Source organism: Streptomyces sp. NBC_00328 (assembly GCF_036139655.1).
Lineage (GTDB): Bacteria > Actinomycetota > Actinomycetes > Streptomycetales > Streptomycetaceae > Streptomyces.
This window is the reverse complement of record NZ_CP108013.1, coordinates 2,703,508-2,759,550: the sequence shown is the minus strand read 5'-3', so window position 1 is coordinate 2,759,550 and position 56,043 is coordinate 2,703,508. Positions and strand designations below refer to the sequence as shown.

At 70.3% G+C, this 56,043-nt stretch carries 55 protein-coding genes, 2 rRNA genes and 1 pseudogene (2 of these 58 cut by a window edge); 35 read left to right on the top strand and 23 right to left on the bottom strand.

From position 1 onward, the window contains the following. A protein-coding gene (locus tag OG485_RS12115) for a nucleopolyhedrovirus P10 family protein (protein WP_328668110.1) crosses the window boundary here: on the bottom strand, positions 1-42 show its start. Its footprint begins 858 nt before the window's first position; the window shows 42 of its 900 coding nt (coding positions 1-42); the start codon lies at positions 40-42; its stop codon lies beyond the left edge, outside the window. An 87-nt stretch (positions 43-129) separates the two neighbouring features. Here OG485_RS12115 and OG485_RS12110 point away from each other — a divergent pair, with 87 nt between their 5' ends. The 5 genes from OG485_RS12110 to amaP all read left to right on the top strand — a co-directional run bounded on the left by OG485_RS12110 (position 130) and on the right by amaP (position 2,590). Next, positions 130-615: an Asp23/Gls24 family envelope stress response protein gene (locus OG485_RS12110; RefSeq protein WP_326788563.1), complete on the top strand. Its 486-nt coding sequence runs from the start codon at positions 130-132 to the stop codon at positions 613-615. A gap of 87 nt (positions 616-702) precedes the next feature. After that, positions 703-888 carry a hypothetical protein gene (locus tag OG485_RS12105; protein ID WP_266757222.1) on the top strand — a complete coding sequence of 62 codons (186 nt, stop codon included), beginning with the start codon at positions 703-705 and terminating at the stop codon, positions 886-888. Positions 889-891: 3 nt separating this feature from the next. Then, positions 892-1,314 (top strand): Asp23/Gls24 family envelope stress response protein, encoded by a 423-nt coding sequence (locus OG485_RS12100; protein WP_326788564.1) that lies wholly within the window; start codon positions 892-894, stop codon positions 1,312-1,314. Further along, positions 1,311-2,006 (top strand): DUF6286 domain-containing protein, encoded by a 696-nt coding sequence (locus tag OG485_RS12095; protein WP_328668106.1) that lies wholly within the window; start codon positions 1,311-1,313, stop codon positions 2,004-2,006. The genes OG485_RS12100 and OG485_RS12095 overlap by 4 nt, the downstream gene beginning before the upstream one ends. 5 nt (positions 2,007-2,011) lie before the next feature. Then, a complete protein-coding gene (gene amaP / locus OG485_RS12090) occupies positions 2,012-2,590 on the top strand; it encodes an alkaline shock response membrane anchor protein AmaP (RefSeq protein WP_328668103.1) in 579 nt (192 codons plus the stop codon). 207 nt (positions 2,591-2,797) lie between these two features. Here amaP and OG485_RS12085 read toward each other — a convergent pair whose 3' ends face one another. The 5 genes from OG485_RS12085 to OG485_RS12065 all read right to left on the bottom strand — a co-directional run bounded on the left by OG485_RS12085 (position 2,798) and on the right by OG485_RS12065 (position 6,846). Then, entirely contained in the window at positions 2,798-3,553 is a 756-nt protein-coding gene (locus tag OG485_RS12085; protein WP_328668101.1) for an SDR family oxidoreductase, read from the bottom strand. A 304-nt stretch (positions 3,554-3,857) separates the two neighbouring features. Further along, positions 3,858-4,649 carry an SURF1 family cytochrome oxidase biogenesis protein gene (locus tag OG485_RS12080; protein ID WP_328668099.1) on the bottom strand — a complete coding sequence of 264 codons (792 nt, stop codon included), beginning with the start codon at positions 4,647-4,649 and terminating at the stop codon, positions 3,858-3,860. 90 nt (positions 4,650-4,739) lie between these two features. Beyond that, entirely contained in the window at positions 4,740-4,973 is a 234-nt protein-coding gene (locus OG485_RS12075; RefSeq protein ID WP_078943477.1) for a hypothetical protein, read from the bottom strand. 78 nt (positions 4,974-5,051) lie between these two features. Then, entirely contained in the window at positions 5,052-6,050 is a 999-nt protein-coding gene (locus tag OG485_RS12070; protein WP_328668098.1) for a DEDDh family exonuclease, read from the bottom strand. A 163-nt stretch (positions 6,051-6,213) separates the two neighbouring features. Beyond that, entirely contained in the window at positions 6,214-6,846 is a 633-nt protein-coding gene (locus tag OG485_RS12065; protein ID WP_328668097.1) for a hypothetical protein, read from the bottom strand. A 346-nt stretch (positions 6,847-7,192) separates the two neighbouring features. Here OG485_RS12065 and OG485_RS12060 point away from each other — a divergent pair, with 346 nt between their 5' ends. The 7 genes from OG485_RS12060 to OG485_RS12030 all read left to right on the top strand — a co-directional run bounded on the left by OG485_RS12060 (position 7,193) and on the right by OG485_RS12030 (position 13,817). After that, positions 7,193-7,990, top strand: coding sequence for an acetoacetate decarboxylase family protein (locus OG485_RS12060; RefSeq protein ID WP_328668096.1), 798 nt, complete (start codon positions 7,193-7,195; stop codon positions 7,988-7,990). Next, positions 7,990-8,874 carry an SDR family NAD(P)-dependent oxidoreductase gene (locus OG485_RS12055; RefSeq protein WP_328668095.1) on the top strand — a complete coding sequence of 295 codons (885 nt, stop codon included), beginning with the start codon at positions 7,990-7,992 and terminating at the stop codon, positions 8,872-8,874. Before OG485_RS12060 ends, OG485_RS12055 begins: the two co-directional genes overlap by 1 nt. A 9-nt stretch (positions 8,875-8,883) precedes the next feature. Next, the gene (locus OG485_RS12050; protein WP_328668094.1) at positions 8,884-10,167 is read left to right on the top strand and encodes an amidohydrolase family protein; all 1,284 of its coding nucleotides are present in this window, start codon (positions 8,884-8,886) and stop codon (positions 10,165-10,167) included. A 95-nt stretch (positions 10,168-10,262) separates the two neighbouring features. Then, positions 10,263-11,468: an amidohydrolase family protein gene (locus OG485_RS12045; protein ID WP_328674336.1), complete on the top strand. Its 1,206-nt coding sequence runs from the start codon at positions 10,263-10,265 to the stop codon at positions 11,466-11,468. 107 nt (positions 11,469-11,575) lie between these two features. Further along, positions 11,576-12,466, top strand: a complete 891-nt coding sequence (locus tag OG485_RS12040; protein ID WP_328668093.1) for a sterol desaturase family protein — start codon at positions 11,576-11,578, stop codon at positions 12,464-12,466. After that, positions 12,463-12,732, top strand: coding sequence for a hypothetical protein (locus OG485_RS12035; RefSeq protein WP_443048685.1), 270 nt, complete (start codon positions 12,463-12,465; stop codon positions 12,730-12,732). The genes OG485_RS12040 and OG485_RS12035 overlap by 4 nt, the downstream gene beginning before the upstream one ends. Positions 12,733-12,773: 41 nt before the next feature. Beyond that, a complete protein-coding gene (locus OG485_RS12030; protein ID WP_328668092.1) occupies positions 12,774-13,817 on the top strand; it encodes a zinc-dependent alcohol dehydrogenase family protein in 1,044 nt (347 codons plus the stop codon). A 53-nt stretch (positions 13,818-13,870) separates the two neighbouring features. On the opposite strand, the gene OG485_RS12025 is transcribed toward OG485_RS12030, so the two are convergent. Together OG485_RS12025 and OG485_RS12020 are read right to left on the bottom strand one after the other, a co-directional pair. After that, entirely contained in the window at positions 13,871-15,292 is a 1,422-nt protein-coding gene (locus tag OG485_RS12025) for a CoA transferase (RefSeq protein WP_328668091.1), read from the bottom strand. A 108-nt stretch (positions 15,293-15,400) separates the two neighbouring features. After that, on the bottom strand, positions 15,401-16,927 hold the full coding sequence (locus OG485_RS12020; RefSeq protein WP_328668090.1) for a S8 family serine peptidase: 1,527 nt from the start codon (positions 16,925-16,927) through the stop codon (positions 15,401-15,403). A 375-nt stretch (positions 16,928-17,302) separates the two neighbouring features. On the opposite strand from OG485_RS12020, the gene OG485_RS12015 reads away from it, so the two are divergent. The 3 genes from OG485_RS12015 to moaA all read left to right on the top strand — a co-directional run bounded on the left by OG485_RS12015 (position 17,303) and on the right by moaA (position 20,465). Continuing rightward, positions 17,303-17,659, top strand: coding sequence for a DUF485 domain-containing protein (locus OG485_RS12015; RefSeq protein WP_328668089.1), 357 nt, complete (start codon positions 17,303-17,305; stop codon positions 17,657-17,659). Continuing rightward, the gene (locus tag OG485_RS12010; RefSeq protein WP_328668088.1) at positions 17,656-19,293 is read left to right on the top strand and encodes a solute symporter family protein; all 1,638 of its coding nucleotides are present in this window, start codon (positions 17,656-17,658) and stop codon (positions 19,291-19,293) included. Before OG485_RS12015 ends, OG485_RS12010 begins: the two co-directional genes overlap by 4 nt. A 182-nt stretch (positions 19,294-19,475) precedes the next feature. Further along, positions 19,476-20,465: a GTP 3',8-cyclase MoaA gene (moaA, locus tag OG485_RS12005; RefSeq protein WP_328668087.1), complete on the top strand. Its 990-nt coding sequence runs from the start codon at positions 19,476-19,478 to the stop codon at positions 20,463-20,465. 9 nt (positions 20,466-20,474) lie between these two features. Here moaA and OG485_RS12000 read toward each other — a convergent pair whose 3' ends face one another. Beyond that, entirely contained in the window at positions 20,475-20,729 is a 255-nt protein-coding gene (locus OG485_RS12000) for a hypothetical protein (protein ID WP_328668086.1), read from the bottom strand. 337 nt (positions 20,730-21,066) lie between these two features. Next, complete coding sequence (locus OG485_RS11995) at positions 21,067-21,453, bottom strand: DUF3099 domain-containing protein (protein WP_328674334.1); 387 nt, start codon at positions 21,451-21,453, stop codon at positions 21,067-21,069. 253 nt (positions 21,454-21,706) lie between these two features. Here OG485_RS11995 and OG485_RS11990 point away from each other — a divergent pair, with 253 nt between their 5' ends. Next, a complete protein-coding gene (locus tag OG485_RS11990; RefSeq protein ID WP_326788582.1) occupies positions 21,707-21,982 on the top strand; it encodes a GlsB/YeaQ/YmgE family stress response membrane protein in 276 nt (91 codons plus the stop codon). Between the two features lie 108 nt (positions 21,983-22,090). Here the strand turns inward: OG485_RS11990 and tyrS are convergent, their stop codons facing one another. Genes tyrS through OG485_RS11975 form a run of 3 tightly spaced genes read right to left on the bottom strand, consistent with a single transcriptional unit; the run spans position 22,091 to position 26,318 of the window. Continuing rightward, positions 22,091-23,359 carry a tyrosine--tRNA ligase gene (gene tyrS / locus OG485_RS11985; RefSeq protein WP_328668085.1) on the bottom strand — a complete coding sequence of 423 codons (1,269 nt, stop codon included), beginning with the start codon at positions 23,357-23,359 and terminating at the stop codon, positions 22,091-22,093. A 44-nt stretch (positions 23,360-23,403) separates the two neighbouring features. Next, the gene (locus OG485_RS11980) at positions 23,404-24,798 is read right to left on the bottom strand and encodes a metallopeptidase TldD-related protein (protein ID WP_328668084.1); all 1,395 of its coding nucleotides are present in this window, start codon (positions 24,796-24,798) and stop codon (positions 23,404-23,406) included. Beyond that, the gene (locus tag OG485_RS11975; protein ID WP_328668083.1) at positions 24,795-26,318 is read right to left on the bottom strand and encodes a TldD/PmbA family protein; all 1,524 of its coding nucleotides are present in this window, start codon (positions 26,316-26,318) and stop codon (positions 24,795-24,797) included. The genes OG485_RS11980 and OG485_RS11975 overlap by 4 nt, the downstream gene beginning before the upstream one ends. A gap of 271 nt (positions 26,319-26,589) precedes the next feature. On the opposite strand from OG485_RS11975, the gene fabG reads away from it, so the two are divergent. From fabG to OG485_RS11960, 3 genes are all read left to right on the top strand, one after another. Further along, positions 26,590-27,294, top strand: coding sequence for a 3-oxoacyl-[acyl-carrier-protein] reductase (fabG, locus tag OG485_RS11970; RefSeq protein ID WP_328668082.1), 705 nt, complete (start codon positions 26,590-26,592; stop codon positions 27,292-27,294). A 5-nt stretch (positions 27,295-27,299) separates the two neighbouring features. Then, positions 27,300-28,067 (top strand): enoyl-ACP reductase FabI, encoded by a 768-nt coding sequence (gene fabI, locus OG485_RS11965; protein WP_328668081.1) that lies wholly within the window; start codon positions 27,300-27,302, stop codon positions 28,065-28,067. 158 nt (positions 28,068-28,225) lie between these two features. Next, positions 28,226-28,612, top strand: coding sequence for a hypothetical protein (locus OG485_RS11960; protein ID WP_328668080.1), 387 nt, complete (start codon positions 28,226-28,228; stop codon positions 28,610-28,612). A gap of 90 nt (positions 28,613-28,702) precedes the next feature. On the opposite strand, the gene OG485_RS11955 is transcribed toward OG485_RS11960, so the two are convergent. After that, the gene (locus tag OG485_RS11955; RefSeq protein WP_328668079.1) at positions 28,703-29,389 is read right to left on the bottom strand and encodes a FadR/GntR family transcriptional regulator; all 687 of its coding nucleotides are present in this window, start codon (positions 29,387-29,389) and stop codon (positions 28,703-28,705) included. 111 nt (positions 29,390-29,500) lie between these two features. Here OG485_RS11955 and OG485_RS11950 point away from each other — a divergent pair, with 111 nt between their 5' ends. From OG485_RS11950 to OG485_RS11935, 4 genes are all read left to right on the top strand, one after another. Further along, a complete protein-coding gene (locus tag OG485_RS11950; protein WP_328668078.1) occupies positions 29,501-30,946 on the top strand; it encodes a CynX/NimT family MFS transporter in 1,446 nt (481 codons plus the stop codon). A gap of 61 nt (positions 30,947-31,007) precedes the next feature. Further along, positions 31,008-31,124 (top strand): SGM_5486 family transporter-associated protein, encoded by a 117-nt coding sequence (locus tag OG485_RS11945; RefSeq protein ID WP_326788600.1) that lies wholly within the window; start codon positions 31,008-31,010, stop codon positions 31,122-31,124. A 283-nt stretch (positions 31,125-31,407) separates the two neighbouring features. Then, a complete protein-coding gene (locus tag OG485_RS11940; RefSeq protein WP_326788601.1) occupies positions 31,408-31,623 on the top strand; it encodes a hypothetical protein in 216 nt (71 codons plus the stop codon). A gap of 165 nt (positions 31,624-31,788) precedes the next feature. Next, positions 31,789-32,307: a SixA phosphatase family protein gene (locus tag OG485_RS11935; protein ID WP_328668077.1), complete on the top strand. Its 519-nt coding sequence runs from the start codon at positions 31,789-31,791 to the stop codon at positions 32,305-32,307. 72 nt (positions 32,308-32,379) lie between these two features. Here OG485_RS11935 and serB read toward each other — a convergent pair whose 3' ends face one another. Both serB and OG485_RS11925 read right to left on the bottom strand, forming a co-directional pair. Continuing rightward, on the bottom strand, positions 32,380-33,597 hold the full coding sequence (gene serB, locus OG485_RS11930) for a phosphoserine phosphatase SerB (protein WP_328668076.1): 1,218 nt from the start codon (positions 33,595-33,597) through the stop codon (positions 32,380-32,382). 511 nt (positions 33,598-34,108) lie between these two features. Beyond that, positions 34,109-35,965, bottom strand: a complete 1,857-nt coding sequence (locus OG485_RS11925; RefSeq protein WP_328668075.1) for a streptophobe family protein — start codon at positions 35,963-35,965, stop codon at positions 34,109-34,111. Positions 35,966-36,203: 238 nt separating this feature from the next. On the opposite strand from OG485_RS11925, the gene OG485_RS11920 reads away from it, so the two are divergent. Further along, the gene (locus OG485_RS11920; protein WP_328668074.1) at positions 36,204-38,687 is read left to right on the top strand and encodes an ABC transporter ATP-binding protein/permease; all 2,484 of its coding nucleotides are present in this window, start codon (positions 36,204-36,206) and stop codon (positions 38,685-38,687) included. 82 nt (positions 38,688-38,769) lie between these two features. On the opposite strand, the gene OG485_RS11915 is transcribed toward OG485_RS11920, so the two are convergent. The 3 genes from OG485_RS11915 to OG485_RS11905 all read right to left on the bottom strand — a co-directional run bounded on the left by OG485_RS11915 (position 38,770) and on the right by OG485_RS11905 (position 41,645). Continuing rightward, a complete protein-coding gene (locus OG485_RS11915; protein ID WP_328668073.1) occupies positions 38,770-39,537 on the bottom strand; it encodes a transglycosylase SLT domain-containing protein in 768 nt (255 codons plus the stop codon). Between the two features lie 291 nt (positions 39,538-39,828). Then, positions 39,829-40,941: an S-adenosylmethionine:tRNA ribosyltransferase-isomerase gene (locus OG485_RS11910; protein WP_328674332.1), complete on the bottom strand. Its 1,113-nt coding sequence runs from the start codon at positions 40,939-40,941 to the stop codon at positions 39,829-39,831. 8 nt (positions 40,942-40,949) lie between these two features. Next, positions 40,950-41,645 carry an SDR family NAD(P)-dependent oxidoreductase gene (locus OG485_RS11905; RefSeq protein WP_328668072.1) on the bottom strand — a complete coding sequence of 232 codons (696 nt, stop codon included), beginning with the start codon at positions 41,643-41,645 and terminating at the stop codon, positions 40,950-40,952. 183 nt (positions 41,646-41,828) lie between these two features. Between OG485_RS11905 and OG485_RS11900 the strand changes: the two genes are divergently transcribed. From OG485_RS11900 to OG485_RS11885, 4 genes are all read left to right on the top strand, one after another. Next, a complete protein-coding gene (locus OG485_RS11900; protein ID WP_328668071.1) occupies positions 41,829-42,995 on the top strand; it encodes a GAF domain-containing sensor histidine kinase in 1,167 nt (388 codons plus the stop codon). After that, positions 42,988-43,629 carry a response regulator transcription factor gene (locus tag OG485_RS11895; protein ID WP_328668070.1) on the top strand — a complete coding sequence of 214 codons (642 nt, stop codon included), beginning with the start codon at positions 42,988-42,990 and terminating at the stop codon, positions 43,627-43,629. Before OG485_RS11900 ends, OG485_RS11895 begins: the two co-directional genes overlap by 8 nt. Positions 43,630-43,774: 145 nt before the next feature. Next, a complete protein-coding gene (locus tag OG485_RS11890; protein ID WP_328668069.1) occupies positions 43,775-44,020 on the top strand; it encodes a chaplin in 246 nt (81 codons plus the stop codon). Between the two features lie 198 nt (positions 44,021-44,218). Further along, positions 44,219-44,458, top strand: coding sequence for a chaplin (locus tag OG485_RS11885; RefSeq protein ID WP_328668068.1), 240 nt, complete (start codon positions 44,219-44,221; stop codon positions 44,456-44,458). A gap of 334 nt (positions 44,459-44,792) precedes the next feature. On the opposite strand, the gene OG485_RS11880 is transcribed toward OG485_RS11885, so the two are convergent. Then, positions 44,793-45,581, bottom strand: coding sequence for a hypothetical protein (locus OG485_RS11880; protein WP_328668067.1), 789 nt, complete (start codon positions 45,579-45,581; stop codon positions 44,793-44,795). Positions 45,582-45,702: 121 nt separating this feature from the next. Here OG485_RS11880 and OG485_RS11875 point away from each other — a divergent pair, with 121 nt between their 5' ends. The 3 genes from OG485_RS11875 (at position 45,703) to OG485_RS11865 (ending at position 48,115) form a co-directional block, all read left to right on the top strand. After that, complete coding sequence (locus tag OG485_RS11875) at positions 45,703-46,494, top strand: ABC transporter ATP-binding protein (RefSeq protein WP_328453994.1); 792 nt, start codon at positions 45,703-45,705, stop codon at positions 46,492-46,494. 96 nt (positions 46,495-46,590) lie between these two features. Further along, positions 46,591-47,025, top strand: a complete 435-nt coding sequence (locus OG485_RS11870) for an NfeD family protein (protein WP_328668066.1) — start codon at positions 46,591-46,593, stop codon at positions 47,023-47,025. 130 nt (positions 47,026-47,155) lie between these two features. After that, positions 47,156-48,115, top strand: a complete 960-nt coding sequence (locus OG485_RS11865) for an SPFH domain-containing protein (protein WP_328668065.1) — start codon at positions 47,156-47,158, stop codon at positions 48,113-48,115. Between the two features lie 69 nt (positions 48,116-48,184). Here OG485_RS11865 and OG485_RS11860 read toward each other — a convergent pair whose 3' ends face one another. The 3 genes from OG485_RS11860 to OG485_RS11850 all read right to left on the bottom strand — a co-directional run bounded on the left by OG485_RS11860 (position 48,185) and on the right by OG485_RS11850 (position 50,199). After that, positions 48,185-48,691, bottom strand: coding sequence for an HNH endonuclease (locus OG485_RS11860; RefSeq protein WP_326788617.1), 507 nt, complete (start codon positions 48,689-48,691; stop codon positions 48,185-48,187). Positions 48,692-48,835: 144 nt separating this feature from the next. After that, positions 48,836-49,375 carry a YbhB/YbcL family Raf kinase inhibitor-like protein gene (locus tag OG485_RS11855; RefSeq protein WP_328668064.1) on the bottom strand — a complete coding sequence of 180 codons (540 nt, stop codon included), beginning with the start codon at positions 49,373-49,375 and terminating at the stop codon, positions 48,836-48,838. Between the two features lie 38 nt (positions 49,376-49,413). Next, positions 49,414-50,199 carry a sporulation protein gene (locus OG485_RS11850; protein WP_328668063.1) on the bottom strand — a complete coding sequence of 262 codons (786 nt, stop codon included), beginning with the start codon at positions 50,197-50,199 and terminating at the stop codon, positions 49,414-49,416. A gap of 381 nt (positions 50,200-50,580) precedes the next feature. Here OG485_RS11850 and OG485_RS11840 point away from each other — a divergent pair, with 381 nt between their 5' ends. The 4 genes and pseudogenes from OG485_RS11840 to OG485_RS11825 form a co-directional block, all read left to right on the top strand. Further along, on the top strand, positions 50,581-51,189 hold the full coding sequence (locus OG485_RS11840) for a DNA-3-methyladenine glycosylase (protein WP_328668062.1): 609 nt from the start codon (positions 50,581-50,583) through the stop codon (positions 51,187-51,189). A 171-nt stretch (positions 51,190-51,360) separates the two neighbouring features. Further along, positions 51,361-51,668 (top strand): annotated as a pseudogene (locus tag OG485_RS11835) (DNA-3-methyladenine glycosylase); the annotation flags it as partial. Between the two features lie 640 nt (positions 51,669-52,308). Next, positions 52,309-53,834, top strand: a 16S ribosomal RNA gene (locus OG485_RS11830). A gap of 314 nt (positions 53,835-54,148) precedes the next feature. After that, positions 54,149-56,043: ribosomal RNA gene (locus OG485_RS11825) — 23S ribosomal RNA — on the top strand (it continues 1,228 nt past the right edge of the window). Together the 16S and 23S rRNA genes form the textbook arrangement of a ribosomal RNA operon.

Sequence of the window (56,043 nt, the reverse complement as noted above, 5' to 3'; positions counted from 1 at the left end):
GAGCTGATGCCGTACCACCTGCGTCCACCGGTCCGCCGTCATTGCTCCAGCGTGCCCCATCCACGGCGCGCGACCGCGCGACCCGACCTAATGTGAGCAGAGGAGGACGACCGAAAGGGACGTACGGCGATGACCGACATGACCGAGCGGAACCGGACGGACAGCCCCGACACCGAGAAGGAGGGCCAGCAGACCCGTAAGCCCACCAGGCGCGGCGGTGGAGATCCCGCCTCGCGGGGACGGACCACGATCGCCGACGGAGTCGTGGAGAAGATCGCCGGGCTCGCCGCCCGTGACGTAGTCGGTGTCCACACGATGGGCAGCGGGCTGAGCCGGACCTTCGGAGCCGTACGCGACCGGGTGCCGGGCGGTTCCACCAAATCCGTGACGCGGGGTGTGAAGGCCGAGGTCGGCGAGGTGCAGACGGCGCTCGACCTGGAGATCGTCGTCGACTACGGCGTGTCGATCACCGAAGTGGCCCGAGCCGTACGCGAGAACGTCATCGCCGCCGTCGAGCGCATGACAGGGCTCGAAGTGGTGGAAGTCAACATCGCGGTGAGTGATGTGAAGCTTCCCGAGGAAGAGGACGAGGAGCCGGAGTCACGGCTTCAGTGACCCCAGGGCGGGGCACCGGAACTCCGGGACACCCGGCCACCGCACCATGAGTGATCACCGCGGCCACCGACTGCTGAGGAGCGCACCATGAGCTTGGCCGTGATCGGCATGATCGCCGGAATGGCGCTGGGCTTCGCCGGATATTTCGGCGGCTTCGGCGCCTTCCTCCTGGTGGCGGCCCTGGGGGCCGTCGGGTTCGTCGTCGGACGGCTCCTGGAGGGGGACCTGGACATCGGCGACTTCTTCCGCGCCCGTGACGACCGGCGGCGGTGACGCGTGCCAGGTCAGGCCGACCGGCTCGGTGAGACCAGGCCGGGCCTCACGACCGTCCCGCCACCCGAGCGGGGCGCCACCCGGATCGCCGACCGGGTCGTCGCGAAGATCGCGTCGCGGGCGGCGCGCGAGGCGCTGCCCCCGCCGCCCGCCGACGCCGTGCCCCCGCACGCGACGGTCGTCGTGCGGCGCCAGGCGTCGGGCTCCGGGGGGACGGACGGCACCCCGACGCACAGCGCCCGGGTCAGGCTCAGCCTCGAACTCGGCTACCCCGCCGACATCGGTGCCCAGTGCGGCGAGGTGCGTCGTCATGTCGCCGAGCGGGTAGAGGCGTTGGCGGGGATGGAAGTGCCCGAGGTGACCGTCCACGTGGAGCGGCTGCATCTGACACCCGGGCCCGGCGCGGCACAGGGGAGGACGCAATGAGCGAGCCCCAGGGCTCCGAGAACACCCGGAAGATGCCCGTACTGGAGAAGCCGGAGCACCCGGAGAAGGGGGACGGCGCGGGCGCCCTCGGGCAGTCCGCCTCCGCCGCGGCCTACGAACCGCTGTCCACCGTCGACGACGAGGACGGCCGGCAGGGCCGGTTCTGGTCCGCGCGCCGTGTCCCCGCGGGCATCCTCGCGCTCGTGCTCCTCGTCGCGGCGGGCGCCTTCCTGTACGACGTCGTGGCCGTGCGCGCCGGACGGTCCGCGCTGCGCTGGCGGACCTGGCTGGCCGAACAGCTCGCCGAACGGCCGCTCGACGACACCGCGGTCCTCGTCGGCGCCGGAATCGCCGCCGCGGTGGGACTCTGGCTGATCGTCCTCGCGGCCACACCGGGACTGCGGGACGTGCTGCCGATGCGGCGCACCCACGCCGACGTCCGTGCCGGACTGCACCGGGGTGCCGCCGCGATGGCGCTCCGCGACCGGGCCATGGAGGTCGCCGGTGTGCAGTCGGTCCGCGTGCGCGTGAAGCGCCGGAAGGTCGACGTCCGCGCGCTGTCGCACTTCCGGGAGCTCGACGATGTGCGCGCCGACCTCGACATCACCCTCGCCGACGGCATCAAGGGTCTGGGACTGTCCCGTTCGCCCGCCCTGGCGGTGCGTGTCGCGCGTCCCGGACGGAAGGGGTGAGATCCGTGCTGCGGATCGTCAACCGCGTACTGATCGGCTTCATCGGGCTCGTGCTGATCGTCCTCGGCGGTTCCGTGCTCGCCGTCGGACTCGGCGTACGGCCGCCGTCGTGGTGGATCCACGACGGGCGGCACGACGTGCTGCTCAGTACCGCCGAACGGACCAAGTGGCGGGAGCAGGGCTGGTGGTGGCCCGCCGTCATCGCCGCTCTCGCGGTGCTCCTGCTGCTCGCCCTGTGGTGGCTGGTCGCCGTCGTGCGGCGCCGGCGGCTGGCCGACGTGCTCGTCGACACCGGTGACGGCGCGGGCGCGCTGCTGCGCGGACGGGCTCTGGAGGGCGTGCTGGCCGCCGAATCGGCCCGGCTGGGCGGCGTCGACCGTGCCGACGTCCACCTGACCGGCCGGCGCAGCCTGCCCGAGGCGCGTGTGCGGCTCCGGCTGGAACCGCATGTGGACCCGGGGCACGCGCTGCGGCTGCTGACCGTGGAGGCGCTCGCGCACGCACGGGACTCGGCCGGTCTCGCCGCCCTTCCGGCGGAGGTGCGGCTTCGCGGGGTCAAGCACCGCGCCGAGCGCGTGACCTGATCGGGCATCCGCCCCACCCGCTCGGCGAAGGCCCGGGCGGGCATCCGCCGGGGCAGAGCCCCGGCGCGCGGGACAAGCTGCCCGCCCGGCGTGCGGCCGGTCCGTCCGGGCGACCGGCCGACGAGCGGACCTGTCGACCGGTGACGGGCTGCCGCGCGGACCGGCCGACGGGACCGCAGGTCGCCGGTGGCCGGTGGCCGCGCCGGCCTAGAACCCGCCCCGCATCCCGCCGTCCACCGGAAGCATGATGCCCGTGAGGTACGACGCGGCGGGGGAGAGCAGGAACGCGGCCGTACGGCCGAACTCATCCGGGGTGCCGTAGCGGCGCAACGGGATGCGGGACTCGTTGGCCGCGCGGGTGGCCTCGGGGTCGGCGGACAGACCGTCGAGCTGGCGTACGCGGTCCGTGTCGATGCGGGACGGCAGCAGCCCGACGACGCGGATGCCGCGGGGGCCCAGCTCGTTCGCGAGGGACTTGGCGAAGCCGGCGAGGCCCGGGCGCAGACCGTTGGAGATGGTGAGCCCGGGGATCGGCTCGTGCACCGAGCCGGAGAGCACGAAGCCGATGACCCCGCCCTCGCCGAGCTCCTCGGCGGCCGCGCGGGCCAGCCGCACCGCACCGAGGAAGACCGACTCGAACGCCACCATCCACTGTTCGTCGGTGTTGTCCGCCGCGAACCCGGGCGGCGGTCCGCCGACGCTGATCAGGATGCCGTCGAACCGGCCGAAGTGCTCACGGGCACCGGCGATCAGCCGGGCCGGGGTCTCGGCGGCGCCGTTGTCGGCCGCGACGCCGACGGCGTTCGGGCCGAGCGCGGAGGCGGCGCCCGCAGCGGTCTCCTCGTCGCGTCCGGTGACGACCACCTTCGCGCCGTCGGCGACGAGTTCGCGCGCGGCGGCGTTGCCCAGGCCCCGGGTGGCTCCCGTGACGACGTACACACGATCCTTCAGTCCAAGATCCATGGCCCCATCCTCCCTCATCCCGGTGGTCCGGCCCCTGGTGCTTCCCACGCCCCGTCGACGCCGAACAGGCTGAGGGCGGAGACCACCGGACCGATGTGGCTGAAGGCCTGCGGGAAGTCGCCGAGCCGGCGGCCGGCGACCGGGCCGTACTCCTGGCGGTCCGCTCGTCGCCGACGAGGGCGTAGTCCTCGATGCGCCGGCGCACGGTGGACGGGTTCCCGACCGGGGTGACGGTCAATCGGGCCGCCGGAGCGGTGTGGGCGCCCGTGGCCGGGCGGGGCGGCAGGGGGCTCCCGCCGCCGCGCTACACGCCCGCCGGTTCCGCCTCCGGGGCGGTCCGCGCGGCGGCGGCCTCCGCCCGGTCGCGGCGCTCACGGCGGACGAGGACCACCCAGCCGAAGGGGACGCCCGCGGAGAAGAGCCACCACTGGATCGCGTACGCCATGTGCGGGCCGATGTCGCTGTGCTCGGGGTCCGGGATCAGCTCGGGGGAGCCGCCCTTGGGCGCCGGCGCGGTCTGCTCGACGTAGCCGCCGAGGACCTGCTTGCCGAGCCGCTGTGCCTCCTGCCCGCTGCTGATCAGCATGACCTGACGGTCGGGCAGGCCCCGCACGTTCTTGATGCCGCTGTCGGCGGTCGTCTGGTCGGCCATCAGCCGGCCGGTGACGGTGATCTCGCCCGGGGCGGGGGCCGGGATCTTCGGGAAGGCGGTCTGCGCGCCGTCCGCCGGGACCCAGCCCCGGTTGACCATGAGGACGCGGCCGTCGGCCAGGACGAACGGGGTCAGGACGTGGTAGCCGACCGCGCCGTCGGCGTTGGTGCGGCGGCGGACGACCTCTTCGTGCGCGGTGTCGAAGTGCCCCTTCGCGGTCACGCGGCGGTACAGGTCGTCGTCCCGGATCTGCCGGCCCGGCTCGGTGACGGTCTCCACGGGCACCGGCTTCGCGGCGAGCGAGTCGGAGATCACCGTGTTCAGGGCGACCTTGTGCTCGTGCCGGTGGAGCTGCCAGAAGCCCAGCTTGATCATCGTCGGGATGAGCACGAGGGCCACGAGAGTGAGGATCACCCACTGGCGGGTCAACAGGAAGCGGTACACCCCATTGACGGTACTCGGCATGATTCGGCCCCCGACGGGAGGGTCCCGCCGAGGGCCGTGCGATGCCCCGTCCGGGGGACGGGCCGGTGCTCAGACCTTGTCGACGATCCCCGCCTTCCCCTCCGCCCGGGCACAGTGCGCGCCGCAGTACCAGTGGCCCTCGACCTCCACACCCTGGCCGATCACCTGCACACGACAGTGCTCGCAGATCGGGGCCATCCGGTGGATGGCGCAGGAGAAGCAGTCGAATACGTGCACAGCGCCCTGGGCGTGCACTTCGAAGGTCATTCCGTAGTCATTGCCGCATACTTCGCATCTCGCCATGCGCCACAGGGTGGGGTGCCGGGGCGGTGTGGGCGAGCGGGCGCGGGGCGAGTCGCCCGTCAATCACCCGTACGTCCGTCACCCTTCCGACGCGGGTTCGACGTCTCGCAGCAGTTGCCCGAACGCGGCCTCGTCGATCACCGGTGTCCCGAACTGTCTCGCTTTGACCACCTTCGAGGTGCCGGAGTCCGGGTCGTTGGTCACCAGCAGGCTGGTGAGCCGGGACAGGCTCGTCGCGACATGCAGTCCGGCCTCGACGGCCCGGTCCTCCAGCAGCTCGCGATCGACGGACGTGTCCCCGGAGAACGCGATCCGCATGCCCTGCTTGAGCGGTTTGTCCGCCGTGTAGCGTCCGGGGTTCGGGTAGGGGCACGCGGGGCGCTTGCGGGAGGGGCGCCAACTCCCCGACGGGTAACCGCCGGACGCGTAGCCCCCGGACTGCCGTCCGATCCGCGGAGCCGCGGCGCTGTCGGACCACTCCTTGAGCGGCAGGCATTCGAGGAGCGGCAGCCGTACCCCGCCGTGCGCGGCGGCCCGCAGGCTCGGCCGGAACGCCTCGGCCAGCACGCGCGCGTCGTCCAGCGCGTGGTGCGCCCGCTGCTGGACGACACCGAAGTGCGCGGCCAGCGACTCCAGCTTATGGTTGGGCAGCGGCAGGCCCAGCTCCTTGGAGAGCGCGATGGTGCACAGGCGCTGGCGCACCGGCGCCTCGCGGTCCGCGCGCGCGTACTCCCGCGCGATCATCGACCAGTCGAAGACCGCGTTGTGCGCGACCAGCACACGGCCGTCGAGCCGGGCGGCGAACTCCTCGGCGACGTCCCTGAAGAGCGGCGCGCCTTCGAGCATCTCGCTCGTCAGGCCGTGGATCCACACCGGGCCGGGGTCCCGCTCCGGATTGACCATCGTGTACCAGTGGTCCTCGACCTCGCCGCGCGCGTCCAGCCGGTAGACGGCGGCGGAGATTATCCGGTCGTCGCGGGCCAGTCCTGTGGTCTCCACGTCGACGACCGCGTATCCCTGCGGATACGCGGCCGGCCAGGAGGCAGAGGACGCTGCGGTCGTGAGGTCTTCGAGCATGGTCAATGAGGATACGGGCCGTGACTGACAGTCCCGTCCCCGCCTTCCCGGAACCGGCGCCCCCGCGGGCCCGCCACCGGGCCACCCGCCCGCGAGCCCCGCAACCGGGTACGGCGCCCGGCGTTGACGCGCCGGCCCAGCGCCCCCACCAGGCTTCCCGCCGTCAGGGCGGCCAGACCGCAGCCGTCGACCGGGCCGGGCAGCAGCCGGTACACGGATCCGCTCGCTTCGGGCGGGGCTGCACCTCCGTGCGCCAGGGCGAGCAGCGCATGCCTCTTCGCGGCGGTCTCGGCGGCGAGCCCCTCCGGGTCCTCGGCCGGGTGCCGCCGCTCCGGGGGCTCCAGTGCCCGCACCCGGGCGGCGAAGGCCACGTCCGTCTCGCCCACCCCGCGCGCGCCTTCGCGGACGCGCGCTCGGCGGAGGGGACGGCCAGGCCCGTGAGGTCCGCGTCGAGGACGGCGAGGCCGAAGCGCGGGGCGGACGACAGCCGGCGCACGGCCTCGGCCTCCAGGAGCGCGCACGGCGGTTCACCCGGCCGACGGGCGAACAGGCCGAGAGCGCGGGCCAGGACCCTCTCGCGCAGCGCCTGTTCGGTGTGCGCACCCCAGGAGGAGAGGAGTCGGCGGCGCAGCGGGCGCGGCGGGGAACGGAAGCGGCGAAGTCCGGCGAGATCGGCCTCGCCGCCCGACCGGACGTGCAGCAGCCGCAGCACGTCCGTTGCCGTCGTGGGGTGCGCGGCGAGCAGCGGGCGCACGGCGTCGCGCGTGCGCCGGTCCAGCGGGAGGCTGCCGAGCACCAGGGCCTTCGTCTCGCGGACGGGGATGTCCGCGGACGGCCAGTCGTACGGACAAGCGGAAATCCCCGGGATCCGGAAAGCGTGAGGCGGGGGCGGAGAGTGAGCGCGCCACGGGTGTCAGAGAAGGGAAGGAAGCACGCTCGCGGAGCCGCCCCCGCGATCGCCGAGTCCAGGCAGGCACCGGCCCGCGGGGCCACCGGATATCCCTGGGGTTCGTGAAACCGGTCGGTGCGGCCCGGTCCGGCACCCGTGCGGCCGGTCGGCGCATGGCTATGGACCTTTCGCCCGTGCGGTGCAAGCGTGCTGCGCGCCCCAGCAGGTAGCGCCTACGAAGGGCGGTACGGACATGGCACGAGTGAGGTACGGCGCACGGACCGAGGCGGAGATCGCCGCCTCGCGCGCCGCGAGCTCCAAGCTCCCCGAGATCTGGTCCACCGGTGTGGTGGCCGTCTGGGAGAGCGACCCGGACGCGGTCGCGGCGGTCCTGCCCCCGCCGCTGAAGCCCACCGCGAGGCCCCTGGTGCGGGTCAGCGTCAGCAAGGTCGATCTGCCCGGATATCCGCTGGGCGCGGGCTCGTTCGCCGTAGCGGCCGCGCACGACGACATCGAGGGCTGGTATCCGCTCGTCATGCCGATGACCCACGAGCGGGCCCTGACCGGCGGCCGTGAGGTCTTCGGGGAGCCCAAGAAACTCGGCGAGGTGACGGTGGAGCGCGACGGTCTCATCGTGCGCGGCGTGCTCGCCCGGCACGGCATCGCCTTCGTCGAGGTACGTGGCGCGGTCAGCGGGGCCCTGCCGCTGCCCGAGCCCGCGCAGAAGACCGACTTCTACTTCAAGTTCCTTCCCGCGGTGGACGGTTCGGGCTTCGACGCCGACCCGGTCCTCGTGCACTGCGTGCGCAACGAGAAGGTCCGCAGGCTGGAGCGCGTCACCGGGGACGTCGTCCTGCGTGAGTCGATGTACGACCCGGTCGCCGATCTGCCCGTACGCAGGCTGTTGGAGATCACCATCGGCGAGAAGACCACCGACCAGCGGGGCAGGGTCGCCGAACGCGTCAGCGGCAGGGCCCTGTTGCCCTACATCCACCAGCGCTACGACGATCCGAGCCAGATCCTCGACGGGCCGCCCGACGGGAGCGTCTGATGGAACTGCGTGCGGGGCAGGTCGCCGTCGTCACCGGCGCCGCGAGCGGCATCGGGCTCGCGATGGCCCGGCGGTTCGCGCAGGACGGACTGAAGGTGGTCCTCGCCGACGTCGAGGAGGGCGCGCTGGAGAAGGCCGCCGGGGAGCTGCGCGAGGACGGCGCCGACGTCCACGCGCGCGTGGTGGACGTGGCGGAGCGCTCCGAGGTCCTCGCGCTCGCCGAGGACGTGTACGCCACGTTCGGCGCGGTGCACGTGCTGTGCAACAACGCCGGTGTCGGCTCCGGCGCCGAGGGGCGGATGTGGGAGCACGACCCGAACGACTGGAAGTGGGCCTTCGCCGTCAACGTGTGGGGCGTCTTCCACGGCATCCAGGCGTTCGTGCCCCGGATGATCGCCGGGGGCGAGCCCGGCCACGTCGTCAACACCTCGTCCGGCGACGGCGGGATCGCCCCGCTGCCCACCGCCTCCGTGTACGCCGTCACCAAGGCGGCCGTGGTGACGATGACCGAGTCGCTGTACGCGCATCTGAAGGCGGAGCACGCGCGCGTGGGCGCCTCCGTGCTGTTCCCCGGACCGCACATGCTCCGCACGGGTCTGTGGGAGTCGCACCGCAACCGGCCCGCGCGGTTCGCGAAGGAGCGGCCCCGCAGGACCCCGTACCGCAGCCTCGCCCAGTGGGAGGCCGCGATGAACGAGGCGGGCCACGAGGTGCGGTTCACCCCTGTCGAGGAGGTCGCCGACCTCGTCGCCGAGGGGATCCGCGAGGGCCGCTTCTGGCTGCTGCCCGAGAGCGAGCACAGCGACCGGCAGATCCGGGCGCGGTCGCGGTCGATGCTCGAGAGGGCGAATCCGTCGTACCTGGAAAGTTTCATCCTCGACTGAGGGGGCGCGGTGACCGAACAGGACCCGTATCTGATCATCTCCTCCGACTGCCACGCCGGACTTCCCACCGAGGAGTACCGGCCCTATCTGGACTCCCGGTTCCACCGGGACTTCGACGAGTTCCTCGCGGGCCAGGGCCGGCGCCGTGAGGAGATGAACCGTCTCGGCATCCGCAACGAGGCGTTCGCCGACAAGTGGTTCCAGGACAACGAGGAAGGCCTGCGCGGCGGTTGGGACACCGCCCAGCGCCTGAAGGAACTGGACGGCGACGGGGTGGCGGCCGAGGTCGTCTTCCCCGACGCGGACGCCGTGGACAGCCGCACCGCGGCCCCCTTCGGCGTGGGCCTCGGCCTCTCCGGGGACCAGGACCCGGAACTCGGCATGGCGGGCGCGCAGGCCCACAACCGCTGGCTCGCCGACTTCGTCTCCGAACACCCCGAACGGCACTGCGGGGTCGCCCTGCTGCCGGTCACCGGCGAGACGGGCAGAGTCGTCGCCGAGGTGTACCGCGCCAAGGAGTCGGGTCTCGGCGCGCTGATGATCCCCTCCATGTGGGTCGACAAGGAGCCCTACCACGACCGCCGTTACGACCCCGTGTGGGCGGCGGCCGCCGAGTGCGCGATGCCCGTGCTCACCCACTCCGGCGCGGCGCCGCGCCACGAGTACGGCGACCACCTGGGGATCTACGTCTCCGAAGTCACCTGGTGGCCCGCGCGCCCCCTGTGGTTCCTGCTCTGGTCGGGAGCCTTCGAGCGGCACCCCGGACTCCGGTTCGGGGTCGCGGAGTCGGGCTGCTGGTGGCTGCCCAACCTGCTGTGGTTCATGGACCGTCTCTATCTCGGCGCGCACGGCGGCAAGAAGCTGTCGCCCTTCGCCGAGCTGAAGCGGCCCCCGCACGCGTACCTGGACCGGCAGGTCTTCGTCTGCGCGACCAACACCAAGCGCCGCGAACTCGCCCAGCGCTACGAGATCGGCGTCGACAACATCCTGTGGGGCAGCGACTTCCCGCACCCCGAGGGCACCTGGCCCGACACCCGGACATGGCTGGCCAGGACCTTCCACGACATCCCGGTGACGGAGACCCGCCGCATGCTCGGCCTCTCGGCGGCCGAGGTGTTCGGCTTCGATATCGCCGGACTGGCCCCGATCGCCCGGCGGATCGGCCCGACCCCGGCCGAACTGGGCCAGGGGGAGGACCAGCCGGCGGTCGAGGCGTCCTGGGCGCGCTCGCGCGAGGTGGGCCGCCACTGGCTGACGGACCACGACTTCCCCGTACTGGGAGTGAGCCCGTGACCGCCGGAGACCGAGTGACCGCCGTGGAGCGCGCGAGCGTCGGGGACCGTGCGGGCGCCGAGGACCGTGCCGGTGCCGAGGAGCGCTACACCGTCATCTCCGCCGACTGCCACGCGGGCGCCGATCTCCTCGACTACAAGCCGTACCTGGAGCGCCGGTACCACGACGACTTCGACGCCTGGGCGGCCGACTACGTCAACCCGTACGAGGACCTGCTCGCCGACACCGCCGACCGGAACTGGAACTCCGCGCGGCGCCTCGCGGAGCTGGAGGAGGACGGCATCGTCGCGGAGGTGGTCTTCCCGAACACCATCCCGCCGTTCTTCCCGTCGGCCTCCCTCATGGCACCGGCCCCGACGGCGGCGGAGTTCGAGCGGCGCTGGGCGGGGCTGCGGGCCCACAACCGCTGGCTCGCCGACTTCTGCGCGGCGGCGCCCGGCCGGCGCGCGGGTGTCTTCCAGATCCTCCTGAACGACGTCGACGCGGCGGTCGGGGAGATCCACCGCTCGGCGGGCGCGGGCCTGAGGGGCGGGCTGCTGCTGCCCGGTACACCCCCGGGTTCGGGTCTGCCGGAGCTGTACTCGGTGGCGTACGACCCGATCTGGGCGGCCTGCGCCGAACTGGGTGTCCCGGTGAACCACCACGCGGGCTCCGCCTCGCCGCCGCTCGGGGACGAACCGGCGGCCCGCGCGGTCTTCATGGTGGAGACGACCTGGTTCTCGCACCGGGCGCTGTGGCACCTGGTGTTCGGCGGCGCGTTCCGCCGGCACCCCGGCCTGAGACTGGTGCTGACCGAGCAGGGATCGGGCTGGATCCCCGGGGTGCTCGACATGCTGGACTACTACCACGGGCGGCTCGTCGCGGCGGCGGGCAGGGCGTCGACGGCCGAGTCGAAGTTCGGCGCGGGGCTGGCCGCGACGATGGGCGAGCGCCCCACCGAGGTCTGGCGCGAGAACTGCTTCGTCGGCGCCAGTTTCATGCGCCCCCACGAGGTGCCGCTGCGCGACCGCATCGGCCTCGACAAGATCATGTGGGGCAGCGACTACCCGCACGACGAAGGCACCCATCCCTACACCCGCGAGGGCCTGCGCATCGCCTACGCGGGCCTGCCGCGCGCCGAGATCGCCGCCATGGTCGGCGGCAACGCGGCCCGCGTCTACGGGTTCGACCTGGCGTACCTCGACGAGATCGCCGCCAAGGCCGGTCCCACGGTCGCCGAGATCGCCGAACCGCTGGACACCCCGCCCGCCGACGCGACGAGCCCGGTGTTCGCGAGAGGAGGCTCGGTACGCGTGTGGTGAACCCGTGGCTCCTGGCGGAGATGGCCGGGAAGTAAGCGCGTACCGCGGGTAATACTTGTTGGTGACAGCCTCTGTACGCGGCCGACCAGCGCATCTACGGTTCCCCCATGCCGAACCTGCCCGATGTCGTGCTGTGGTCGATACCGGCCTTCGTCCTCCTCGCCGTGCTCGAGATGATCAGCGTCCGGATCCATCCGGACGAGGACGCCGCGGGCTACGGGACGAAGGACGCCGCGACGAGCCTCGGCATGGGACTCGGCAGTCTCCTCTTCGACTTCCTGTGGAAGTTCCCGATCGTCGCCGTCTACGGCGCGGTCTACGCACTGACGCCGCTGCGGGTGCCCGTCCTGTGGTGGACGATCCCGCTGATGCTGCTCGCGCAGGACTTCTTCTACTACTGGTCCCACCGCGGCCACCACGTGATCCGCCTCCTGTGGGCCTGCCACGTCGTGCACCACTCCAGCAGGAAGTTCAACCTCACCACCGCGCTGCGCCAGCCCTGGACGGGCTGGACGTCGTGGCCCTTCTACCTCCCGATGGTCGCCCTCGGGGTGCACCCGGCCGCGCTCGCGTTCTGCTCGTCGGTGAGTCTCGTCTACCAGTTCTGGATCCACACCGAGCGCATCGACAAGATGCCCCGCTGGTTCGAGTTCGCCCTCAACACGCCCTCCCACCACCGCGTCCACCACGCCTCCCAGGGCGGCTACCTGGACCACAACTTCGGCGGCATCCTCATCGTCTGGGACCGGCTCTTCGGATCGTTCGTCGCGGAGACCGAACGGCCCGTCTACGGGCTCACCAAGAACATCTCCACGTACAACCCGCTGCGCGTGGCCACCCACGAGTACACCGCCATCGCCCGCGACGTGCGGGCGGCGGCGAACTGGCGCGAGCGCGCCGGACGGCTCCTCGGCGGCCCCAGCTGGCAGCCCGCGCCGCCGGCCACCGCCCCGGCCCCGGTTCCGGCCCAGGCCCCGGCTACGGAATCCGTCGCGTGAGCCCCCGTACCCCACGCGTCCTGCTCGTCTGCTTCGCGCTGGCGGCGGCCGTCGACCTCGCCTCGCTGCTCGCCGGTGCCGACCCCGGGCACCGGATCGCCAAGGCGCTCCTGATGCCGCTGCTCGCCGCGTACGCCGGTGCGCGCGGCGCGCCCCGGCTGCTCCTCGCGGCCCAGTTCCTGCTGGTCCGAGGCGTGCCGGGCCCCCTCGCCGCGCGTCCCGCGCGCGGGGCGGCGTACGGTGAGATGCGCTCGACCACCCCCTGAGCGCATCTCACCCACGCTCCGCAACGAGAAGGATCCTCGCCATGCGCGCCACCACCATCCACGCCCCGTACGACATGCGTGTGGAGGAGGTGCCGGAGCCCATGGTGCAGCTGCCCACCGACGCGATCGTGCGGGTGCTGCGTTCCTGCATCTGCGGCAGCGACCTGTGGGCGTACCGCGGGGAGGCGGCCCGGCAGCCGGGCCAGCGGATCGGACACGAGTTCCTCGGCGTCGTCGAGGAGGCGGGTTCCGAGGTGACCGGCTTCCGGCGCGGCGACCTGGTCGTCGCCCCGTTCATGTGGTCCGACGGCGTGTGCGACTACTGCCGGGACGGACTCACCACCTCGTGCGTGCACGGCGGCTTCTGGGGCTCCGTCGGCTACGACGGCGGCCAGGGCGAGGCCGTGCGCGTCCCCTTCGCCGACGGCACCCTCGTACAGCTCCCCAAGGAGGCGGCCTCCGACGACCACCTGCTGACCGCGCTGCTGACGCTCTCCGACGTCCTCGGCACCGGTCACCACGCGGCCCTCGGCGCCGGTGTCCGCAAGGGCTCGACCGTCGCCGTCGTGGGCGACGGGGCCGTCGGACTGTGCGCCGTGCTCGCGGCCAAGCGGCTCGGCGCGGAGCGGATCATCGCGCTCGGCCGTCACCAGGTCCGTACCGACATCGCGCGCCGCTTCGGCGCCACGGACGTCGTCGCCGAGCGCGGCGAAGCGGCCGTCGCGGCCGTCCGCGAACTGACCCGGGGCCAGGGCGCGATGTGCGTCGTCGAGGCGGTCGGCACCGAGCAGTCCATGAGCACGGCGGTGAACATCACCCGCGACGGCGGCGCCATCGGCTTCGTCGGAGTGCCCCACGGCAGCGGTACGGGCCTCGACCTGGGCGTCATGTTCGACCGGAACATCGCCCTGCGCGGCGGGGTCGCCCCGGTGCGCGCGTACATCCCCGAGCTGCTGCCCGACGTCCTCGACGGCACCGTCGACCCCTCGCCGGTCTTCGACATGACCGTCGGCCTGGACCGCGTGCCCGAGGGCTACAAGGCGATGGACGAGCGGACCGCCCTGAAGGTTCTCGTCACGGCCTGACCCGCACGGGAACGCGGGCGCCGGGCGGGTGCTCCGCCCGGCGCCGCGGTCCCTCAGCTCCAGCGGGCCGTGTCCGTTCCCCAGCGGCCCGGGGGACGTGACCAGTCGGTGGGCCCGCCCGCGAAGGAGACCGGGGGCAGGGCATGTCCGAGGAGGCCGACGGGGGCGGCCCGCTCCGACAGCCAGGCGTCGGGACGGTCGTACGGTTCCGCCAGCGAGAGGTCCGCCGGCGCGCCGGGTCCTTCCTCCCGCCCGATCCCGTCCGTCAGCCACATCGCCGTGCGCGCCAGCGCCAGTCGTACGACGCATCCGTGGCCCCGCTCCGCCCGCTCGGTCAGCGCGCGCAGGACGGCCGCCGCCAGCAGATACCCGGTGCCGTGGTCGAGGGCCTGCGCCGGCAGCGCGCCCGGCCGCTCCGGCGACCCCTCGGTCACCGCGATCCCGGTGGCCACCTGCACCAGGCTGTCGAAGCCCCGCCGACCGCCCCAGGGCCCGTACGCCCCCCACGCCGACACCTGGGCCACCACCAGGCCCGGGTCGCGCTCGGCCAGCGCCTCGGGGGAGAGGCCGAAGCGGTCCAGCGCGCCGGGCCGGTACCCGGTGACGACCACGTCCGCCGACGCCAGCAGTTCATCGAGGGCGCGGCTGTCGGCCGCCAGGTCCAGCAGCGTCGAGCGCTTGCCGAAGCCCGTGTCCGCGTGCGCGTCCGGGTCCTCGGGCAGCCCCGGCGCGTCCACGCGCAGCACGTCGGCGCCCAGCAGGGCCAGCGTGCGGGTGGCGACCGGGCCCGCGATGACCCGGGTCAGATCCAGGACGCGCACCCCGGCGGCGGGCAGCAGCGGGCCGCCGCCGGACAGCGGGGCGAGGACCCGCTGCCGTGCGGCGGCCGTCCCGTCCCGTCCGGCCGTCCCGCCTCGCTCGATCAGCGGCCGCCGGGCCAGGGCGAGGCCCTGATCGTGTGCTGCCCACTCCTGCGGCGTGCGCAGCGCGACGGCGAGCCCGCCGGCGTCGTACACGCTCTCCTCGGTCTCCCGCGCGGACCGCTCGGCGAGCAGCGCGGCCACGTCCTCGGCGCTCGCGTCGTCCGGCGCGCCCAGCGCGTCCAGCAGCCTGGCCCGGTGATGCGGATAGTTCGCGTGCGTCCGCACCCAGCCGTCCGCCGTCCGCCAGAACCGGGACAGCGGGGCGAAGTTCACGGGAGCGCGCCCGTCGATCCGCAGATGCCGCTCGCTGACGAAGGCGGTGGCGACGGCGCCGTCGTCCACGCTCACCCGCGGCACCCGCGCGAGCCCGGCCCGCCGGGCACCCAGCTCGGCGGCCGCCAGCGCGCAGGCACCCACGCAGGCGCGCGCCAACTCACGTACGGGCAGGGCGGCTTCCAGCGCCCCCGCCCGCACCACGGTCGAAACCCCGGGGAGCAGTGCCGGGTCTCCGCCCAGCTCTTCCCACACAGCGGCCATCGGTGCATGCGTCATACCGGCACTATGCAGCGTGGACGCGATCAACACGGGAGGCGGCCCCGACGGCGTGGCCCCGGCCGCCGCACAGGGCGGCGCCGGGGCCACGAAGGGTTTCGGCAGGCGCTACTTGACGGCTCGCAGGGCGTTGACGATCCCGGCTCCGTAGAAGCCGTTCACGTGCTTGCCGCCCACGCAGGTCGCGTCGACGACGCCGTCGCCGTTCCCGTCGTACGGCTCGGCCGGGCAACCCGGGTTGTCCGCCTGGACCTTGAGGAGGAGCTGGAGCTGAGCGGGCGTGGCCCAGGGGTACTTGGACTTCAGGAGCGCGGCCACGCCGGCGACGTGCGGAGTCGCCATCGAGGTGCCCTGGAGGTAGGCGTACTGGTTGTTCGGCATCGTGGACAGGATGCGGCCGTTCTGCGACGGTGTGTCCGGGATCTGGTACCGGTCGCCACCGGGTGCCGCGACGTCGATGACGCCGTCGCCGTAGCTGGAGAAGTACGACTTGGCGCCCTTGACGCCGGTCGAGGAGACCGTGACGACACCGGGCAACTGGGTCGGGATGTCGAAGCACTTGTGCGGGTCGACCGTCCGTGTCGTGGCGGTCGAGTCGTCGGGGCTGGACGCGTCGGTGAGCGCGTCCGAGTCGAGGTCGTCGTTGGAGTTGCCCGCCGCGGCGACGTTCAGCGTGCCCTTCCTCTGCGCGTACAGCTGGGCGCGGTTGACGGCGTCGACGATGGCCTTCTGGTCGGGGTCGTCGAGGCAGTTGTACAGCCACGGGTCCACGTAGTAGCTGTTGTTGGTGATCTCGACGCCGTGGTCGGCGGCGAAGACGAAGGCGCACACGACGCTCTCCGGGAAGAACAGCTGGGTGGAGTCGGGCTCGGCGACGGTGATGCCGGAGACCTTCACGCCCGGCGCGACACCCGCGACGCCCACGCCGTTGCGGGCCGCCGCGATCTCTCCCGCGACATGCGTGCCGTGATAGTGGTCGGCGTCCGCCGGGCGCCAGGAACCGTATGTCGTGTCCGGCTTGCCGCCCACGCAGTTCGCGGACTGCGAGGCGGAGAAGTTCGGCGCGATGTCGGGGTGCGTGTCGTCGACGCCGACGTCGATCACCGCGACGGTCACCTTCTTGCTGCCCGGGTTGATCTTGGCCGCCTTGTCGGCGCCTATCGCGCGCAGATCCCACTGGTCGGCCTCGAGGGGCTCCTGGCCCGCGTCGGCGCTCTTCGCGGCCTTGGCGGCCTCGGCGGCGGACAGCATCTGCGCCGCACCCTCGTCCGTCGTGCCCGCGGCCTTCAGCGGCGAGGTGCGGGTGGCACCCGCCGACTGCACTCCGCGTACCGTCCGGATCTGCCGGCCGAAGTCCGGGTTCGCGGAGTGGACGACGATCACGCCGATCTGCTCGTACGCGATGACGACACTGCCGCCGGCCGCGCCGATCGCCCGTTTCACCGACTCGATCGTGCGGTGGTCCGTCGTCGTGTTGACCACGTACGAGAGGTTCGGCCCGTCCGCGGTCGTCGCGGCGGACGTGCTGAGAGGTGTGGCCGACGCGACGCCCGGCAGGAAGCCGAGCGAGGCGGTGAGCGACAGAACGACCGGCACGGCGAGTGCGAGACGGTGTCGGGAACGCAGATGAGCCATGGGATCTCCACATCATCCGGAGAACGGAGCTGCCCGAACACGGATGGTGCTCGGGCAGGTACATGACGGAACAGTGCAGGCCGAAGCTATCCCCCCGCCGACCGGGCCAGCAATGACTTGCGGCGACGACTTCGGAAAGAAGCGGGGCGAGTTGAACCGGTCCACGCGTGGCGCCGTGACCTTGGGCAGGGAGCCCGTGGACGATCGAGCCCCTCGTTCGGATCACGGAACGGATGCATGGGGTAGCAGTCCGTCACGTGACGCACGCCGATGTGAGGTCGAAGTCCCATGCCACTGCCCGAACCGTCCCTGTCCGCGGGCCCCGACCTGCCCCCGTCCACCGTCGTAACCGCACCCGCAACGCGAGGAGACACCGTGGCCACCGACGCACCACCACCCGCGCGGGCCGGAGCCCAGCTCCCGTCCACAGAACAGTTCGTCGAGATGCAGGAGAGCGCCGAATTCGGTGAACTCCGCAGCTCCCACCGCTCCTTCGCCTTCCCGCTGACCGTCGGATTCATCGTCTGGTACCTGCTGTACGTGCTGCTCTCGAACTACGCGGGCGACTTCATGGGCACCAAGCTGTTCGGCAACGTCAACGTCGCCCTGGTGTTCGGACTCGCCCAGTTCCTCACCACGTTCCTCATCGCCTGGTGGTACTCCCGGCACGCGGCCACTCAACTGGACCCCAAGGCCGACGCCATCAAGTCCCGGATGGAGGGCGGCGCATGAGCCCCGTACAGACCACCGCGCACACGACCGTGCTGGCCGCGGGCGAGGCGAGCGAACACCGCCCGCTGATCATCACCCTGTTCGCGGTGTTCGTCGCCGCGACCCTCGTCATCACCGTCTGGGCCGGCCGCCAGACCAAGGACGCCGCCGACTTCTACGCGGGCGGACGCCAGTTCACCGGTTTCCAGAACGGACTCGCCGTCTCCGGCGACTACATGTCCGCCGCGTCCTTCCTCGGCATCGCCGGCGCGATCGCCCTCTTCGGCTACGACGGCTTCCTCTACTCCATCGGCTTCCTCGTCGCCTGGCTGGTCGCCCTGCTCCTGGTCGCCGAACCCCTGCGCAACTCCGGCCGCTACACGATGGGCGACGTCCTCGCCTACCGCATGCGCCAACGCCCCGTCCGCACGGCCGCCGGTACCTCCACCATCGTCGTCTCGATCTTCTACCTGCTGGCCCAGATGGCGGGCGCGGGCGTCCTCGTCTCGCTGCTCCTCGGCATCACCAGCGACGGCGGCAAGATCGGCATCGTCGCGCTCGTCGGCGTCCTGATGATCGTGTACGTCACCATCGGCGGCATGAAGGGCACCACCTGGGTGCAGATGGTCAAGGCGGTCCTGCTCATCGCAGGCGCCGTGCTGCTCACCTTCCTGGTGCTGCTGAAGTTCCACTTCAACATCTCCGACCTGCTCGGCAGCGCCGCCGAGAACAGCGGCAAGGGCACGCCCTTCCTGGAACCCGGGCTCAAGTACGGCGCCACCTCCACCACGAAGCTGGACTTCATCTCCCTCGGCATGGCGCTGGTCCTCGGCACCGCGGGCCTGCCGCACATCCTGATCCGTTTCTACACCGTGCCCACCGCCAAGACCGCGCGGAAGTCGGTCAACTGGGCGATCGGCCTCATCGGCGCCTTCTACCTGATGACCCTCGCCCTCGGCTTCGGTGCCGCCGCGCTGATCAAGCCGGACGAGATCATCGCCTCCAACAAGGCGGGCAACACGGCGGCACCCCTGCTCGCCCTGCACCTCGGCGGCGTGGACTCCAGCTGGGGCGCGATCCTGCTCGCCACCATCTCCGCCGTCGCCTTCGCCACGATCCTCGCGGTCGTCGCGGGACTGACGCTCGCCTCGTCCTCCTCCTTCGCGCACGACATCTACGCGAACGTGATCAAGAAGGGGCAGGCGTCGGAGAAGGAGGAGATGAAGGCCGCCCGGTACGCGACGGTCGGCATCGGCGCCGTGTCCATCCTGCTCGGCGCCCTCGCCCGCGACCTCAACGTCGCCGGCCTGGTCGCCCTCGCCTTCGCGGTCGCGGCCTCCGCCAACCTGCCGACGATCCTCTACAGCCTCTTCTGGAAGAGGTTCACCACGTCGGGCGCGCTCTGGTCGATCTACGGCGGCCTGGTCACCGCGGTCGGCCTGGTGCTGTTCTCCCCGGTCGTCTCGGGCAAGCCCACCTCGATGTTCCCGGACGTCGACTTCCACTGGTTCCCGCTGGAGAACCCGGGCCTCATCTCCATCCCGGTCGGCTTCCTGCTGGGCTGGCTCGGGACCACCCTGTCCAAGGAGGAGCCGGACGCCGGCAAGTACGCCGAGCTGGAGGTCCGCGCCCTCACCGGCACCGGAGCGCACTAGCCACCGCTCGGAAACCGGCATCGCGCGGGCCCGGCGTAGGCCACCGGTGGATCACCACTGGTAGGTCCCTACGACGGGCCCGCGCCGCGTCTCGTGGGATCGGGCCACTGTTGTTGTCAGTCCCGTCACGTAGGCTCACAGGTGTCCGGAAAATGTGTTCGGCGTCGAGGGAGGGGGCCCACGTGCTCATCGACACCTACGGCCGGGTGGCCACCGACCTGCGTGTCTCGCTGACGGACCGGTGCAACCTCCGCTGCACGTACTGCATGCCCGAAGAGGGCCTGCAGTGGCTCGCCAAGCCCGACCTGCTCACCGACGACGAGATCGTCCGCCTGATAGAGATCGCGGTCACCCGCCTCGGCATCGAAGAGGTCCGTTTCACCGGAGGCGAGCCCCTGCTGCGCCCCGGCCTCGTCGGCATCGTCGAGCGGGTCGCGGCTCTCGCCCCCCGCCCCCAGATGTCCCTCACGACCAACGGCATCGGCCTCAAGCGCACCGCCGCCGCCCTGAAAGCCGCCGGCCTGGACCGGGTGAACGTCTCGCTGGACACCCTGCGCCCCGACGTCTTCAAGACCCTCACCCGCCGTGACCGCCACAAAGACGTCGTCGAGGGACTCGAAGCCGCCCGTGACGCCGGCCTGACCCCCGTCAAGGTCAACTCGGTCCTCATGCCGGGCCTGAACGCCGACGAAGCCCCGGACCTGCTGGCCTGGGCCGTGGAGCACGACTACGAACTCCGCTTCATCGAGCAGATGCCCCTGGACGCCCAGCACGGCTGGAAGCGCGACGGCATGGTCACCGCCGGGGACATCCTGGCCTCGCTGCGCACCCGCTTCGAGCTCACCGAGGAAGGCGCCGGCGAGCGGGGTTCCGCACCCGCCGAGCGCTGGATCGTCGACGGCGGCCCGCAGCGCGTCGGCGTGATCGCCTCGGTCACCCGCCCGTTCTGCTCGGCCTGCGACCGCACCCGCCTCACCGCCGACGGACAGGTGCGCACCTGTCTCTTCGCGACCGAGGAGACCGATCTGCGCGCCGCGCTGCGCTCGGGCGCCCCCGACGAGGAGATAGCCCGCATCTGGCGCGTCGCGATGTGGGGCAAGAAGGCCGGGGCCGGCCTGGACGATCCGTCGTTCGTACAGCCCGACCGCCCGATGTCGGCGATCGGCGGCTGACGGCAGCGGCTATTCCTCCCCGCGCTCCGCGGACCCGGAGGCCTCCCACTCGTCGAGGGCGACGACGTCCTTCAGGAATCCGCGCACCCCGAGAAACGACGACAGGTGCTCGCGGTGCTCCTCGCACGCCAGCCAGGTCTTGCGGCGCTCGGGCGTGTGCAGCTTCGGGTTGTTCCAGGCGATCACCCACACGGCATCCGCACGGCAGGCCTTGGCCGAGCAGACGGGGGAGGCGGGGCCGGAGCCGGGGGCGTTCGAGATCACCCTGCCGACCCTAGCCGAGGCCACGCGGCACGCGTCGCGCGCGGTGGGCGGACGGTCCGCGAGCGGGGCTCCGAGGGCTGACAAAGGCGACGCCGAGCAGCCACGGGGGGAGCTGCCCGGCGTCGGTCATTCGCTCCGACGGGGGATGCGGAGCGCGTACGAAGTATGTCACGGGTGACCCGCCGACCGGCACTGGAACAACATGATTGATCTGAGGTTTTCTTGAGCTTGCCCGCAGGCGGATATTCCGTTTTCGGCGAATGCGTCGACGTCCGTCCGGAGCTGAACCGGCTTTGTACCAGGGCGAGTTCACCCGCGGTTCGGCTCCGGTCCGGGCTCAGCTCGGGTCGTGCTGCTCGGCCCCCGAACGCGCCTCGGGACCGCTCGCGGGGTCCTCGGGGAACGGCTTCTCGGAGCCGTCCTGCCGGGGCGGCGCGATCATCGGACGCGGCGCAGCGGTGACGAACGTCGAGGGGAGCGAGGGCGCGTTCTCGCGTCCGGCGTTGGCGATGACCACCGCGACGTACGGGAGGAGAATTCCGAGGACCAGAGCGACCAGAGCGACGGGCCGCTGGACGTTCCACAGGACGGCCGCCAGGATCACCGACACCGTGCGGACGGACATCGAGATGACATAGCGGCGCTGCCGGCCGCGAACGTCGTCGTCCAGGCTCTGTCTGGCTCCCGTGATCCGGAAGACCTGGACGTTGCTCTGCTTCCTGATCACGCTCCACCACCTGCCTGTGTCGGACGCTCCCCGGTCCGTACCCGGCACGGACCCGTCGAGGAAGCAGGCCCGGACTGCTTCCACGGTACGCCGCGTCTGCGCCGTCTTCGAGACCGGGGCATGTACCGTCCGGGCGGGCACGGTGCGCCGTAGCGCGTACGGCTCCGCCCGACATGCGCCGTATGGAGGACAGCCAGAGACTGGCGGTACCGCTCACGGGGAGCGGTGGGAGCGGTACGAGGAGGCGGACATGGGCTGGTTGTGGGCGATCATCGTCGGGTTCGTGCTGGGCCTGATCGCCAAGGCGATCATTCCGGGGAAGCAGCACAGCCCTCTCTGGCTGACCACCATCTTCGGCATCCTCGGAGCGATCGTCGGCAACGCGATCGCCCGGGGCATCGGCATCGCCGAGACCAGGGGCATCGACTGGGGGCGGCACGCGCTGCAGCTGGCCGCCGCGATCGTGCTCGTCTTCCTCGGCGACATGCTCTACATGGCCCTGCGGGGCGACAAGGTCAAGACCTGAGACGGTCACCGGCCCCCGCCCCGCCTTCCCGGAAACGGCGCTACGACGAAGGGGCAGCTCCGCCAGGAGCTGCCCCTTCGTCCACGCCTACGGGTGACGCGGGAGGCCTCAGCCGCCCGTGACCTCGACCGCGGCCAGGCTCTTCTTGCCCCGGCGCAGCACGAGCCAGCGCCCGTGCAGCAGGTCCTCCGCGGCCGGCACCGCGTCCTCGGCGGCGACCTTCACGTTGTTCACGTACGCGCCGCCCTCCTTGACCGTGCGGCGCGCGGCGGACTTGCTGGCCACCAGGCCGACCTCCGCGAAGAGGTCCACCACGAGACCCGCCTCGGCGACCTGGACGTGCGGCACCTCGGACAGGGCCGCGGCGAGCGTCCGCTCGTCGAGGTCGGTCAGCTCGCCCTGCCCGAAGAGGGCCTTGGACGCGGCGATCACGGCGGCCGTCTGGTCGGCGCCGTGCACCAGCGTCGTCAGCTCCTCGGCCAGCGCGCGCTGGGCGGCACGGGCCTGCGGACGCTCCTCGGTCTGCTTCTCCAGCTCCTCCAGCTCCTCGGTGGACCTGAAGGACAGGATGCGCATGTACGTCGAGACGTCCCGGTCGTCCACGTTCAGCCAGAACTGGTAGAACGCGTACGGCGTCGTCATCTCGGGGTCGAGCCAGACGGCGCCGCCCTCGGTCTTGCCGAACTTGGTGCCGTCCGCCTTGACCATCAGCGGCGTCGCCAGCGCGTGGACATGGGCCCCCGGCTCCAGGCGGTGGATCAGGTCCAGGCCCGCCGTGAGGTTGCCCCACTGGTCGCTGCCGCCCTGCTGCAGGGTGCAGCCGTGGCGTCGGTACAGCTCCAGGAAGTCCATGCCCTGGAGCAGCTGGTAGCTGAACTCCGTGTAGCTGATGCCTTCCTCGGACTCCAGGCGACGGGCCACGGAGTCCTTGGTGAGCATCTTGTTGACGCGGAAGTGCTTGCCGATGTCCCGCAGGAACTCGATGGCCGACAGGCCGGCCGTCCAGTCGAGGTTGTTCACCATGACCGCGGCGTTCTCGCCCTCGAAGGACAGGAACGGCTCGATCTGCGAACGCAGGCGCGTCACCCAGTTCGCGACCGTCTCCGGGTCGTTCAGAGTGCGCTCGGCCGTCGGGCGGGGGTCACCGATCTGGCCCGTCGCCCCGCCCACCAGGGCGAGCGGCCGCAGCCCCGCCCGCTGGAGCCGGCGCATCGTGAGCACCTGCACCAGGTGACCGACGTGCAGGCTCGGCGCGGTCGGGTCGAAGCCGCAATAGAACGTGACGGGACCGTCCGCGAGCGCCTTGCGCAAAGCATCTTCGTCGGTGGACAGGGAGAACAGCCCCCGCCACTTCAGCTCGTCGACGATGTCCGTCACTGTTCTCGTATCTCCTTGAGTGGTCTCGTGAATCAGGTACGAGGTTATACGCCCTGGCTGACAGAGCTCATATTGAAGTCCGGCACCCGAAGGGCGGGCATCGCGGCCCTGGTGAACCAGTCGCTCCATTCACGGGGCAGCGTCTTCTCCGTCCGCCCCGCCTCCGTGGCCCGCCCCAGCAGGCCCACCGGTGACTCGTTGAACCGGAAGTTGTTCACCTCGCCGACGACCTCGCCGTTCTCGACGAGGTAGACGCCGTCCCGGGTCAGCCCGGTCAGCAGCAGGGTCGCCGGGTCGACCTCGCGGATGTACCAGAGGCAGGTCAGCAGCAGACCGCGCCCGGTCGCGGCGACCATCTCCTCCAGAGAGCGGTCCTCGCCGCCGTCGAGGACGAGGTTCCCGATCGTCGGCGTCACCGGCAGCCCGGTCAGCCCGGCGCTGTGCCGGGTGGTGGACAGATGCCGCAGCTCGCCCTCCCGGATCCAGTCGGTGGCCTTCAGCGGCAGCCCGTTGTCGAACACGGAGGCGTCGTCGCCCGAGGAGTGCGTGAGGACGAAGGGAGCGGACTCCAGGCCCGGCTCGTTCGGGTCGCTGCGCAGCGTCAGCGGCAGCTCGGTGAGCCGCTCGCCGATCCGGGTGCCGCCCCCGGGCTTGCTGAAGACGGTCCGGCCCTCGGCGGCGTCCCGGGCGGCGGCCGACCACATCTGGTAGATCAGCAGGTCCGCGACCGCGGTCGGCGGCAGCAGGGTCTCGTAGCGTCCGGCGGGCAGCTCGACGCGCCGCTCGGCCCAGCCGAGCCGTACCGCCAGCTCCGCGTCCATCGTGGCCGGGTCGACGTCCTTGAAGTCCCGCGTCGAGCGTCCCGCCCAGGCCGAACGCGTACGGTCCGGGGACTTGGCGTTGACCTCCAGCGTGCCGTTCGGCTGGTTGTGCCGCAGCCGCAGGCCCGTCGACGTACCGAGGTAGCTGGAGACGAGTTCGTGGTTGGCGAAGCCGTACAGCTCACGGCCGCCCGCACGCGCGCGGGCGAACGCCTCGCCGAGCGCCGGTGCGAAGTCGGCGAAGACGGTGGACGAGGTCTCGGCGGGCGCGTCCGTGAAGTCGGGGGACTCCGGTACGCCCGTCACCAGTGCCCGGCCGTCCTCGGCGGGCCCGGCGCCCCGCGCCGCCGCCTCGGCCGCCCGTACCAGGGGCTCCAGCTCGTCGGCGGTCACGGCCGAGCGCGAGACCACCCCGGACGAGGTGCCCTCACGGCCGTCGACGGTGGCGATCACGGTGAGCGTGCGGCCGCGCGTGACCCCGTTCGTGGTGAGCGCGTTGCCCGCCCAGCGGAGGTTGGCGCTGGACTGCTCGTCGGCGATCACCACGCAGCCGTCGGCCCGGGACAGTTCGAGGGCGCGCTCGACGACCTCGTGCGGCTTGTTCGTACGGGCACTCATCGACCGGCCTCCTGCGTCGTGTTCAGAATGTTGACGCCCTTGAAGAGGGCGGAAGGGCAGCCGTGCGACACCGCGGCGACCTGGCCGGGCTGGGCCTTGCCGCAGTTGAAGGCGCCGCCGAGGACGTACGTCTGGGGGCCGCCCACCGCGGCCATCGAGCCCCAGAAGTCGGTGGTCGTCGCCTGGTACGCGACATCACGGAGCTGGCCCGCGATCCGGCCGTTCTCGATCCTGAAGAAGCGCTGGCCGGTGAACTGGAAGTTGTAGCGCTGCATGTCGATGGACCAGGAGCGGTCGCCGACGACGTAGATGCCGCGGTCGACGCCTCCGATCAGGTCCTCGGTGGACAGCCCGCCGGGGTCCGGCCGCAGCGAGACGTTGGCCATCCGCTGCACGGGAACATGCCCGGGGGAGTCGGCGTACGCGCATCCGTTGGAGCGCTCGAAGCCGGTCAGCCTCGCGATCCGCCGGTCGAGCTGGTACCCGACGAGCGTGCCCTCCTTCACGAGGTCCCAGGACTGGCCCTCGACGCCCTCGTCGTCGTACCCGATGGTCGCGAGGCCGTGCTCGGCGGTGCGGTCACCGGTCACGTTCATCAGATCGGAGCCGTACCGAAGCTTGCCGAGCTGGTCGAAGGTGGCGAAGGAGGTCCCGGCGTACGCGGCCTCGTAGCCGAGCGCACGGTCCAGCTCGGTGGCGTGCCCGATGGACTCGTGGATGGTCAGCCACAGGTTGGACGGGTCCACGACGAGGTCGTACAGTCCCGCCTCGACGCTCGGCGCCCGCATCTTCTCCGCGAGCAGTACGGGAATCCGCTCCAGCTCGGAGTCCCAGTCCCAGCCGGTGCCCAGCAGGTACTCCCAGCCGCGCCCGACCGGCGGCGCGATCGTCCGCATCGAGTCGAACTCGCCGCTGGAGTCGTCGACGGCCACCGCGGTGAGCTGCGGGTGCAGCCGCACCCGCTGCTGCGTGGTCACGGTCCCGGCGGTGTCCGCGTAGAACTTGTTCTCGTGCACGGTCAGCAGGGACGCGTCGACGTGGTTGACGCCCTCGGCCGCCAGCAGCCGCGCGCTCCAGTCGGCCAGCAGCCCCGCCTTGTCCTCGTCCGGCACGGAGAAGGGGTCGATCTCGTACGACGAGACCCACGTCTTCTCGGCGTGCACCGGCTCCCGGGCCAGCTCCACCCGCTCGTCCGACCCGGCCGCCTTGATCACCTGGGCCGACAGCTTGGCCATCGCCACGGCCTGCGAGGCGACCTTCGCGGCCGCGTCCATCGTCAGGTCGACGCCCGACGCGAACCCCCAGGTCCCGCCGTGCACGACCCGTACGGCGTACCCCAGGTCCGTGGTGTCCGACGATCCGGCCGGCTTGGCGTCGCGCAGCCGCCAGGACGCGCTGCGCACCCGCTCGAACCGGAAGTCCGCGTGGTCGGCGCCCAGCGCCCGCGCCCGCGCGAGCGCGGCGTCGGCGAGTGCGCGCAGCGGTAGCGCCGTGAAGGCTTCGTCGATGGAATGAGGCACCGAGGTCTCCCTGCTGTCGTGGCCCGTCGGGTCCGATCATGTCGCGCGGGCGGGTCCGGCGGCCACGCCTTTGCCGTGACCGGGCGCGTCTTTCGGCCGCGAGGCGTCCGTCTTCAGGCCGTGGAGCCCCGGCTTTCTGTAGGGATCCGACAGCAGTGACCCGAACCCACTGTCGGTGCCCGATTCTCTGGGAGGCCTGGCGGACCGATAGGTTTTCGGAGAAGGCGCCTGTATTGCAGGGGTTTCAGTCCGCTAACGAAAGGGTGATCCGTTGAGCCGCTCGGTTCTCGTCACCGGAGGCAACCGGGGCATCGGCCTCGCCATCGCCCGCGCATTCGCCGACGCAGGCGACAAGGTCGCGATCACGTACCGGTCCGGTGAGCCGCCGGCCGGCTTCCTCGCGGTCAAGTGCGACATCACCGACACCGAGCAGGTGGAGCAGGCCTACAAGGAGATCGAGGCCGAGCACGGCCCGGTCGAGGTCCTGATCGCCAACGCCGGCGTCACCAAGGACCAGTTGCTGATGCGCATGTCCGAGGAGGACTTCACCTCGGTCATCGACACGAACCTCACCGGCACCTTCCGCGTGGTCAAGCGCGCCAACCGGGGCATGCTGCGGGCCAAGAAGGGCCGCGTCGTACTGATCTCCTCGGTCGTCGGGCTGCTCGGCTCGGCGGGGCAGGCGAACTACGCCGCGTCCAAGGCCGCCCTTGTCGGCTTCGCGCGATCGCTCGCCCGCGAGCTCGGCTCGCGCAACATCACCTTCAACGTCGTCGCGCCCGGCTTCGTCGACACCGACATGACGCAGGCGCTCACCGAGGAGCAGCGCGGCAACATCGTGTCGCAGGTGCCGCTGGGCCGTTACGCGCAGCCCGAGGAGATCGCCGCGACGGTGCGGTTCCTCGCCTCGGACGAAGCCTCGTACATCACTGGAGCCGTCATCCCTGTTGACGGCGGACTGGGAATGGGTCACTGATCACCATGAGCGGAATTCTCGAGGGCAAGCGCGTCCTGATCACCGGTGTGCTGACGGAGGCCTCCATCGCCTTCCACACCGCCAAGCTGGCCCAGGAGCAGGGCGCCGAGATCATCCTCACCGCGTTCCCGCGGCCCACGCTGACCGAGCGCATCGCCAAGAAGCTGCCCAAGCCCACCAAGGTCATCGAGCTCGACGTCACCAACGACGAGCACTTGGGCCGGCTGGCCGACGTCGTCGGCGAGGAGCTCGGCGGCCTGGACGGCGTCGTGCACTCCATCGGCTTCGCGCCGCAGGACGCCCTCGGCGGCAACTTCCTCAACACGCCGTTCGAGTCGGTCGCCACCGCCATGCACGTCTCGGCGTTCTCCCTGAAGTCGCTGACCATGGCCTGCCTGCCGCTGATGCAGAACGGCGGCTCGGTCGTCGGTCTCACCTTCGACGCCTCGTTCGCCTGGCCGCAGTACGACTGGATGGGCCCGGCGAAGGCCGCCCTGGAGGCCACCAGCCGCTACATGGCACGCGACCTGGGCAAGCAGAACATCCGCTGCAACCTCGTCTCGGCGGGCCCGCTCGGCTCCATGGCCGCCAAGTCCATCCCGGGCTTCGGCGAGCTGGCCTCCGTGTGGGACAACCGCTCCCCGCTGGAGTGGGACCTCAAGGACCCGGAGCCGGCCGGCCGCGGTGTCGTCGCTCTCCTGAGCGACTGGTTCCCGAAGACCACGGGCGAGATCATCCACGTGGACGGCGGTCTGCACGCCATCGGCGCGTAAACGCTTACGCCCGGTTCCGACGCCCCGTTTCCCGCAGCGCGCGGGGAGCGGGGCGTCGCCCGTTCGGCCCAGTCGGCCGGGCGGGCGGGACCCCCTGACCGGCACTCTGGGAGAACGCACCGCCCGCCCCGCAGCCTTACGGCCGAGGAGGTCCCCTTGTGCGCCTGTCCCGCCGCTTCGTTCCGGTGTTCGCCGCTGTCGCCCTGGTGCTGGCCGTTCCGTACGACGCGATGTCCCACCCTCGCGTGGAGGGTGTGAACGAAGGGTCGTCGCAGGCCGCCGGGAACGAGGGGGCACGGCGGCCGGCCGTGCCCCAGCCGTTCGGCGCCGAGTGCCGGATCACCGTCACCGGCTCCCGGGCCGTCGCGTACTGCCACAACCCCTATGTGGGCACCGACCGCGTCGCTCTGCACGTCGAATGCGCCCGCTGGTGGGACATCGACAGCGACAGCGCCCCGGTCGAGGTCGGACCGGCGACGACCGTCCGGCTGACCGGCCGCTGCTGGAAGGAGATCCGCGCGGTCTGGATCACCCACGAGGACTGAGATCCTCCGGCCCCGGGCCTCCGCGCCCGTCCCGGGGCCGGCGCTCCGTGTCCGTGCCTGCTCCCTGTGGGCCGGGCCGGCGCTCCGCGCCTACTCCCGGGCTCCCGGCGGGCCGGGCCGGCACTGGAAGGGATAGCTCGCGGCCTCCGCGGCCGCCGCCTCCGCGTCGCCCGTCCTGATCGCGTCGACGAGCAGGGCATGGTCCATGTACGACTCCGGTGTCAGCTCCTTGCCGACGTCCACGCGCAGCCAGTCGCGCAGCACCTCGCTCAGATCCGCGTGCATCGCCGTCATGACGTCGTTGTGGGACGCGGCCACCACCGCCAGGTGGAAGGTCGCGTCGGCGGCCACGAAGGCCTCCGCGTCGCCCGACTCCCAGGCCTCCTCACGGCGTACGAGGAGTGTCTCCAACTGCTTGAGATCGCGTTCCGTGCGCCGTTCGGCGGCCAGCCTCGCGGCGCTCGACTCCAGCGTGGACCGCAGTTCGGCGATGTGCCGCGGGTCGGCGTCCGCGAACCGGCGGTGCATCACGCCCGCCAGCTCGCTGGTCGCCACGACGTAGGTGCCCGATCCCTGCCGGATGTCCAGCAGCCCGTTGTGGGCGAGCGCCCGGACCGCCTCGCGCACGGTGTTGCGGGCGACGCCGAGCTGGTCGACGAGCTCCGGCTCGGTGGGGATACGGGAGCCCACCGGCCACTCGCCCGAGGTGATCTGGTTCCGCAGCTCGGCGATGACCTGCTCGGACAGGGCCGAACGGCGGGGATGGCTCAGCGGCATGACGGTCCTTCGTACGGGCCCGGGTGTGATCGTTCGCGCGGGGCCGGAGATTCCGGAGATTAACGCAGCGGCATTGGACAGCCAATCATCCTATGATTCTATGATGGGGCCATGGTCCCCGAGGAAACCCGCACGCCGGTACGGCCCCCCGCGATACGCCGCTCCACCGGCGGCACGGCACCCGCAACGCCCCTCCCGCGCGCGTGGACGACACGGCTCATGGTGGCCGGCGTCGTCCTCGCCGCCCTCAACCTGCGCCCGGCCATCACGAGCCTCGGCGCCCTCCTCGAAGAGGTGCGCGACGACCTCGGCATGAGCGGCGGCGCCGCCGGACTGCTCACCTCCGTGCCACCTCTGTGCTTCGCCGTCTTCGGCGTGACGGCACCGCGGCTCGCCCGCCGTTTCGGGCCCGCCGCCGTGGTCTGCGCGGGCATGGTCGCCATCGCGACCGGCCTCGCCGTGCGTCCGTACATCGGCGGAACGGCCGGTTTCCTGGCCCTGACCGCGCTCGCGCTCATGGGCATCGCCGTCAGCAACGTCCTGATGCCGGTGATCGTCAAGCGCTGGTTCCCCGACAGGGTCGGCTCCATGACGGGCCTGTACTCGATGGCCCTGGCCCTGGGCACGTCCGCCGCGGCGGCGGCGACCGTCCCCATGACCGGCGCCCTCGGCGGCGACTGGCGCTCCGGCCTCGTGGTGTGGGCGGGACTCGCGGCGGCGGCCGTCCTGCCGTGGGTGCTGCTGGTACGAGCGCGGGGCGCCGGTCCCGGCACCGGTGACCGTGAACCGGCCGCGTCCGCCGCGGTCCGTACCGGTGACCCCGCGCCCGCCGCAGCCGCCGCGGCCCCCTCCGCCACCGCGGCCGGTACCGGTAAAGGTGCGCCCGCCGCTGCCGCAGGCACCCCCACCGCGTCCCGCGCAGGTGTCCCGGTGCCCGCTGCCGCCGTCGTCACCGGCCACGCGCCCGGGGGACTGCGCATCACCCGCAGCCGTACCGCCTGGGCCCTGGCCGTCTTCTTCGGCCTCCAGGCCACCGCCGCCTACATCACGATGGGCTGGATGGCCCAGATCTTCCGCGACGCGGGCGTAGCCGCCGGCACCGCGGGACTGCTCCTCGCCGTCACGATGGTGATGGGCGTGCCGCTGGCCTTCGTCATCCCGCGCCTCGCCACCCGCCTGCCCCGGCAGGGGCCCATCGTGGTCGTCCTCGGCCTCTGCGGACTCGCCGGATACGCGGGCCTCTACCTGGCCCCGGCGGCGGGCGCCTGGGCCTGGGCGCTGTTGCTCGGCGTCTCCAACTGCGCCTTCCCGCTGGCACTGACCATGGTCGGCATGCGCGCCCGCACCGGCGCCGGTGTCGCCGAACTGTCGGCGTTCGCCCAGAGCGCCGGGTACCTGATCTCGATCCCGGGCCCGCTGCTCGTGGGCGTGCTCTACCAGCACAGCGGCGGCTGGGGCCTGCCGCTCGCGCTGATGGCCGGGCTGATGGTCCCGCAGATCGCCGTCGGCATCCTGGCGGGCCGCGACCGCACGGTGGAGGACGAGGCCGCCGGATGACCCCGGCTCCCGGAAGGGCCCCGGCGGCGGTACGGCTGACGAAGGGTGCGAGACTGGCCGTATGCCTGTGCTCGACCCGAACCCCCAGAACGGCCAGAAGAAGCTGCTGCTCGTGCTCGGCGCGATGCTGGCCATCACAGTGATCATCGGCATCATCGCGTCCGTCGCCTCCCCGTGACCGTCGCCTCCCGATGACCGGCGGGGCCCCGGGCCCCGCCAGCCTCGCGCCGGCCGCCGTCGCACCGGTGCCGTGACGCCCCGCACGCCCCTCCGGCCCGCGCCGTCCGCTACATCGGCCGGCCCTCGCGCCCGGAGGTAGGGATAACCCCCCGTCCCCTAGGGGGCGAGTGTCAGGGTCAAGTGGGTGGATCACCGGATGGGCCGAGCGCTGCGGATTCCGTAGCTTCGAATCGTGACCGCGAACCGCGGCCAGGGACCACTCGAAGACTCACGGAGGCGGCATGTCGGCCCCTACGCACACCCGCCCCCACCCGGCGACCACGGGACGCGTGGACATCCGGCTGCCCTGGTGGGCCCTCGCCCTGCCCACGCTCGCCTTCGTCACCCTGCTGCTCATGATCCTCAACCCGGCGGACGCGCACGCCGCGACCGGCGACCCGGCGATCACCCACCTGTTCGAGCGCGTCCAGCAAGCGGTCCTGCACAACGCCCCCTGAGCCCCGGACCCCGGGCCCGGCCGCCGCGCACCAGGGAGTTCCGGCCCGCCCCGGCCCCCCTCGCGGGGCATGCCGTTCCCCCTGACGGAGCAGGGCGTCACCCTCGCCGGGGGACCGCATCAACTCCCTGCGCCCCATGGCATGTTTCGTGCGAAGCTGGGACGCATGAGCGTCGCAGAATCCCGCAGGATCGTCCTCTTCCGGCATGCGAAAGCCGACTGGCCGCAGATGTCCGACCATGAGCGGCCGCTCGCCGACCGGGGCCGTATGGACGCCGCCGTCGCCGGGCGCAGGCTGGCCGACAGCGGCATCCCCCTGGACCTGGCCCTCTGTTCCACCGCGATCCGGACCCGCGAGACATGGAAGCACGCCGTCCAGGAGCTCCCGCACCGGCCGAAAACGGTCTACGAGGAGCGGATCTACGACGCCTCGCCCGGCGAGCTGATCGCGGTGCTCAACGAAACCCCGGACGACGCCCGGAACGCGATCCTGATCGGCCACAACCCGGGCATGCACGGCCTCGCCGAGATCCTGGCGGGCCAGGCCGAGGGCGACACGCGCGCCCGGATGAACGCCCACGGCTTCCACACCGCCGCGTTCGCGGTCCTCGCCTTCGACGGCCCCTGGAAGTCCCTCGAACCCGGATCGGCCACCCTGACCGACTACTGGGCCCCGACGGAGTGAACCCGCCCCGACGACGGACGGGGGCCGGCACCGCCACGGTGCCGGGCCCCCGTCCGTCGTCGGGACCGTCACTCAGCCAGTGCTGTCGTCCTCGTGCATGTCGGCGGCCTCGACCTCTTCACGGGTGACGCCCAGCAGATACAGGACCGTGTCGAGGAACGGGAAGTTCACCGCGGTGTGCGCGGCCTGCCGTACGACCGGCTTCGCGTTGAACGCGACCCCGAGACCGGCGGCGTTCAGCATGTCGAGGTCGTTGGCGCCGTCGCCGATCGCCACGGTCTGGGCCAGCGGAACCCCGGCCTCGGCGGCGAACCGGCGCAGCAGCCGCGCCTTGCCCGCCCGGTCCACGATCTCGCCGGTGACCCGCCCGGTCAGTTTCCCGTCGACGATCTCCAGGGTGTTGGCCTGGGCGAAGTCGAGCCCGAGCCGCTCCCGCAGATCGTCGGTGACCTGGGTGAACCCGCCGGAGACGACGCCGACTTGGAAGCCGAGCCGCTTCAGCGTACGAATCAGGGTCCGCGCGCCCGGCGTCAGCCGCACCTCCTCGCGCACCTTCTGCACCACCGACGCGTCGAGCCCCTCGAGGAGCGCCACGCGCGCGTGCAGGGACTGCTCGAAGTCCAGCTCACCGCGCATCGCGGCCGCCGTGACCTCGGCGACCTTCTCCTCGCACCCGGCGTGTGCCGCGAAGAGCTCGATCACCTCGTCCTGGATGAGCGTGGAGTCCACGTCCATCACGACGAGCCGCTGGGCCCGTCGGTGCAGGCCCGCGGCCACGACCGCGATGTCGACACCGAGTGCCGAGGCCTCGGTCACCAGCGCGGTGCGCAGCACCTCGGTCTCCGTACCGGACACCGCGAACTCGACCGCGGTCACCGGGTACTTGGCCAGCCGGAAGATACGGTCGATGTTGCCGCCGGTCTTCGTGATGCGCGCGGCGATGGCGGCCGTCGACTCCGCGGTGAGCGGATGTCCGAGCACCGTGACCAGCGAACGTCCCGAGCCACGCGGGCGGTTGTCGCCGAGGCCGGAGATGATCTCCGCCTGCATCTTCATCGACTCCGCCCAGCTGTGGACGGTCGACCGGAGATCGCCTTCGAGGCTTGCCGGCGGCTCGGTCACGAGCGCGCACAGCACGATCCGGCCCCGGGTGACGACCTGCTCGATGTCGACCACGTCGACGGAGTAGGCGGCGAGGGTGTCGAAGAGTCCGGCGGTGATGCCCGGCCGGTCCTTGCCGAAGATCTTGACAAGAAGAGTGGGCACATCAGGGGTATGTGAAGCGCTCATGGTATTTCCCACCGTATCCGGCACCCAGTGCCTCCCGCCCGCCCGGTCCGCCTAGCGGACACGGAACACTGGGTGACGCCCCGAGGACCCACGGGTGACGAACGTCCACCCGGCCGGCCCGGGGACCCACCCCGCACCCTCCGGTTCACCCCACCCCCGGTCCCACGTGCCCCACAACCGCTTCTTCGCCCCCTCCGCCCCTACCCTTCCCACCCCTGGGGCTCCGCCCCAGACCCCGCTCCTCAAACGCCGGAGGGGCTGGGATTTCACGCATGGAACGGCCGGAACCACGACGCACCCGCAGCCGGGATCCGGCGGGAGGGGCCGTGCCGGTACATCACATGCCCGTCGCTTACGTCCGGATCGAGCAGCGGCTCCCTACAAAACCCACGTCTGATCCAGCGGCGACGGGCGGATGTACCGGCACGGCCCCGACCCACCCACCGGACCCGCACCGCAAACGCCAGCGCAGCGACACCGCACCCGCGAACGCCGGCGCAGCGAACCGCCCTCAACGCCGAGGCCGACGCGGAGGCGGCGGCCCCTCGTCCGGCGGCGGCGGAACGGGCGGGGGAGGCGGCGGCGGCGGCCCGTCCGGCCGCCGCTTCGACGACGGCCCGATCGGTCCCACCACGGTCGGCGCCCCGTACACATCACCCGGTGCCCGGGAACCAGAACCTCTCGGAGCCGCCCTCCGGTCCTCCGGTTCCCGCAACTCGTCCGGAACCCTCAGGTAGGGATTGGTGTCGGGGTTGGGCGCCCGGTACGACCCCCGAGGCCGATACGGCCCGACCGTCCCATCGTCACCAGCACCAGCACCAGCACCAGCACCAAGCCCCTCGGACCCCGCAGCCTCCCAGGACCCCCCAGAAACCCCAGGCCCCCCTGACCCCCCAGCCTCCCCGTCCCCCCATGCCACCCCGGCAGCCAGAGCAGCCCCGGCGGCCCTCCGCCCCGCGGCCCCGCTCGACCAAGCCAGCAACGCCCCCGCACCCCCGGCCCCCGCCCCCCACAGCGCACCCAGCACCAGCGCCGTCCCCAGGCGCCCGCGCAGCTCGATCCCCGCTCCGAACGCGTCGAACCCGAACACGGACAGGGAGGCGTCCACCGACACCTCCGTCAACCAGGCGAGCAGCGGCAGCGCCAGCGCCGTCACGACCCCCAGCCGAAGTGCGCAGCGCCCGGCGAACCGCAGAGCACTGTCCCCCCGTACGCCAGGGCCCCCCGGTGCTCCCCCTGCCGCCGCACTCCCCGCCCGTACGAATGGCGTACGCGCAGCCGTCAGGACGCCCGCGTACAGCATCATCAGAGCGGCCGCGAGCGCCAACAGCCATACGCGCCCGTCGAGTTCGGCGAGCCGTCCGAGGGTGACGGGCCGGGACGCGTCGGCGGTCAGCAGCTTGTCGAGGGGGTCGGGCAACAGCTTGGCGAGCTCGCCGGTGGCTTTTCCGTCCCAGGGGACGAAGAGGCCGAGGGGGATGCCGAGCCACACGCCGTTGGGCGCGCCGAGCAGCGCGGCTCCCGCGATCCGCTTCGGGTGGTCGTCGCCGATCGCCGCGTAGGCGGCCGCCGCGAGCCCGGCGAGGACGGCGACCAGCAGGACGGTGACGAGCGAGGAGACGGCCGGCCGCACCGCGCGGTGCACGGCGTCCCAGCCGCGCGGCAACGGCGTACGCCGGGAGGCCAGCAGTGCGATCAGCAGCACCGCGGCGGCCCACGCGGCTCCGCCGAGCAGGGTCGGCACGGTGTCCACGGAGAACCCCACGGCGGCCTTCGCCTTCACGAGGTCATCGATCTTGCCGGGCAGTAGACCGCCGAGGTCCCCGAGACCGCCGGGGAGTTTGTCGGTGATGGAACCGAGCCCGCCGTCACCGCCCGCGGCCTTGCCGAGTCCGAGCTTGTCGCCGTCGATCGTGATGACGTCGTGTCCGGCCCAGGCGAGCCCGCCCAGGGTCGCCACGAACAGGGCGACCACCGAGCCCGCCCGTGCCAGGAGTTCGGCCGGTGTGATGACAGCTCCCGCCCCGCGCAGGGAGCGCAGGAAGAACCACGACAGCAGCAGGGCACCGACCAGGGCGACGCCGAGCGGCGTGATCTGTATGGCGGTGTGCGCCTGCGCTCCCTTCAGCCCGAAGGCCGAGACGTTGCCGGAGGGTGTCACCGTGCCGCCCGCTCCGAGCGCCACCATCGCGGCGGTCATGGGGCCGAGCGAGGCCGCCGCGTCCGCCCCGAGCAGGTGCAGACCGAGCGCGGCGGTGCCCGCCATCCCGATCAGTGCCCAGCTCACGGAGGCGACCGCCGACAACAGCACGTCCCCCCACGGCACACTCCTGGCGCTCCCGCCGTGGTGCATGGTCCCGATGCTCATCGCCAGACCCCCCGATCAGCGCCGCGGTGATCCCGCGCATGTCCCCCTCGTGTGGGATTACCACTCTCCGGGCCGGTTTCAACCCCGTCAACGGATACGGGCGACCCGCCCGTCACCGAGGTTCCCAAGGCCCGACTTTCGGTCAGGGGGCCTGAACTGAAATAGTTCCCCACGATGTTCGACATCCCTAGACTCCCTGCGATGGGGGAAACTCGGGGGACAACTCAGTGGGGCTGGAGTGCCGGAACTCGTACTGGAATTGAATGGACGGACCTGGACGCTCGACGCGTCCAGGCCTCACACCCTCGGACGTGATCCGCAGGGGGACGTCGTGCTCGAGGACGCCAGGGTCTCCTGGCGCCACGCCACGATCAGCTGGAACGGCCGCAGTTGGGTCATCGACGACCACGGGAGCACCAACGGCACGTTCGTACAGGGGCAGCGGATCCACCAGGTGGAGATCGGTCCCGGATCGGCTGTGTTTCTCGGCAACGCGACCGACGGTCCGCGCCTGAGTGTGTCCGGTGCCGCGGCCCCGGTGGCGCAGCAGCCGTTCGCGGCGCAGGGCGCCGGCCCCGGCTGGGCTCAGCAGCCGACGCCGCAGGCGTCGACGCCTGCGCAGAACGCGCAGCAGGCGGGGGGCATTCCGCAGCAGCAGGGACCCGGCGGTGGCGCGGGGGCACCGCCGGTCTACGGCGACCGCAGCCCGACGACCTTCCACCAGTTCTCGCTGGGCCGCGTGATGCGCATCGGCCGTGCGCTGGAGAACGAACTGGTGGTCTCCGACCTCCAGGTCTCGCGCCACCACGCCGAGTTCCACGCGACGCCGGACGGCCGCTTCGAGATCCGTGATCTCGGCTCGCACAACGGCACGTACGTCAACGGTATGCCGATCGCCAAGGGCGGCTCCGCGCTGCTCGGCCCGAACGACATCGTCGGCGTCGGCCACTCGACGTTCCGGCTGGTCGGCGACCGGCTCGAGGAGTTCGTCGACACCGGCGAGGTCTCCTTCTCGGCCCGCCACCTGACGGTCACCGTCGACGGCGGCAAGCAGATCCTCAAGGACGTCTCCTTCGGCGTACCCGAGAAGTCGCTCGTCGCGGTCATCGGCCCCTCGGGTTCGGGCAAGTCGACGCTCCTGAAGGCGCTCACGGGCTACCGCCCCGCCAACCAGGGCGACGTCCTCTACGACAACCGGAACCTGTACAAGCAGTTCGCCGAGCTGCGCCAGCGCATCGGTCTGGTCCCGCAGGACGACATCCTGCACAAGGAACTGACCGTCAAGAAGGCCCTCAAGTACGCGGCCAAGCTGCGCTTCCCCGCCGACACCACGGGCGGGGAGCGCGATGCGCGCATAGACGAGGTGCTGCGCGAGCTGAAGCTGGACGTCCACAAGGAGAAGAAGGTCACCTCGCTCTCCGGTGGCCAGCGCAAGCGTGTCTCGGTGGCTCTGGAGCTGCTCACCAAGCCGTCGCTGATCTTCCTGGACGAGCCGACCTCCGGTCTCGACCCGGGCATGGACCGCGATGTCATGCAGCTGCTGCGCGGCCTGGCCGACGACGGCCGTACGGTCCTCGTCGTCACGCACTCGGTGGCGGAGCTCGCGATCTGCGACAAGCTCCTCGTGATGGCGCCCGGCGGCTCCGTCGCCTACTTCGGTCCGCCGGAGGAGGCGCTGAACTTCTTCGGCTACGAGACCTGGGCCGACGTGTTCTCCGCGTTCGAGAACTACCGCGACTACGACTGGGCGGGCCGCTGGAAGGGCTCGCAGCACTACCAGATGTACGCGGCGGACATCGACGCGGTGGCTCCGCAGTCGACGCAGATGCCGTCCGCGCAGGCGATGAAGCCGCCGAAGCCGCAGAGCTGGGGCTCCCAGCTGATGACGCTGATGCGCCGCTATGTCTCGGTGATCGTGTCGGACAAGGGCTTCCTCGCGCTGACGGTGATCCTGCCCGCTGTCCTGGGCTCGGTCAGCCTGCTCATCGACAACGGCAAGACGCTGCTGGTCAACGACAAGATCCTGCCGTCGGGCGCCCATGTCGCGAACGGCACCGCCACGACCGTGCTGCTGATCCTCGCGGTCGGGGCGTGTTTCGCGGGCGCCGCCAACTCGGTCCGTGAGCTGATCAAGGAACGGGTGATCTACGAGCGGGAGCGCGCGACGGGTCTGTCGCGTTCGGCGTACCTGATGTCCAAGGTGATCGTCCTCGGTGTGATCACCATGCTGCAGGGCGCGCTGGTCGGCGCCATCGGCTTCGGCAGCCGCGAGGTCCCGTCCGAGGGCCTGATCCTCAAGAGCCTGCCCAAGGTCGAGCTCACGCTGCCGATCATGGCTCTGGGCTTCGTGTCGATGATGTTCGGCCTGATCATCTCCTCGCTGGTGAAGACCGCGGAGAAGACCATGCCGCTGCTGGTCATGTTCGCGATCGTCCAGGTGGTCTTCACCGGCTGTCTGTTCATCCTGAACGGCACGGTGGGTGTCAACCAGTTCTCGTACCTGATGCCGGCCCGCTGGGCGGTGGCCGCGTCCGGGGCCACGCTGGACCTGAACAACATCTTCCCGAACCAGGACGACCCGACGAGCACGGACCCGTTGTGGGACCACACGGCCGGAGCCTGGACCGTGGACATGATCGCGCTGATCGTCCTCGGTGTCGCCTGCGGCTTCTTCGTGGCCCGCTTCCTGCGCCGCCACGAGCCCGAGGTCATGCGCAAGTAGAGGCCCGGGAACGACGCGAGGGCGGCACCCCTGATCGGGGTGCCGCCCTTCGGCGTCTGTGTGGGAACTCCGCGCTGAGTCCTCAGTACGCGCTGTTCACGTTGTCCATGGAACCGTACTTGTCGGCCGCGTAGTTGGCGGCGGCGGTGATGTTGGCGACCGGGTTGTAGATGTCCCACGAGGTGCCTTCCACGTGGTACGCCTTGAACGTCGGCGGGATGACCTGGAGCAGACCCTTCGACGGGATGCCGTTGATGGCGTTGATGTCCCAGTCGTTGATGGCCATCGGGTTGCCCGAGGACTCACGCATGATGTTCTTGTGCAGCCCGTGGTACGAGCCGGGGATGCCCTTCGCCTTCATGATGTCGAGGGACTCGCGGATCCAGCCGTCGAGGTTGTTGGCGTACGTCTTCGCGGAGACCGTCTGCATCTTGATGCGCTGCGTGGAGCGGCTCGCGGTGGCGGCCTTCTTCCTCGCGTCGGCCTGGGCGGCGGCCTTCTTCTTCGCGGCGGCCTGGGCGGCGGCCTTCTTCTTGGCGGCCGCCGCCTGGGCGGCCTTCTTCTTCGCCGCGGCCGCGGAGTCCGCCGCCTTGTGCTTGGCCTCGATGGTCTTGGCCTTCAGATCGGCGGCGCTCGTGCCGGCCACGTCGGACTCGACGCCCTTGATCTGCTTTCCGCTGTAGGCGACGGGCGCCGTGGAGGCGGCGGCGTCCGTGGTGGTGTGGGAGCCGCCCGGCGCCAGGGAGAACGCGAGGGTGGCGGCACCGAGGGTGGCCACACCGGCGACCGAGTACTTGTGGAGCTTCGTCAGCTTCGGACTACGACCACGAGCGGCAATGTTCTTGAGCATGACTGATAGACCTCTTCGAATAGCGCGGAGGTCGCTCTTCGTCCCGGTTGGGGACTGTGTTTCCGGAACAAACGCCCCGGGGGAGAACCCGAGGCGCTGAGCGACATGAGCAATTCTTAGCGGTCGCAAAATGCCGTGGCAAAGGTGTGACCTACGAAGCCGGGTAGTGGACGCAGATGGGGCAAATCAGGGCAGACTGGCACGTCTCCCCTGGTCACCTTGTCCCTTTTATCTCCTATGCTCCTTCGTACGTGACGTGGACCCTATGCGCGGGCTCACAGGGGACCACGATCATTCTGACGTGGAGTTGCGAGAGTAACGCTCAGAGTGAGGCCTCTCGGGGAGGATGAGGTGCACGTCGCCGAACTCGTGCCAGAGGTAGCGCCCGCGCAGCGCCTCCTCGTACGCACGCTCGATCGCCGCCCCTCCCGTGATCGCCTCCAGCATCAGCAGATGCGAGGCCTCCGGCTCGTGCAGCCCGGTCAGCAGCCCGTCGACGGCCCGCACACCGCGTTCCGGAGTCACCACGAGACCGGTCCACCCCTTCGCCGCCCGGACCAGCCCGTCCTCACCGGTCGCGGACTCCACGGCCCGCACCGCCGTCGTACCGACCGCGATGATCCGGCCTCCGCCGGCCCGCGCGGCGTTGATCAGCCGGGCCGACACCGCCGGAACCTCGTACCGCTCCGGATACGGAGGCTCGTGCGACTCCGCCGAGGCGACCCCCGTGTGCAGGGTGACCGGCGCGAACTGCACCCCCCGGCTCACCAGCTCCGCCACCAGACGCGAAGTGAAGGGGCGCGCCGCGCTCGGCATCTCCGCGCTTCCCGCCCCGTCGTCCGACGGCAGCGCGAAAACCGTCTGGTACACGGACAGCGGCTGGTCCCGGTCCGTGTAGGAGTAGCGGATGGGCCGCCCGTACCGCCGCAGCAGCCCCAGCACGTCCGCGTCCGGCACCCGCCCCCACCACAGCCGCTGCCCCCGCGGGGTCAGCGGCTCCTCCAGGACGAGGCGAGCGTCCCCCGGCAGGCACACCACTGTCCCCCCGGGGCCGCCCGCACGCGCGCGCGTGGTCCCCCGGCTGTCGGGATCCCGCAGTTCGACCGCCCAGCGCCCGTCGTCGCCGCGCGTGGAGAAGTGCACCACCACGCGCGCGTGCCCGATCCGCCCGTCCACGGCCGCCGCCAGAGTGGCCGAGGTGTTGACGATCAGCAGATCCCCGGCCCTCAGCCGCCCGGGCAGCTCCACGAACGCGTGATGCGACACCTCGGTACCGCGCGACACCAGCAGTCGTACGGAATCCCGGTCGCGGCCGGGACCGCGCTGCTCCGCCGGCACCCGCGCCGACAGTTCCTCCGGAACGCTTCCCCACGCCCGGCCGCGCCCGGCCCGGGAGACCCCCATCGCCGTCGTCACCGCTCCTCCAGCAGATCCGAAGCCGCGTAGCGCCCGCTGGCCGGCCGCTCGTCGAGCAGACGCAGGAAGGCCGGAACCGCACTGGTCGGTGCCGGCCGCGGACCGTCGTCGTCCGGTACGGCCGCCGTGTAGAGGTCCGTCTCCATGTCTCCCGGATCCACCGCCCACACCCGCAGGCCGGGCTCCTCCTCACCGAGCACCGCAGAGAGATGGTCCAGCGCCGCCTTCGAGGCCCCGTAGCCGCCCCATGTCTCGTACGCCTGAACCGCGGCGTCCGAGCTGACGCCGACGACCGCGCCCGCCCCGGCCGCCCTCAACAGCGGCAGCGCCTCCTGGACCAGACCCAGCACGGCCACCACATTGACCTCCAGAGCCCGCCGCAGCCCCTCGGGATCCAGCTCCTCCAGGCGCACCAGCGGCTCCGCGCCCAGCGCGCTCGCGTTGTTCACGAGCAGGTCGACACCGCCCAGCTTCCGGGCCGCGGCCACCAGGTCGGCGCGATGACCGGAGTCCGTCACGTCCCCGGGGAGAGCCTCCACCCGCGGCCCGTACGCGCGGAGCGCCTCCGCGGTCTCCTCCAGCACCCCGGCCGTCCTGGCGTCGAGCACCAGATCCCAGCCGCGCTCGGCCAGAGCCGCTCCGAGCGCCCTCCCCAGTCCCTTCGAGGCCCCTGTGATGATCGCTACCGGCATGACATCCGTCCCCTCGCTCAGCCGCCTTCCCGGCGGGTGTCCTCACGGTAGGAACGCGGCCCGCCCGAGCGCCTCGTGCGGTGGCCGCAATGATCAGGGGCCCTTCGTCCTAGGCCCAATGGCCCGGAGGACGAGGCCACCGGGCCGATACGCGGTGTCACACCCCGCCGGTAGTTTGGGGTCATGAGTCACGGACCCCGGTCGGGCCTGTACGCGGTGAGCTCCGCGTTGCTGGCCATGAGCAGGCATCTCGAAGTGCGCGACGTCCTCAAGACGATCGTTGCTTCGGCGCGCGAACTGCTCGACGCGCAGTACGCGGCGCTGGGCGTGCCCGACGACCACGGAGGCTTCGCCCAGTTCGTCGTCGACGGGGTCAGCGACGCGCAGTGGAAAGCCATCGGACCGCTCCCGCGCCAGCACGGCATCCTCGCCGCGATGCTGCGCGAGGCCCGCCCCGAGCGCCTGGCCGACGTGCGCAAGGACCCCCGCTTCGAGGGCTGGCCCGCCGCCCACCCCGACATGTCCGACTTCCTGGGCCTGCCCATCCGCGACGGCGACGAGATCATCGGCGCACTCTTCCTCGCGAACAAGGTGCGGCCCGAGGGGGAGCCTCCGTGTCCCCGGCCGGACGGCCGCTGCGGCTTCACCGAGGACGACGAGGAACTCCTCACCATCCTCGCCCAGCACGCGGCGATCGCCCTGACCAACGCCCGGCTCTACGAACGCAGCCGCGAACTCACCATCGCCGAGGAGCGCTCCCGGCTCGCGCACGAACTGCACGACGCCGTCAGCCAGAAGCTGTTCTCCCTGCGCCTGACCGCGCAGGCCGCCGCCACCCTCGTCGACCGCGACCCCTCCCGCGCCAAGGGCGAACTCCAGCACGTGGCCGCGCTCGCCGCGGAGGCCACCGAGGAACTGCGCGCCGCCGTCGTCGAGTTGCGCCCCGCGGCCCTCGACGAGGACGGGCTCGTCGCCACCCTGCGCACCCACATCCAGGTCCTCGACCGCGCCCACTCCGCGCGCGTGACCTTCTCCAGCCACGGTGTACGAGCACTGCCCGCCTCCCAGGAGGAGGCCGTGCTGAGGGTCTCCCAGGAGGCCCTGCACAACGCGTTGCGGCACTCCGGCGCCGCCCGCGTCGACGTCACCCTGGACCGGCGCGGCCCCGGCGCCGTGCTGCACGTCCGCGACGACGGCAGCGGCTTCGACCCCACCGCGATACGCAGCGCCGGCCGCCATCTCGGCCTGGTGTCCATGCGGGACCGGGCGAGCGGGGTCGGCGGCACACTCACCGTGGAATCGGCGCCCGGGAAGGGCACCGTGATCGAGATGGAGGTCCCTGGTGGCTGACGCAATCAAGGTGCTGCTCGTCGACGACCATCAGGTCGTCCGCCGGGGACTGCGCACCTTCCTGGAAGTCCAGGACGACATCGAGGTCGTCGGGGAGGCGTCCGACGGAGCCGAAGGCGTCGCCCGCGCCGAGGAGTTGAAACCGGACATCGTGCTCATGGACGTCAAGATGCCGGGGATGGACGGCATCGACGCGCTGCGCAAGCTCAGTGAACTCGCCAACCCCGCGCGCGTGCTGATCGTCACCAGTTTCACCGAGCGGCGCACGGTGGTGCCGGCCCTGCGCGCGGGCGCCGCCGGGTATGTCTACAAGGACGTCGACCCGGACGCGCTGGCCGGGGCCATCCGCTCGGTCCATGCGGGACACGTCGTCCTGCAATCCGAGGTCGCGAGCGCCCTGCTGTCCCAGGAAGAGGTCAACTCGGGCCAGGGGAGAGGTGTTTCGCTCACCGAACGGGAGCGGGAGGTGCTCGGCCTGATCGCGGACGGCCGCTCCAACCGGGAGATCGCCCGCGCCCTCGTCCTCTCCGAGAAGACGGTGAAGACCCACGTCTCGAACATCCTGATGAAACTCGACCTCGCCGACCGGACCCAGGCCGCGCTCTGGGCGGTGCGGCACGGAATCGCGGACTGATCGTCAATTCGGAGGGTTTCGCTCCGGGATGAGATTCATACCGTCGTGTGTATGTCACCCGGATGGCGCATCCTCCGTGGGGTCCGGCCGTTCTCCAGTGCGCCGCGGCGGTCCGCCGCGGTGTTCGCGAGGAGGGGTTTCGCAAGTGAAGAACCTGAAGAAGTTCACGGCTGTCGCGATGGTGGCCGGCGGTCTGGTCGCCGCCGGTGCGGGCATGGCCTCGGCCGCGGACGGCGCGTCGGCGGGCGGCAAGGCCGTGGGCTCCCCGGGCGTCGTCTCCGGCAACCTCGTCCAGGCCCCGGTCGACGTCCCGGTGAACGTGGTCGGCAACAGCGTGAACGTCATCGGCGCCCTGAACCCGGCTTTCGGCAACCTTGGCCTCAACCACTGAGGTTCCCCGTCGAGGCGACCACGACCACCGGCCTTCCGGGGGACTTTCCGGGGGCCGGTCGGCTTGTCCGCTCATCCGCGGACTGAACCGGACGGGGCAATCGGCAGGGCCTTCCCGTGCCGTCTTCGGCTCCCCGGCGTTGCTCAGCGTACGACCCGCGACAGGATCGTAGCCGTGAACGCAGGAGGAACGCTTCCCATGAACATCGCCAAGAAGGCCGCCCTGGCCGTCACCGTCGTCGGTATCGCCGTAGGTGCCGGTGCCGGTGCCGCTGTCGCCGACTCGGGTGCCGAGGGCGCCGCCGCGCACTCGCCGGGCGCCGTCTCGGGCAACGTCGCCCAGGTCCCCGTCCACGTCCCCGTCAACGTCGTGGGCGACTCCGTCAATGTCGTCGGCCTCCTGAACCCGACGTTCGGCAACGCGGGCGTCAACGGCTGATTCACCCCGTCCGGAAGGGCCCCACGAACGGAAACGTTTCGTGGGGCCCTTCGGCATGCGGCCCCCAGCACCGAGCACCCTGGAGCACGCCCACCGCCCCCGGCACACAAGCTCCCCGGCGCGGGAGTTCGTGGGGCGCCCCCACTGCCCGGCACGCTCCCGCGCGCGAGCGCCCCGCCTGGAGCACGCGCAGCACTCGAAGCACCCGGCGTACGCACCGCGCAAGGTGTGCGCGCCGGTCTCCCGCGCTCCGACGACGGTCCGCAGGACCTGCACGGCAAGGAAGCCACCGTGCCCAGCGCAGCGCCATGTCCAGCCCCGCGCCGCCCCGCGCTCAGCGCACCCCGCGTTCGCGTTCCTCGACGAAGGCGTTGTACGCGGCCACCTGCGCCCGCCGGGCCGTCCGTTCCACCGGTCGCAGCGCCTCGGCCCGCGCGGCCATCTCCGACGCGCTCACCGCGCCGCCGTGCCCGCTCTCGTACGCCACCAAGATCAGCGCCCCGACCCGCTGAGCCAGTTCCAGCACCCGTACCGCACGCGGCGGGTACCCGGGGGCCAGCACCTCGCGCCCCCGTTCCGTCCGCGCCCGGAACGCGTCGACCGCCGCCGCCGCGACCGGCCCCGAGCCGGCCACGTCCAGCCGTGACAGCACCTCCGTGGCGTCGCGGAGCGCCTCCGCCAGTTCCCGCTCGGCCTCCCCGAGCGAGGGCACGTCGGCGGGCGGCGCCTCGCGTACGGCGAGGCAGTGCCAGACGACCTCGACGTGCACATCGCCGGCGGGCCCGGCCTCGTACACCTCGGGCACGAGCCCCAGCGCCGCGCCGTGGCAGACCACGGCCTCCTCGGCGTCGAGAGCGCGCGCGTTGAACTCGGGCGGTCCGCTGAGCCCGAGCGGATGCCCCGGCGCGGGCAGCGCGACCCGCAGTCCGGTCACCCCGAGCGTGCGCAGCCGGCCGAGGGCGAGCGTGAGCCCGACGGGCGCAGACTCGCCGGGCAACCCCTCGACCCGGTGCACCGCGTCGTCCCCGACGATGGCGAGCACGGCGTCGTCCGGAGAAACAAGTCCGGCCAATAGGGCATTTCCCCATGCCGTCAGCTGTCCTGAGCGTGGTTCCGAGAGCATGCCCCCACCCTAAGGACCGGCCGATGGGTCGGGGTGGCCGACCGGTGGCGTAGGTTTTCCCTGGGGGCTTCGTCCACAGACGCAAGCGACGGCCGAGACTGCAATGGGAGACAACGCGCTCATGAGCGATGTACTGGAGCTGGTGGACGTATCCGTGGTCCGCGAGGGCCGGGCTCTGGTGGACCAGGTCTCCTGGTCGGTCAAGGAGGGGGAGCGCTGGGTCATCCTCGGCCCCAACGGCGCCGGGAAGACGACCCTCCTGAACGTCGCCTCCAGCTACCTGTTCCCCAGTGCGGGCACGGCCACCATCCTCGGTGAGACCCTCGGCAAGGTCGACGTCTTCGACCTGCGCCCGCGCATCGGCATCGCCGGTATCGCGATGGCCGAGAAGCTCCCCAAGCGTCAGACGGTCCTCCAGACCGTCCTCACCGCCGCGTACGGCATGACGGCCGGCTGGCACGAGGACTACGAGGACATCGACGAGCAGCGCGCCCGTGCCTTCCTCGACCGCCTCGGCATGAGCGACTACCTGGAGCGCAGGTTCGGCACCCTCTCCGAGGGCGAGCGCAAGCGCACCCTGATCGCCCGCGCCCTGATGACCGACCCCGAGCTGCTGCTCCTCGACGAGCCCGCGGCCGGCCTCGACCTCGGCGGCCGTGAGGACCTCGTGCGCCGCCTCGGCCGGCTCGCCCGCGACCCGATCGCCCCCTCCATGATCATGGTCACGCACCACGTCGAGGAGATCGCCCCGGGCTTCACCCATGTCCTGATGATCCGTCAGGGCAAGGTGCTCGCCGCCGGCCCGCTGGAGCTCGAACTCACCTCGCGCAACCTCTCCCTCTGCTTCGGCCTTCCCCTCGTCGTCGAGCAGGTCGGCGAGCGCTGGACCGCGCAGGGCCTGCCGATGGCCTGAAACCGTCACAACGCGCGGACGCACCCCCGTCACCCGGCGTACCCGACTTGATCGCGCACTCTGTCCGCCGGGGGAGCGCGGTCCTACCATGACCACGTGAACGACATCAACGCATGGGTGTGGTGGCTGGTCGGGGCGGCCGGACTCGGCATCCCGCTCGTGGTGACCGCGATGCCGGAGTTCGGCATGCTCTCCGTGGGTGCCGTCGCAGCGGCGGTCGCCGCGGGCCTCGGCGGCGGTGTCGTCATCCAGGTACTCGTCTTCGTCGTCGTATCGGTCGCGCTCATCGCCGTCGTACGCCCCATCGCGGCCCGGCACCGTGCCCAGCGCCCCGAACTCGCGACCGGGATCGACGCGTTGAAGGGCAGGCAGGCCATCGTCCTGGAACGCGTGGACGGTTCGGGCGCCGGCCGCATCAAGCTCGGCGGAGAGATCTGGTCCGCGCGTTCCCTCGACGGCGCACAGGCCTACGAGGTGGGCCAGGAAGTGGATGTCGTGGACATCGACGGAGCCACGGCCATCGTCATGTGACCTCGTACAACGCAAGTGAACCGAACGCCCCACGTGGCAGACGACGTTCTGTCAGACTCGTCCAGCAAGATCTTCAACACCCATAAGATCTTTCGGAATTGCCGAGTGGAGAAGGGTACGGGGAGCATCGATGGAACCGATCATCATCGTCCTGATCATTCTGGTGGTGCTGGTCTTCATCGCCCTGATCAAGACCATCCAGGTCATCCCGCAGGCCAGCGCCGCCATCGTCGAGCGTTTCGGCCGCTACACGCGGACGCTGAACGCAGGCCTCAACATCGTCGTCCCGTTCATAGACTCCATCCGCAACCGCATCGACCTGCGTGAACAGGTCGTGCCGTTCCCGCCGCAGCCGGTGATCACCCAGGACAACCTGGTCGTCAACATCGACACCGTCATCTACTACCAGGTCACCGACGCGCGAGCCGCGACGTACGAGGTCGCCAGCTACATCCAGGCGATCGAGCAGCTCACCGTCACCACCCTGCGCAACATCATCGGCGGCATGGACCTGGAGCGGACCCTCACCTCCCGCGAGGAGATCAACGCGGCCCTGCGCGGCGTCCTCGACGAGGCCACCGGCAAGTGGGGCATCCGCGTCAACCGCGTCGAGCTGAAGGCGATCGAACCGCCCACCTCCATCCAGGACTCGATGGAGAAGCAGATGCGCGCCGACCGTGACAAGCGCGCCGCGATCCTCACCGCGGAAGGCATCCGGCAGTCCCAGATCCTCACCGCGGAAGGCGAGAAGCAGTCCGCGATCCTGCGCGCCGAAGGTGAGGCCAAGGCCGCGGCCCTGCGCGCCGAGGGCGAGGCCCAGGCCGTCCGCACGGTCTTCGAGGCCATCCACGCCGGAGACCCGGACCAGAAGCTCCTCTCCTACCAGTACCTCCAGATGCTCCCGAAGATCGCCGAGGGCGACGCCAACAAGCTCTGGATCGTGCCCAGCGAGATCGGCGACGCCCTCAAGGGCCTCAGCGGGGCCATGGGCAACTTCGGCAACCTGGGCGGGGGTTCGGGCAACCGGGGCTCCTCCGGGGATTCCGGCGGCAGCAGCGAGCGCCGGGAGAAGCCGTCCATCACGGACTGACGCGCACGACGGTACGACGATGGGGCCCACCTCCCGCGGGAAGTGGGCCCCATCGTCATGTCGTACGGGCTACGCGGCCGGCTGGGCCAGCCACTCCGGCAGCGCGTCGAAGTCGTCCTGACCGAGCGCCAGCAGCATGGCATCCGCGGGCGTCGGCTCGAACGGCTGCCGCAGCAAGGGCATCTGGGCCTGCTCCGGGGTACGGTCCGCCTTGCGGTGATTGTCCTCGGCACACGAGGCCACGGTGTTCAGCCAGGAGTCCTGACCGCCCTGAGCCCGCGGCACGACGTGGTCCACGGTCGTGGCCCGGCGCCCGCAGTAGGCGCACCGGTGCCGGTCGCGTACCAGCACACCCCGCCTCGACCACGGCGCTTGTCTTCGGAACGGCACCCGGACGTAACGGCAGAGCCTGATCACCCGGGGCACGGGTATGTCCAGCGCGGCACCGCGCATGCGCAGTTCGGGGTGAGCCTGCTCGACGACGGCCTTGTCCGTCAGCACCAGAACGACGGCTCGGTTCAACGTCACCGTCGACAACGGCTCAAAGCTCGCGTTCAGTACCAGCGTGTCCCGCATCCAGCCCACCTCCTATTGCGCACCGGCCCACCTGCGGCGGGCTGGGATCAACTCTGGCCGGGCACGCCGAGATGGACAACGCAATAAAAAATGCCCGCCCCTGATCACTTCCATGACCAGAGGCGGGCAAACGTTCTATGAACGTCAGTCTTCGGCGGGAGCCGCGTACTCGCCGATCAACTGGGCGCGCGCCAGTGTGTGGAACCGCAGATTGAAGCCCACCACGGCGGGTGAAACGTCCGCGTCGGGACCGAGCTTCTCCTGATCCACGGCGTACACCGTGAAGACGTACCGGTGCGCGGGGTCCCCGGCCGGCGGCGCGGCGCCGCCGAAGTCCCGGGACCCGTAGTCGTTGCGCACCTGGACGGCACCGTCGGGCAGACCCTCGAACTTGCCGCTGCCCGCGCCCGTGGGCAGCTCCGTCACCGAGACCGGGACGTCGAACAGCACCCAGTGCCAGAACCCGCTCCCCGTGGGGGCGTCCGGATCGAAGCACGTCACGGCGAAGCTCTTGGTCTCCGGCGGAAAGCCTTCCCAGCTCAGCTGCGGCGAGGTGTTCCCGGCCGCGTGGACCTGCGCGTCCTTCAGCACCGCGCCCGGCTCGACATCCTCGCTGGTGAGCGTGAACGCCGGCACCGGCGGATGGAAGTCGTGGGGAAGCGGCGGCCTCTTGAGCTCGGTCACGTCAGTACCTCCTGAACGGCGGAATCCGTGTTCCGAGCCTAGAACCAGCTGCGCTTGCTGCCGACCTCCGACAGCCACTGGTTCAGGTATCCGGCCCAGTCGGTGCCATGGAAGTCGTGCAGACCCACCTGGAAGGAACGGAACGAGTCGCTGCCCTCACTGAAGAGGCCCGGCTTCTTGTCCATCTCCAGGATGACGTCCATGGCACGGTCGTCCGCGACGAAGCTCAGCTCCACCTGGTTCAGTCCGCGGTACTGCGACGGCGGGTAGAACTCGATCTCCTGGTAGAACGGCAGCCGCTGACGGGTGTTGCGGATGTGACCCTTCTCCATGTCCGCGTTCTTGAAGCGGAAGCCGAGCTGGATGAAGGCGTCGAGAATCGCCTTCTGCGCCGGCAGCGGGTGCACGTTGATCGGGTCGAGGTCACCCGAGTCGATGGCACGGGCGATCTCCAGCTCGGTGGTGACACCGATGTTCATCCCGCGCAGGCTCTGCCCGTCGATCATGGTGATGGGCGTCTCCCACGGGATCTCCAGTCCGAACGGGACCGTGTGCACGGCGCCCGCCTGGAGCTGGAAGGCCCCGCCGAGGCGCAGCTTCGTGAACTCGATGTTCTGCTTGTACTCCTGGTCGTCGTGGCCCTCGACCTCGACCTTGGCCTGCAGGCCGACCGACAGACCCTCGATCGACTGGTCGACCGAACCACCCTGGATCCGCACCTCACCCTGGACGACGCCGCCCGGAACGGTGTTGGCCTCGGTCAGCACCGTCTCGACCGAAGCCCCACCGGCCCCCAAGCTCGCAAGCAGCCGCTTGAACCCCATGTCGTCACTTCCTCCCCAGGCAATGCCTGTTCGTTCTCTGCCCGTCTGGATCCTTTGATCCCTACAAACGCGATCCGGCCCCGACCGGTTCCGCGCCCTCACCCTTACAAGGGAGAGGACCCCTGACCACCCCGCGGGCACATATCCGTCCGGACTGCTCCGAACGGCTTCGGACTCCACCGCGCCGGGGAGGGCGGAGGGACTACGCTCGTACGCCATGATCGCGGCCCCTGACCGTACGCCCCTGACGCGGGACTCCTTCGACCGCCCTGTCCTGGACGTCATCCCCGACCTGCCAGGACGCGTCCTCGTACGTGCCACCCCGGGCGGTCCGATCGCGCCGCGCCGCGCGGAGACTCATGGCCCGGCAAGGCGGTCGGCATGAGGGCCGCCCTCGCCCGCCCCGCCGAAGAAGTCGCCCCCGACCTGCTCGGCGCCGTCCTCACCCACGCGACACCCGAGGGAACCGTGAGCATCACGATCACGGAGACCGAGGCGTACTCCGGCGCGGCCGACCCGGCCTCCCACGCCTACCGGGGCAGGACACCACGCAACGCCATCATGTTCGGGCCCGCAGGGCATCTGTACGTCTACAGGTCCCACGGTCTCCACTGGTGCGCCAACGTCGTCACCGGGGCGGACGGCATCGCTTCGGCCGTCCTCATCCGGGCGGGCAGGGTCATCGAAGGGGAAGACCTGGCACGCGAGCGGCGGGGGGACAAGGTCGAGAGCCCACGTCTCGCGCGGGGTCCGGGGAACTTCTGCCAGGCGCTCGGCATCACGGCGGAGCACAACGGCACAGACCTGCTGACGGACGCCTCGGTCGCACTGTCCGAGGGCGAGCCGGTACGCGCCGCACTCATCCGGGTCGGTCCTCGGGTAGGCGTGAGCAAAGCCCATGACTGGCAGCACCGCTTCTACCTCGCCGGTGATCCAACGGTCTCGGCGTACCGACTGAGCCCGAGAGCCAAGCCGTCCGCCGGAGCCTGAGCCGCCGCGTGCCTCGCCCGTGACTCCGCGCAGGCGAGTCGGCGCGGAACCGGTCCCGAAGATCCGTGAGCGCCCGCGTGCGAGGCGCGTCCCTCTGATGGACCACGCGCTGTGGTGCGCCGGCTCCGCCGGGGCCGTCGGTCCCGTTGGTCCCGGTCCGTGGCTCCGGCCGAGGACGCGGACCTCGCCTGTAAACATCGACTCTCGGCCCGATACGGCAGGGAACCGGCCAAAGGGTCGGCGCGCCACGCGACGGCACTGGGTGTGGACCGGTCGCTCGGCGGAGCGGACGCCTGCGGCCCGAGGGTTCGTTCCTGACCTTGCCGGGAGGTACCCCTGTCCCCTCCGACCAGGTACGCAACGGTCCACGCACCGGAGATTGCGGCGACGGAGGTGTTCACCCCAGGCGTTTCCGGGTCACCGACGACCCGACGGTGAGTCCTTATAGAGCGCATGCGCCCCGCCGCTGTTCAACTTGACGCACCCCTTCGGGATCCGTAATGTGGCCCGAGCCGCTTGAACCGGTTACGGCGTTCAGCCAGCAGCCGAGAGCGGCCATCCACTACCTACGACTTCCCCTCAGCGGGGGTCTATTCGGCGTGCCTGCACGTCTGAATTCGAACCCGCGGAACTCGATTATGAGTCGCCGAGGGAATCGGTTAACGTAGTGAATGTCGAAAGGCCGCGAAACGCGAAAGCGCTGAAAGGCCGGAAGGCAAGCCCCGCTGACTGGGAGTCAGGCCCGAAAGGTTCTGATAGAGTCGGAATCGCCGGAAAGGGAAACGCGAAAGCGGAAACCTGGAAAGCGCCGAGGAAATCGGATACGGAAACGGTCTGATAGAGTCGGAAACGCAAGACCGAAGGGAAGCGCCCGGAGGAAAGCCCGAGAGGGTGAGTACAAAGGAAGCGTCCGTTCCTTGAGAACTCAACAGCGTGCCAAAAATCAACGCCAGATTTGTTGATACCCCGTCTCCGGCCGTTCGGTCGGGACGAGGTTCCTTTGAAAAAGTCCTGCCGGGCATTGTTCCGGCAGGCGCATCAGCGAGGACGCTGTGAACCGGGGGATTATTCCTCCCCTTGGTTCCGCTCTCGTGATGTCGTCCCGATTACGGGAAAACATTCACGGAGAGTTTGATCCTGGCTCAGGACGAACGCTGGCGGCGTGCTTAACACATGCAAGTCGAACGATGAAGCCCTTCGGGGTGGATTAGTGGCGAACGGGTGAGTAACACGTGGGCAATCTGCCCTTCACTCTGGGACAAGCCCTGGAAACGGGGTCTAATACCGGATAACACTCCTGCCCGCATGGGTGGGGGTTAAAAGCTCCGGCGGTGAAGGATGAGCCCGCGGCCTATCAGCTTGTTGGTGAGGTAGTGGCTCACCAAGGCGACGACGGGTAGCCGGCCTGAGAGGGCGACCGGCCACACTGGGACTGAGACACGGCCCAGACTCCTACGGGAGGCAGCAGTGGGGAATATTGCACAATGGGCGAAAGCCTGATGCAGCGACGCCGCGTGAGGGATGACGGCCTTCGGGTTGTAAACCTCTTTCAGCAGGGAAGAAGCGAGAGTGACGGTACCTGCAGAAGAAGCGCCGGCTAACTACGTGCCAGCAGCCGCGGTAATACGTAGGGCGCAAGCGTTGTCCGGAATTATTGGGCGTAAAGAGCTCGTAGGCGGCTTGTCACGTCGGGTGTGAAAGCCCGGGGCTTAACCCCGGGTCTGCATTCGATACGGGCTAGCTAGAGTGTGGTAGGGGAGATCGGAATTCCTGGTGTAGCGGTGAAATGCGCAGATATCAGGAGGAACACCGGTGGCGAAGGCGGATCTCTGGGCCATTACTGACGCTGAGGAGCGAAAGCGTGGGGAGCGAACAGGATTAGATACCCTGGTAGTCCACGCCGTAAACGGTGGGAACTAGGTGTTGGCGACATTCCACGTCGTCGGTGCCGCAGCTAACGCATTAAGTTCCCCGCCTGGGGAGTACGGCCGCAAGGCTAAAACTCAAAGGAATTGACGGGGGCCCGCACAAGCAGCGGAGCATGTGGCTTAATTCGACGCAACGCGAAGAACCTTACCAAGGCTTGACATACACCGGAAAGCATTAGAGATAGTGCCCCCCTTGTGGTCGGTGTACAGGTGGTGCATGGCTGTCGTCAGCTCGTGTCGTGAGATGTTGGGTTAAGTCCCGCAACGAGCGCAACCCTTGTTCTGTGTTGCCAGCATGCCCTTCGGGGTGATGGGGACTCACAGGAGACTGCCGGGGTCAACTCGGAGGAAGGTGGGGACGACGTCAAGTCATCATGCCCCTTATGTCTTGGGCTGCACACGTGCTACAATGGCAGGTACAAAGAGCTGCGAAGCCGTGAGGCGGAGCGAATCTCAAAAAGCCTGTCTCAGTTCGGATTGGGGTCTGCAACTCGACCCCATGAAGTCGGAGTTGCTAGTAATCGCAGATCAGCATTGCTGCGGTGAATACGTTCCCGGGCCTTGTACACACCGCCCGTCACGTCACGAAAGTCGGTAACACCCGAAGCCGGTGGCCCAACCCCTTGTGGGAGGGAGCTGTCGAAGGTGGGACTGGCGATTGGGACGAAGTCGTAACAAGGTAGCCGTACCGGAAGGTGCGGCTGGATCACCTCCTTTCTAAGGAGCATCTAGGCCGCCGGGCTTGCCCGGTGGTCCAGGGCCATTACGTCGGCAGATGTTCGACGGTGGTTGCTCATGGGTGGAACGTTGATTATTCGGCACTCTCAGTCATCTCGGGCTGCAAGTACTGCTCTTCGGAGCGTGGAAAGCTGATCATGAGTGGCGAGGGTGTCGGGCACGCTGTTGGGTGTCTGAAGGTACGGCCCGTGTGGCTGCCTTCAGTGCCGGCCCCAGTGCACTCGAACTACTGGTTCGGGGTGATGGGTGGTTGGTCGTTGTTTGAGAACTGCACAGTGGACGCGAGCATCTGTGGCCAAGTTTTTAAGGGCGCACGGTGGATGCCTTGGCACCAGGAACCGATGAAGGACGTGGGAGGCCACGATAGTCCCCGGGGAGCCGTCAACCAGGCTTTGATCCGGGGGTTTCCGAATGGGGAAACCCGGCAGTCGTCATGGGCTGTCACCCATACCTGAACACATAGGGTATGTGGAGGGAACGCGGGGAAGTGAAACATCTCAGTACCCGCAGGAAGAGAAAACAACCGTGATTCCGGGAGTAGTGGCGAGCGAAACCGGATGAGGCCAAACCTCAAGCGTGTGAGACCCGGCAGGGGTTGCGCTTGGGGGGTTGTGGGATCTCTCTTTCACAGTCTGCCGGCTGTGAGACGAGTCAGAAACCGTTGATGTAGGCGAAGGACATGCGAAAGGTCCGGCGTAGAGGGTAAGACCCCCGTAGTCGAAACATCAACGGCTCGTTTGAGAGACACCCAAGTAGCACGGGGCCCGAGAAATCCCGTGTGAATCTGGCGGGACCACCCGCTAAGCCTAAATATTCCCTGGTGACCGATAGCGGATAGTACCGTGAGGGAATGGTGAAAAGTACCGCGGGAGCGGAGTGAAATAGTACCTGAAACCGTGTGCCTACAAGCCGTGGGAGCGTCGCGCATTGAGTTTACTCAATGCGTCGTGACTGCGTGCCTTTTGAAGAATGAGCCTGCGAGTTTGCGGTGCGTTGCGAGGTTAACCCGTGTGGGGAAGCCGTAGCGAAAGCGAGTCCGAATAGGGCGATTCAGTAGCGCGCTCAAGACCCGAAGCGGAGTGATCTAGCCATGGGCAGGTTGAAGCGGCTGTAAGAGGTCGTGGAGGACCGAACCCACCAGGGTTGAAAACCTGGGGGATGACCTGTGGTTAGGGGTGAAAGGCCAATCAAACTCCGTGATAGCTGGTTCTCCCCGAAATGCATTTAGGTGCAGCGTCGTGTGTTTCTTGCCGGAGGTAGAGCACTGGATAGGCGATGGGCCCTACCGGGTTACTGACCTTAGCCAAACTCCGAATGCCGGTAAGTGAGAGCGCGGCAGTGAGACTGTGGGGGATAAGCTCCATGGTCGAGAGGGAAACAGCCCAGAGCATCGACTAAGGCCCCTAAGCGTACGCTAAGTGGGAAAGGATGTGGAGTCGCACAGACAACCAGGAGGTTGGCTTAGAAGCAGCCACCCTTGAAAGAGTGCGTAATAGCTCACTGGTCTAGTGATTCCGCGCCGACAATGTAGCGGGGCTCAAGCGTACCGCCGAAGTCGTGTCATTGCAGCAATAGGGCCAACGCCCGCTGTGATGGGTAGGGGAGCGTCGTGTGCCGGGTGAAGCCGCGCCGGAAGGCAGTGGTGGACGGTTCACGAGTGAGAATGCAGGCATGAGTAGCGATACACACGTGAGAAACGTGTGCGCCGATTGACTAAGGGTTCCTGGGTCAAGCTGATCTGCCCAGGGTAAGTCGGGACCTAAGGCGAGGCCGACAGGCGTAGTCGATGGATAACCGGTTGATATTCCGGTACCCGCTGTGAAGCGTCAAACATCGAACCAGGCGATGCTAAGTCCGTGAAGCCGCCCCGGAGCCTTCGGGCAAAGGGGAGTGGTGGAGCCGACGGACCAGACCTGTAGTAGGTGAGTGATGGGGTGACGCAGGAAGGTAGTCCATCCCGGGCGGTGGTTGTCCCGGGGTAAGGGTGTAGGCCGTGTGATAGGCAAATCCGTCACACATTAAGGCTGAGACCTGATGCCGAGCCGATTGTGGTGAAGTGGATGATCCTATGCTGTCGAGAAAAGCCTCTAGCGAGTTTCATGGCGGCCCGTACCCTAAACCGACTCAGGTGGTCAGGTAGAGAATACCGAGGCGTTCGGGTGAACTATGGTTAAGGAACTCGGCAAAA

What these genes read in the sequence shown, in the direction of transcription:
- OG485_RS11945 (WP_326788600.1), top strand. Translation starts at nt 31,008, where the DNA reads ATGCCTGTGCTCGACCCGAACCCCCAGAACGGCCAGAAGAAGCTGCTG.
- OG485_RS11840 (WP_328668062.1), top strand. Translation starts at nt 50,581, where the DNA reads ATGAGGGCCGCCCTCGCCCGCCCCGCCGAAGAAGTCGCCCCCGACCTG.
- OG485_RS11880 (WP_328668067.1), bottom strand. Translation starts at nt 45,581, where the DNA reads ATGCTCTCGGAACCACGCTCAGGACAGCTGACGGCATGGGGAAATGCC.
- OG485_RS12030 (WP_328668092.1), top strand. Translation starts at nt 12,774, where the DNA reads ATGCGCGCCACCACCATCCACGCCCCGTACGACATGCGTGTGGAGGAG.
- OG485_RS12055 (WP_328668095.1), top strand. Translation starts at nt 7,990, where the DNA reads ATGGAACTGCGTGCGGGGCAGGTCGCCGTCGTCACCGGCGCCGCGAGC.
- OG485_RS12075 (WP_078943477.1), bottom strand. Translation starts at nt 4,973, where the DNA reads ATGGCGAGATGCGAAGTATGCGGCAATGACTACGGAATGACCTTCGAA.
- OG485_RS11915 (WP_328668073.1), bottom strand. Translation starts at nt 39,537, where the DNA reads ATGCTCAAGAACATTGCCGCTCGTGGTCGTAGTCCGAAGCTGACGAAG.
- OG485_RS11875 (WP_328453994.1), top strand. Translation starts at nt 45,703, where the DNA reads ATGAGCGATGTACTGGAGCTGGTGGACGTATCCGTGGTCCGCGAGGGC.
- OG485_RS11980 (WP_328668084.1), bottom strand. Translation starts at nt 24,798, where the DNA reads ATGAGTGCCCGTACGAACAAGCCGCACGAGGTCGTCGAGCGCGCCCTC.
- OG485_RS12025 (WP_328668091.1), bottom strand. Translation starts at nt 15,292, where the DNA reads ATGACGCATGCACCGATGGCCGCTGTGTGGGAAGAGCTGGGCGGAGAC.
- OG485_RS11990 (WP_326788582.1), top strand. Translation starts at nt 21,707, where the DNA reads ATGGGCTGGTTGTGGGCGATCATCGTCGGGTTCGTGCTGGGCCTGATC.
- OG485_RS11910 (WP_328674332.1), bottom strand. Translation starts at nt 40,941, where the DNA reads ATGGGGGTCTCCCGGGCCGGGCGCGGCCGGGCGTGGGGAAGCGTTCCG.
- OG485_RS11940 (WP_326788601.1), top strand. Translation starts at nt 31,408, where the DNA reads ATGTCGGCCCCTACGCACACCCGCCCCCACCCGGCGACCACGGGACGC.
- OG485_RS11865 (WP_328668065.1), top strand. Translation starts at nt 47,156, where the DNA reads ATGGAACCGATCATCATCGTCCTGATCATTCTGGTGGTGCTGGTCTTC.
- OG485_RS12060 (WP_328668096.1), top strand. Translation starts at nt 7,193, where the DNA reads ATGGCACGAGTGAGGTACGGCGCACGGACCGAGGCGGAGATCGCCGCC.
- OG485_RS12070 (WP_328668098.1), bottom strand. Translation starts at nt 6,050, where the DNA reads ATGCTCGAAGACCTCACGACCGCAGCGTCCTCTGCCTCCTGGCCGGCC.
- OG485_RS11935 (WP_328668077.1), top strand. Translation starts at nt 31,789, where the DNA reads ATGAGCGTCGCAGAATCCCGCAGGATCGTCCTCTTCCGGCATGCGAAA.
- OG485_RS12085 (WP_328668101.1), bottom strand. Translation starts at nt 3,553, where the DNA reads ATGGATCTTGGACTGAAGGATCGTGTGTACGTCGTCACGGGAGCCACC.
- OG485_RS11900 (WP_328668071.1), top strand. Translation starts at nt 41,829, where the DNA reads ATGAGTCACGGACCCCGGTCGGGCCTGTACGCGGTGAGCTCCGCGTTG.
- OG485_RS12105 (WP_266757222.1), top strand. Translation starts at nt 703, where the DNA reads ATGAGCTTGGCCGTGATCGGCATGATCGCCGGAATGGCGCTGGGCTTC.
- OG485_RS11955 (WP_328668079.1), bottom strand. Translation starts at nt 29,389, where the DNA reads ATGCCGCTGAGCCATCCCCGCCGTTCGGCCCTGTCCGAGCAGGTCATC.
- OG485_RS12010 (WP_328668088.1), top strand. Translation starts at nt 17,656, where the DNA reads ATGAGCCCCGTACAGACCACCGCGCACACGACCGTGCTGGCCGCGGGC.
- OG485_RS11905 (WP_328668072.1), bottom strand. Translation starts at nt 41,645, where the DNA reads ATGCCGGTAGCGATCATCACAGGGGCCTCGAAGGGACTGGGGAGGGCG.
- OG485_RS11885 (WP_328668068.1), top strand. Translation starts at nt 44,219, where the DNA reads ATGAACATCGCCAAGAAGGCCGCCCTGGCCGTCACCGTCGTCGGTATC.
- OG485_RS11850 (WP_328668063.1), bottom strand. Translation starts at nt 50,199, where the DNA reads ATGGGGTTCAAGCGGCTGCTTGCGAGCTTGGGGGCCGGTGGGGCTTCG.
- OG485_RS11925 (WP_328668075.1), bottom strand. Translation starts at nt 35,965, where the DNA reads ATGAGCATCGGGACCATGCACCACGGCGGGAGCGCCAGGAGTGTGCCG.
- OG485_RS12040 (WP_328668093.1), top strand. Translation starts at nt 11,576, where the DNA reads ATGCCGAACCTGCCCGATGTCGTGCTGTGGTCGATACCGGCCTTCGTC.
- serB (WP_328668076.1), bottom strand. Translation starts at nt 33,597, where the DNA reads ATGAGCGCTTCACATACCCCTGATGTGCCCACTCTTCTTGTCAAGATC.
- fabI (WP_328668081.1), top strand. Translation starts at nt 27,300, where the DNA reads ATGAGCGGAATTCTCGAGGGCAAGCGCGTCCTGATCACCGGTGTGCTG.
- OG485_RS12020 (WP_328668090.1), bottom strand. Translation starts at nt 16,927, where the DNA reads ATGGCTCATCTGCGTTCCCGACACCGTCTCGCACTCGCCGTGCCGGTC.
- OG485_RS11860 (WP_326788617.1), bottom strand. Translation starts at nt 48,691, where the DNA reads ATGCGGGACACGCTGGTACTGAACGCGAGCTTTGAGCCGTTGTCGACG.
- OG485_RS12110 (WP_326788563.1), top strand. Translation starts at nt 130, where the DNA reads ATGACCGACATGACCGAGCGGAACCGGACGGACAGCCCCGACACCGAG.
- OG485_RS11950 (WP_328668078.1), top strand. Translation starts at nt 29,501, where the DNA reads ATGGTCCCCGAGGAAACCCGCACGCCGGTACGGCCCCCCGCGATACGC.
- OG485_RS12095 (WP_328668106.1), top strand. Translation starts at nt 1,311, where the DNA reads ATGAGCGAGCCCCAGGGCTCCGAGAACACCCGGAAGATGCCCGTACTG.